This is a genomic window from Pseudomonas sp. 1D4, assembly GCF_001728925.1.
GTDB classification, from domain to species: Bacteria; Pseudomonadota; Gammaproteobacteria; order Pseudomonadales; family Pseudomonadaceae; genus Metapseudomonas; species Metapseudomonas otitidis.
The window spans coordinates 1-55651 of the sequence record NZ_LXJQ01000019.1 but is presented as its reverse complement, the minus strand read 5'-3'; the positions used below and the strand labels follow the sequence as shown (position 1 = coordinate 55651).

Sequence of the window (55651 nt, the reverse complement as noted above, 5' to 3'; positions counted from 1 at the left end):
TGATCCCGTCCATGTCGATGTCGAAGGCCAGGGCCACGGGGGCGCCTGCCAGCAGGGCCAGCGCAAGGCCAAGCCCACGAATGCCGATGCGCCGGGCAGTGGCGCCAGAGGATAGGTTCAACGTTGCAGTCCCTTGCCGATGGAAAGGTCGGCAATGTAATGCAATCGGCGTCTGCGTACCGGGTGTTTGTCTCAGGTGCGGAACTGTCTTGGTGCCCCTCCAACAGTGTTCACGTGGGGTCGTTTGATGTGTCCTCCAGCAGCACCGGCCCGCTGCCGAACTCGGCCAGCGCGTCGCCGGGGTTGCGCAGGGGGCAGGTCTCCATGCTCAGGCAGCCACAGCCGATGCAGCCGCTGAGCTGGTCGCGCAGGGCGGTGAGGCGCTGGATGCGCTGGTCCAGCTCGTGGCGCCAGCGTTCGGAGAGGGCATGCCAGTCGGCGGCGGTGGGGGTGCGGCCCTCGGGCAGGGCGGCCAGGGCTTCGGCCACTTCCGCCAGGGGCACGCCCAGGCGTTGCGCCACCTTGATGATCGCTACCCGGCGCAGCACGTCGCGGGCGTAGCGGCGCTGGTTGCCGGCGTTGCGGGTGCTGCGGATCAGCCCCTTGGCTTCGTAGAAATGCAGGGTGGAAACCGGTACGCCGCTGCGTTCGGCGACCTGGCCGACGGTGAGGGGCCTGTGGACGTTGGCGGGAGTGACGGCGGGCATCGTGTCGGACTCTTGACCTCAAGTTAAGTTGAGGTTTTACCCTCGGCGCCGTTCATGCACAAGATCGGTCCGCAGAGGAGTCGGGACATGCAGCACGCAGAGGAAATCCACACCGCCATCCGGTTCGCCTTCGATCCCGAGCGCCGCCAGGCCCTGCTGGAGGGGCTGGCACCGCGCCTGGCCGCCTGCCTGGCGTCGCACCAGGGGTTGCTGGAAAGCTCCCTGGAGGTCGGCGCCGACGGCGACTGGCTGGTCCAGCGCAGCCGCTGGCGCTCGCCGCAGGCCGCCCACCAGGCTTTGGGGGACGGCTCCTGCGGTGCACAGCTGCTGGGCGAGGCCATCTGGCGCTACGGGGCCCGCTCGGTGTGGTTCGAGTAGGGCGCGCCGGCCGTCAGAGCAGGAACATGCCCTTGGCGAGGAAGAGGATGGCGAGCATCTGCAGCAGCACGCTGTGGTGGATCAGGCGCGAGCGGGCGGGCGTCATGCGGCCGCTGCGCATCAGCAGGACCACCAGCAGGAAGTGCCCGAGGATGCTCAGCGCCAGGCTGATCTTCAGCACCAGCAGCGTGCCGAAGTGGCTGGCGAAAGGCGCCGCCAGCACCGCGCGGTAGTGCCAGGCGAGGCCCAGCCCGGCGCCGTAGAGTGCCAGCACCACCCAGTGCATCACCTGTCGGGCGCGCTTGCCGAGGGCCTGGGACAGGCGGCTGCGGGCGTCTTCGTCCAGCACCGGTGTGGCGCGGCTGAGGATCATCACCTCGAAGAACACCCCGCCGATGAAGAACGCCGCAGCGGTGATGTGCACGAACTTGAGCAGCAGGTAGGTCATGGCGGGTCCTCGGGCGGCAGGGTGGGCGGATCATGACGGCTCGCCAGGGCAGTGCCATGACCCGCGTCAACGCGCCTGCCGGGGGCCGCCGCCGTAGCGCGCCAGCGCCCCGGCCGCCAGGTCCAGGCTGGTGCACAGGACGAAGTAGAGCAGGGCGACGAAGAGGAAGATCTCCGTGGGGTGCACCATCAACCGGTTGCTCACCTGGGTGGCCACGAACGACAGCTCGCCGACGCCGATGACATAGGCCAGGGAAGTGTCCTTGATCAGCGAGACCCACTGGTTGAGGAACGACGGCAGCATGATCGGCAGGGCCTGGGGCAGGATCACCCAGCGCAGCACCTGCCAGGGGCGCATGCCCAGGGCGCGCGCCGCGTGCCATTGGCCCTCCGGCAGGCTGAGGATGCCGGCGCTGACCGAGTGGGCCAGGTAGGCCCCGCCGATCAGCGAAAGGGCGCAGACCACCGTGGCCAGGGCGGGCACGTCCACATGGAAGACGATGGGCAGCAGGAAGTAGGTCCAGAACACCAGCATCAGCACCGGGATCGCCCGGAAGAAGCCCAGCACGCCCACCAGCAGCAGGCGCCAGCGGCCCTTCGACAGGGCCAGTGCGATGCCCAGCACCAGGCCGATCAGCGCCGACGCCAGGGCCGAGCACAGGGCCAGCACCAGCGTCAGTGCGGCGCCGCCCAGCGGGCCCTCGGGCCAGGGGCCCAGCAGCAGATAGTCGAGGTTGTCGAGGATGACCGAAATGTCCATCAGGCGGCTCCCTGGCGGTAGCGCCGGCTGTGCTGCACCACCTGGCCGAGGGCTTCCATCAGCGCGATGGTGCCGATGTACAGCAGGGTGGCGAGGCCGAAGGCCTGGAAGGTCTTGAAGGTTTCCGTCTCGACCTGGCGCGAGGCGTAGGACAGCTCGGCCAGGCCGATGGCCATGGTCAGCGAGGAGTTCTTCAGCGCGCTCATGTACTGCCCCAGCAGCGGGGCGAAGGCCGTGCGCAGCGCCTGGGGCAGCAGCACCACGCGCCACACCTGGCCAGGCGTCATGCCCAGCGCCAGGCCGGCCTCGCGCTGCTGCGGGCGTACCGAGGCGATGCCGGCGCGGAACTCCTCGGCGACGAAGGCCGTGGTGTAGAGCGTCAGGCCCCAGGCCCCGGCGAGGAACTCGAACGACGGCCAGGTCAGCACCAGCGGCCCGATGGCCAGTTCGTGCGGGCTGTTGAGCCAGAACACCAGCGCTTCCGGCAACAGTGCCGGCACGCCGAAATACCAGAAGAACAACTGCACCAGCAGGGGCGTATTGCGAAAGGTGGTCAGGAAGGCCTGCGCCGGCCAGGACAACAGGCGCGAGGGCGCCAGGCGGGCGATGGCCAGGGGCGCGCCGAGCAGCGTGGCCAGCAGGCAGCACAGGGCGGAAAGGCCGAGGGTCAGCAGGAAGCCGTCCAGCAGCCAGCCCAGGTAGAGCGGGGCGAGAAGGTCGCCAAACATGAAGAAGGTTCCAGGCAGGGGGCATCAACGACTGCGCCCCACCGAAGCGGGGCGCAGGGAGAGAGGGCGATCAGCTCTTGTCGCCGATCCGGTAGAGGCGGGCCAGGGGCGTCGGCGTGCTCGGGCCGAACCAGGCGTCATAGATCTTCTGGGCGTCGCCGCTGCCCTCCAGCTCGCGCAGTGACTGGTCGACGAACTCGGTCAGGGCGGCCTCGCCCTTGGGAATGCCGACGCCAATCAGGTCGTTGGAGAGGGTGAGGGGCGGCACCTCGTACTTTTCCTTGTCCGGGACGTTGGCCAGCAGGCCGATCAGCTTGGGGCCGTCCTGGGTGATGGCCTGTACCTGGCCGTTGCGCAGGGCGGTGAAGGCGAAGGGGGTGTCGTCGTAGGCGATGACCTTGGCGCCGGGGAATTTCTCCCGCAGGACGCCTTCGTTGACCGTGCCCTTGTCCACGCCCACGCGCCATGTGTTCAGTTGCTCCGGCTCGGTCAGGGTGCCCTTGCGCACGATGAACTGCTGGCCGGAGGCGAAGTACGGAATGCTGAAGTTCACCTGCTGGGCCCGCTCGGGGGTGATGGTGAAGTTGGCCAGCACCAGGTCCACCTTGTTGGCGGTCAGCAGCGGAATGCGGTTGGCCGGGTTGGTGGGCAGCAGTTCCAGCTTCACGCCCAGCTTGCCGGCCAGGGCTTTGGCGTAGTCGACGTCGAGGCCGGCCAGTTGCTTGGTCTGCGGGTCGACGAAGCCGAAGGGCGGGTTGCTGTCGAAGGCGGCAACCCGGAGGACCCCGGCCTTGCGGATGTCTTCGAGGCGGTCGGCATGGGCCAGGCCGGACAGTACGGCCAGGGCGAGGGCGGTGATGGCAGTGAGTTTCTTCATGAAATGACAGCTCCTGGATGGGCCCTGTCGATTCGCAGGGCACCGTATGCGGGGATGGCGGGCGCCCTGGGTGAGGGCGCCCGCCGCTGCCGGAGGGTGGCTCCAGGCGCAGCGGAGTGTGTCAGGGGAGGGTGGGGACTGAAAAAGAATGAATCGGTCTATCTAATAGCCAAAAAGAATAAACGCTTAGTAATTGAGTCCGAATTGGAATTTATGCGAGCACTGTTCATTCGAGCGGATAGCGCCGGAATAGCGCGCTGTCGTCGAGCGCGTGTCCAGCCTGTGGAATCCGTCGCCGCCCTGGCAGGTGGCCTCACGCCTGCCGCTGGTCCATCCGGCTGGAAATAGCCCTGCGATGCGGGAATAATGCCGCCCCCTTTTTATTAGGAGAATCAAATGGTTATCCATTTCCTGAGCGGAGAGGGTCAGGGTGCCTGCGGCCGCAGCGATGCCAACCTGAACGCCTCCAACCAGCCGGCCGAGGTCACCTGCAAGACCTGCCGCCGGACCAACGCCTTCACCCAGGCCGAACAGGGCGCTGCGCCCCAGGCCACAGCCGCCCAGGCGCGCGTCACGCAGTCCCGCAGCGAGCCCGCTGCCCGCAAGAGCCCCCAGCAGGCCGCCACCCAGGGCAGCGCCTGGCAGAGTTGGCAGGCCCGTCTGAGCCAGACCCCCGGCAAGCAGCGCCTGCCGCGCTCCCGCCGCCGCGCTCAGGCATTCGTCTGAGGGCTTCCCCACCCTGGCCCAGGCGTTGCCTGCGGCTGGGGTGGCTATCGATCTAGATCTACAGCCCGACGCACTCAGGCCGGCTGTTCCCCTGCGCGCCTGAGCAGGGTGCGGCAGCGCTCGGAGAGGTGCTCCACGCGCAGGTGTTTGCCGGCCTTGGTGTAGCGCTCGCGCAGGGTCTTGAGGGCAGCGATGGCGGAGTAGTCGACGAAGCTGAGGTGCCGGCAGTCGAGGGTGACCCGTTCCGGGTCGCCGGCGGGGTCGAACTGGTTGAGGAAGGGCGTGGCGGAGGCGAAGAACAGCGTGCCGTGCACCCGGTAGAGCTTGCTGCCGTCGGCTTCGATGTGGCTGTCGGCGTACAGCTCGCGGGCGTGGTGCCAGGCGAAGTTCAGCGCGGCGATGACGATGCCGCAGAGCACGGCGGCGGCCAGGTCGGTGAAGACGGTGATCACGGTGACGGCGACGATCACCAGCACGTCGTGCAGCGGCACCTTGCCGGCAACCCGCAGGGAGCCCCAGGCGAAGGTCTGCTGGGCCACCACGAACATCACCCCGGCCAGCGCCGCCAGCGGGATACGCTCGATCAGCGGGGACAGGAACAGCACGAACAGCAGGATCATCACCCCGGCCACCACGCCGGACAGCCGCCCCCGGCCGCCGGAGCTGAGGTTGATGGCGGTCTGGCCGATCATCGCGCAGCCACCCATGCCGCCGAACGCACCGGAGACGATGTTGGCAGCGCCCAGGGCCATGCACTCGCGGTCGGGGAAGCCCCGGCTCTCGGTGATCTCGTCGGTGAGGTTGAGGGTGAGCAGGGTCTCCAGCAACCCGACCATGGCCATCAGCAGCGCATAGGGCGCGATGATCTGCAGCGTCTCCAGGTTCCAGGGCACCGATGGCAGGGCGAAGCTGGGCAGGCCGCCGGCGATCTGCGCCATGTCCGCCAGGGTGCGGGTGGGCAGGCCCAGCAGGTGCACCAGCAGCCCGACCCCGAGGATCGCCACCAGCGCCGGTGGCACGGCGCGGGTCAGTCGCGGCAGCAGCCAGACCACCGCCATGGTCAGCCCCACCAGGCCGAGCATGGTGTACAGCGGCATGCCGCTCAGCCAGGCGTCGCCCTGCTTGAAGTGCCCCAGTTGGGCCAGGGCGATGACGATCGCCAGGCCGTTGACGAAGCCCAGCATCACCGGGTGCGGCACCATGCGCACCAGCTTGCCCAGGCGCAACGCGCCGAACAGCAGCATCACCAGCCCCGCCAGTACCGTGGTGGCCAGCAGGTACTGCACCCCGTGCTCCACCACCAGGGCGACGATGACCACTGCCATGGAACCGGCAGCGCCGGAGATCATCCCCGGCCGGCCGCCGAACAGGGCGGTGAGGGTGCAGATGATGAAGGCGCCGTACAGCCCCATGAGCGGATTGAGGTGGGCGACCAGGGCGAAGGCGATGCACTCGGGCACCAGGGCGAAGGCGGTGGTGAGACCGGCCAGGACTTCATGACGCAGGCGGGGTTTCTTCATGGGCTTACCGGGCCGGGTGTGTTGCCGGCCCTGTCAGGTTTTTTGGGAGGGGCGCGCATGGTACGGAAATGCGCCCGGCCCCGCCAGCACGGCCCGCCTCAGCGGTTGACCCGCTGGATCAGCTCCAGGCAGCGCTGGACATGGGCACTGCCGTCCTGGGCGCGGCGGCTGAGGATGATGGGCGAGACCGCCTCCGGCTCCAGCACCTCGGCGTAGTCGATGTCGGCCCGGTGCTGCTGGCGCACCGAGGCCGGCACCAGGGCGACGCCCAGGCCGGCCGCAACCAGGCCGATGGCGGTCTGCAGCTCGTTGGCCCACTGCCCCACGCGCACCGCCAGGCCCCGGTTGGCGAACAGCGCCAGCACGTGGTCGGCGTAGCTCGGGCGCGGGTTGGCGGGGTAGAGCACGAAGGGCTCGTCGGCGAGCTGCTGCAGCGACACCGGGCGCCCGAGCAGCCGGTGGCCGGCGGGCAGCACCGCCACCAGCGGGTCTTCCCGCAGCACCTGCTGGTGGATGGTCGGATCGTCGAAGCGGATGCGCCCGAAGCCGATGTCGATGCGCCCGCTCTTCAGCGCCTCCACCTGCTGCAGGGTGGTCATTTCCTGCAGGCCCAGCTCCAGGTCCGGGTCCTGGCGCAACTCGCGGATCAGTTCCGGCAGCACCGCATAGAGCGTGGAGGGGGCGAAGCCGATGCCCAGCCACTGGCGCTGCCCCTGGCCGATGCGCCGGGTGGTGTCGCAGAGGGTCTGCACCTGCTGCAGCAGGGCTGCGCTCTGTTCATGGAAGTAGCGGCCGGCCTCGGTCAGCCGCAGCGGTCGGCCGCGCTCCAGCAGCGGCGTGCCCAGCTCCTCCTCCAGTTGCTGGATCTGCCGGCTCAGTGGGGGCTGGGCGATGTGCAGGCGCTCGGCCGCACGGGTGAAGTTGAGGGTGTCCGCCACGGCCTGGAAATAGCGCAGGTGCCTGAGTTCCACGATACCTACCGGGTATGAAAGAAGAGGGAGATGATATTGGACCTGTCGTTCCTGCTGGCGCAATGTTCGCCCACCCAAACCCAGACTTGCAGGGTATCGAGCGAGCCGAACCCTGCGCCACGGAAGCACACCCATGAGCACTCCCCTGATCGAACGGCTGGACACCTGCATCGTCGACCTGCCGACCATCCGCCCCCACAAGCTGGCCATGCACACCCTGCAACGGCAGACCCTGGTGATCCTGCGCCTGCGCTGCAGCGACGGCGTCGAGGGCATCGGCGAGTCCACCACCATCGGCGGGCTGTCCTACGGCTACGAGAGCCCGGAAGGGATGAAAGCCAACATCGACGCGCACCTGGCTCCAGCGCTGATCGGCCAGCCGGCGGACAACATCAACGCCGCCATGCAGCGCCTGGACCGGGTCGCCAAGGGCAACACCTTCGCCAAGTCCGGCATCGAGACGGCCCTGCTGGACGCCCAGGGCAAACGCCTCGGGCTGCCGGTCAGCGAACTGCTCGGCGGCCGCGTGCGCGAGGGTCTGGAAGTGGCCTGGACGCTGGCCAGCGGCGACACCGGCCGCGACATCGAAGAGGCCGAGCGCATGCTCGACCTGCGCCGCCACCGCCTGTTCAAGCTGAAGATCGGCGCCAACCCCCTGGAGCAGGACCTGGCCCACGCGGTGGCCATCAAGCGTGCCCTGGGCGACCGCGCCAGCGTGCGGGTGGACGTCAACCAGCACTGGGACGAGTCCCAGGCGATCCGCGGTTGCCGGGTGCTCGGTGAGCACGGCATCGACCTCATCGAGCAGCCGATCCCGCGGCACAACCGCAGCGGCCAGGTACGCCTGAACCGCTCCAGCCCGGCGCCGATCATGGCGGACGAATCCATCGAGAGCGTCGAGGATGCCTTCAGCCTCGCCGTCGAGGGCGCTGCCAGCGTGTTCGCCCTGAAGATCGCCAAGAACGGCGGCCCCCGTGCCGTGCTGCGCACCGCCCAGATCGCCGAGGCGGCCGGCGTGGCGCTCTACGGCGGCACCATGCTCGAAGGCGCCATCGGCACCCTGGCCTCCGCCCACGCCTTCCTCACCCTGCGCCAACTGACCTGGGGCACCGAGCTGTTCGGGCCGCTGCTGCTGACCGAAGAGATCGTCACCGAGCCCCCCGTCTACCGCGACTTCCAATTGCAGGTGCCGCGTACCCCCGGCATCGGCCTGACCCTGGACGAGGAGCGCCTGGCGCGCTTCCGCCGTTCCTGACCCCGGAGGACCCCGACCATGCTGTTCCACGTGAAGATGACCGTTCACCTGCCCGCCGACATGGACCCGGAGCGGGCCGCCCGGCTCAAGGCCGACGAGAAGGCCTTGGCCCAGCGCCTGCAGCGCGACGGCACCTGGCGCCACCTCTGGCGCATCGCCGGGCACTACGCCAACTACAGCGTGTTCGACGTACCCAGCGTCGAAGCGCTGCACGAAACCCTGATGCAACTCCCGCTGTTTCCCTACATGGACATCGAGATTGACGGACTCTGCCGCCACCCCTCGTCGATCCATGATGACGACCGCTGAGCCCCGAACACCCTGAACAAGAACAATGAGGTGACCCCCATGACCGTGAAGATCTCCCACACTGCCGAACTTCAGCGTTTCTTCGAGCAGGCGGCCGGTTTCGGCAACGATGCCGGCAACCCGCGCCTCAAACGCATCGTTCAGCGGGTGCTGCAGGACAGCGCCCGGCTGATCGAGGAGCTGGCCATCACCGACGACGAGTTCTGGAAGGCCGTCGACTACCTCAACCGCCTGGGCGCCCGAGGCGAGGCCGGCCTGCTGGTAGCGGGGCTGGGCCTGGAGCGCTTCCTCGACATGCTGCAGGACGCCCGCGACGCCGAGGCCGGGCGTACCGGCGGTACCCCGCGCACCATCGAAGGCCCGCTCTACGTGGCCGGTGCGCCGCTGAGCGAAGGCTTCGCGCGGCTGGATGACGGCAGCGAAGACGGCGTGGGCATCCCGCTGTTCCTCGAAGGCACGGTGCGCGATACCGACGGCCGCCCGCTGGTCGGTGCGGTGGTGGACCTGTGGCACGCCAACACCAAGGGCCTGTATTCCTACTTCGACTCCAGCCAGTCCGAGTACAACCTGCGTCGCCGCATCGTCACCGACGCCGAGGGTCGCTACCGCGCCCGCAGCATCATCCCCTCCGGCTACGGTTGCGACCCCCAGGGCCCGACCCAGGAATGCCTCGACGGCCTCGGCCGGCACGGTCAGCGCCCCGCGCACATCCACTTCTTCATCTCTGCCGGCGGCCACCGCCACCTGACCACCCAGATCAACCTCGCCGGGGACCGCTACCTGTGGGACGACTTCGCCTACGCCACCCGCGAAGGGCTGGTGGGTGAGGTGACCCACCTGGCCAACGGCAGCGCCCATGGCGTGGAAGGCCCCTGCGCCGAGTTGCAGTTCGATTTCGTGCTGCAGCCGGCCAGCCACAACCAGGACGAGCAGCGCAGCCAGCGCCCCCGCGCCCTGCAGGTGCCGGGCGCCTGAGCCCACGGGCACGCCCCGGTCGCGGTGGCCGGGGCAGCCCCAAGGCACATCCATGCAAGTCAGGCGGGCGGGCCCATGCTTGAATGGCCCGCTCAGCCACTGCCCGGATGCGCCCATGAACCGCAACGACCTCCGCCGCGTCGACATGAACCTGCTGGTGATCTTCGAAGCCCTGATGCTCGAACCCAACCTCACCCGGGTCGGCGAGAAGCTGTTCCTTTCCACCCGTTCATGTCCCGCGAACGCTGAGCCGGCTCAGCCCGCGCGGCGCAGGCCCAGGGCGAGCAGGGCGGTCAGCAGGCTGACTCCGGCGATGGCGACGAAGGCCGCGTGGTAGCCCGCCAGGGTCGCCGTCCCGGCATCCAGCCCGGTGGCCAGCGCCTGAGCGCTGGTGTGGTGGGCCAGGCTGACGAACACCGCAATCCCCAGTGCACCGCCCAATTGCCGCGAGGTGTTGAGCAGGCCGGAGGCCAGCGCCGTGTCCGCCGGGGCGATCCCGGCGATGGCCGCGTGCACCGCCGTGGCCAGCATCAGCCCGACACCGGTGCCCAGCAGCAGGGTCGGGCCCGCCACATGGCGCAGCAGGTCCACCTCCTTCGGCAGCCAGGCCAGCCCGAGAAAGCCCAGCGCCGCCAGCACCCCGCCGAGGCTGGGCAGGTGGCGCATCCCCCGTGCGGCGAGCCAGCGGGCACCCAGGGCGGCGCTGGCGATGGCCAGGCAGGTCGGCAGCATGGCGAGGCCGGTGTCGCGGGCGCCCAGGCCGGCCACCTCGTGCAGCGCCAGGGCCAGGAAATACAGCGATGCGGTGAGGGTGGCACCCAGGCTCAGCAGCAACAGATTGCCCAGCGCCACGTTGCGCTGGCGGAACAGACCCAGGCGCACCAGCGGCTCGCGCACCCGCGCCTCGATGATCAGGAAGGCCACGCCCAGCAGCGCCGCCAGACCCAGTGCCAGCAGCACCCTTGGCGCGCCCCAGCCCAGACCGACGCTGCTCACCAGGGCGTAGACCAGGGCGCTGGCGGCGCCGGTGACGGTCAGCGCACCGCCCACGTCCAGCGGCTTGGGGTTCGTCGGCAAGCCGGGCGCCAGGGTGGCTGAGGCGAGCACGAACAGGCCGATGCCCAGGGGCACGTTGACGAACATCACCCAGCGCCAGTTGGCGTAGGCCGTGAGCAGGCCGCCCAGCAGTACGCCGAAGGCCGCCGCCAGCGAGCCGGAGGCGGTCCACAGGGCGATGGCGCGGTCCCGGCCGGCGCCCGGCGCATGGGCGCCGACGATCACCGCCAGGGTCGAAGTGGCCAGCACCGCCGCTCCCGCCCCCTGGAAGGCCCGTGCCGCCACCAGCAGGGCCGGGCCCTGGGCCAGGCCGCCCACCAGGCTGGCCAGGCTGAACAGCGCCAGGCCGGCGCGCAGCACCCGGCGCCGGCCGAGGCGGTCGGCCAGCCGCGCGGCCAGCAGCATCAACCCGCCCAGGGCCACCAGGTAGGCGTCCACCACCCATTGCCGACTGCCCGCGTCCAGCCCCAGGTCCCGGGCCATGGCGGGGAGGGCGACGTTCACGATGGCGCCGTCCATCACCACCATGAAGGAGGCCAGGCAGGCGATCAGGGTAGCGAGCCAGAGGGGCGCGCCGGGGTTGAGCAGGGCCGTGGGCGCGGCTGTCCGCTGGCCGCTGGCGAGGGTGTTCATCGGTGTCTCCTGTTGGGCCGGGAATCCGGGGGGCGCCATCAGGATCGGGGCGAAGGCGCTTGTTCCGATAACCGTATCCGGACAAGCTATGTTGCAAACCTGCCATTCCGGAGACCGCCATCATCGCTGAAGTCGACCTGACGGACCTGCTCGGCGGTCCGCTGCTCATCGCCCTGCGCGGCGGCCACGAGCCCGACCACGTCTTCCGCCTGGGCAACAAGGAAACCGACTGGCACCGCCACCGGCGCGGGCAGCTCACCTGCGTCGAGACGGGCCTGGTGCACGTGCGCACCGCCCAGGGCTCCTGGGTGCTGCCGCCGTACCGCGCCGCCTGGATGCCGCCGGGGGTGCCACACTGGGCCAGCCTGAGCGGCGTGCTGTCCGGCTGGAGCGTGCTGATCGAGCCCTCGGCCTGCGCCCGGTTGCCGGCCCATCCCCAGGTGATGGGCGTGGGCGAGGTGATGCGCGCGCTGGTCAGCCGCGCGGCCAGTTGGCCCCCCCGCGAGGCGCTGACCCCCGAGCGCGAGCGGCTGGTGCAGGTGCTGCTGGACGAGATCATCGCCGCGCCCACCGAGCCGCTGCACCTGCCGATGCCCACCGACCGCCGGGTGCTGCCCATCGCCCGTGGGCTGCTGGCCAACCTGGCGGACACCCGCAGCCTGGAGGCCTGGGCCGAAAGCGCCGGGCTGTCGCCGCGCACCGCCCGGCGCCTGTTCATCGCCGAGACCGGCATGGCCTTCGCCGAGTGGCGGCAGCAGGCGCGGCTGGTGCACGCCCTGGAGCGCCTGGCCCAGGGCGACCCGGTGGCGGTGGTGGCCGATGCCCTGGGCTACGCCTCGCCGAGCAACTTCATCGCCATGTTCCGCAAGGCGTTCGGGCAAACCCCGGCGCGCTATTTCGTCGAGCGGCCGGGCGGCTGAAGGGCGATGGAATGTGGATGCGGCGACTTCTCGCTTGGCACGGATTGCGCCGAAACGTAATCTTATTACGTTTCAAAACAGAGCCCGCCCATGCCCCACACGCCCCAGACCCGCCTGCAATCCATCGACGCCCTGCGGGGCCTCGTCATCCTCTTCATGTTGCTGGACCACGTCCGCGAGACCTTCTACCTGCACCACCAGGTGGGGGACCCGATGGACGTGGCCGGCACCGACCCGGCGCTGTTCCTCTGCCGCACCCTGGCGCACCTCTGCGCCCCGGTGTTCATCCTGCTGACCGGGTTGTCCGCCTACCTCTACGGCGAAAAGCACGACGGGCGCGCGGCGGTGTCGGCCTTCCTGTTCAAGCGCGGGCTGTTCCTGGTGGTGCTGGAGCTCACCCTGGTCAACTTTGCCTGGACCTTCCAGTGGCCGCCCGGCGTGATGTACCTGCAGGTGATCTGGGCCATCGGCCTCAGCATGCTGGCGCTCTCCGCGCTGGTCTGGCTGCCGCGCCCGGCGCTGGTGGCCCTCGGGCTGCTGCTGGTGGCCGGGCACAACCTGCTGGATGGCGTGCATGCCGAGCCCGGCACCTGGGCGCACATCCCCTGGGCGGTGCTGCATGACCGGGGCTGGATCGAGCTGGGCGAGGGCCTGCGCCTGCGCACCTCCTACCCGGTGCTGCCGTGGGTCGGGGTGATCGCCCTGGGCTATGCCCTCGGGCCCTGGTTCGGCCGGGGCAGCCAGGCGGAGGCGCGCCAGCACCGGCTGTGGGTGACCGGCGCGGCGTGCCTGCTGCTCTTCGTGCTGCTGCGCCTGGTGAACGGCTACGGCGAACGGCCCTGGGCGCCGGGCGCCGACCTGACCCACACGCTGATGGCCTTCTTCAACATCACCAAGTACCCGCCGTCGCTGCTGTTCCTGGCCCTCACCCTGGGGCTCGGCCTGTGGCTGCTGCGGGCCTTCGAGCGCATCGGCCAGGCGCGCCTGGTGCCGCTGCTGGCCACCTTCGGCGCCGCGCCGATGTTCTTCTACCTGCTGCACCTCTACGTGCTGAAGCTGTTCTACCTGGCGTGCCTGGCCATCTTCGGCGCCAACCAGGGCACGCTGTTCGGCTTCGACGGCGTCTGGGCGCTGTGGCTGGCCAGCGCAGTGCTGGCGGTGGCGCTGTTCCCGCCGGTGTGCGCCTTCGCCCGGTTGAAGGCGTGGCGGCGCGACCTCGCCTGGCTGAAGTATTTCTAGGGGCGTCGCCGAGGCTCAGTCGACGCTCAGGGTGCCCCAGAAGGTGTCGGAGGATGAGTAGGGGTAGGTCTTGCCGTCGTACTGCAGGGTCTTCTTCACCGTGCGCAGCGGCTTGTCGTCATCGTCGCTCACCTGGGCGGAGAGGATCAGGTCGGCGAAGCCGTGGCTGCTCTTCGGGCCGATGGCCAGGGTCATCCGCGCGTGCTCGGAGCGGAAGCGGTCGTTGTTCACGCAACGGGTGCCCTGCACGGTGATCCACTCCCGCAGGTAGCCGGTGAACACCGGGCGCAGGGTGGCGGCCTCGCCGGGGACGAACAGCGTCAGCTCGTCGAACATCCCCGCGTCCGGACAACTGGGCCCACGGGCCTGGCTGCTGATCACCACGCCGAAGGCGCGCACGTCCTTGGCCAGGCGGTAGCGCGCGGTGTCCAGCCAGAGGCTGTCGGCGCTGATCTCCAGCAGGGCGTCTTCCTCCAGGTTGCCTTCGTGGCGCTCCAGGATGCGCCCGCTGGCGCTGTCCACCCGCGCCACCAACAGGTGCAGCAGGCGTTCACCGGGTGTGTTACCGCTGGCATCGCTGTCGTAGGCCAGGGCCACCACGCTCTGCCGGGCGTCGTCCGGCCAGCGCTTGCAGGCGGCGGCCACCAGCGGGCCTTCGCTGTCGTAGCTCGGCTGTTGCCAGCCTTTCTGGCCCAGTTGCTGGGCGATGCCGCTCAGCAACGCGGGCTCACAGGGCTGTGCATCGCGGGCCCAGGCGGGGTTGGCCAGGCTGGCGGCGGCCGCCAGCAGCCAGGGCAGGGCGCGGAACAGGGGGCGATGGAGGCGACGGTCCATGTGCGGGTGTCCTGAGCAGGTAAAGGGGCGGGCATTCTAGCGCCAGCAGGGCTTGGCGGCGTGCGCCGGTCAGCCGTCGAACACCTGGCAGCCGAAGTAGAACGTCCCGGGCGGCGACGCGCTGTCGGTGCCGACGAAGAAGGCGTCCGGGAAGGGGGTGTCGTCGGAGGCCTGGCCGACTTCCTTGCGGTACTGCCCGCGTCCCCAGCCGCTGGTGGCCAGGTCGTCCTTGGGCACGGGCTGCACGCCGGTCCTGCCGACGAAGGCCGTCAGGTCGCCGGTGGCCTGCGCGTAGAACACCGCGCCGCTGTCGCCCCGGTACCAGAGGGTGGAGATCGGCACGCCCAGCACCTCGACCGGTTGCGGCAGGCGGTACTCCAGGTCGATCAGGCCGTCTTCGTCGTGGTCCACGGCGACGATGCCGTTGGCCTTGAACAGCGCCTTCACCGCGTCGTCGCGGGCATCCAGCGGGGCCTGCTGGCAGGTCAGCGCCTTCTCCAGCGCGCCGACCACCTGGGCGTCCAGCGCGAAGGCAGGTGAGCTGGCCCAGAGCAGGGCGAGGAGGGCAATGGGATTCCTGGGCTTCACGGGACGGTCTCCTTGACGGTCGGCGGGCGGGCATTCTAGCGCGCCCATGGCCGCGTACCGTGATGCGCTGGGCGCTTCCGCAACCGCCCCCGTCAGGCACTCAGGGGCAGGGCGCTGACCGCCGACTCGGTCGCCACCTCGCCGATCACCAGGATCGCCGGGCTGCTCAGGCGGAAGGCGCTGGCGTCCTGCAACAGGGTGGCCAGGGTGCTGCGGCGCTCGCGCTGTTCGGGGAGCGAGGCGTTCTCGATCATCGCCAGCGGCATGCCCGGCGCCATGCCGCCGCCCAGCAACCCGGCCTGCAAGGCCGCCAGCCGGGCGACGCCCATGTACACCACCAGGGTGGTGCCGCTGGCGGCCAGGGCGGCCCACTCCGGCTCGCTGTCGTCCTGGGTGTGGGCGGTGACCAGGGTCACGCCACGGCTGACGCCCCGCAGCGTGAGCGGAATGCCGCAGGCGGTGGCGCCGGCCAGCCCGGCGGTGATGCCGTTGACCAGTTCGCAGTCCACACCGCGTTCCGCCAGCCAGGCGGCTTCCTCGCCGCCGCGCCCGAAGATGCACGGGTCGCCGCCCTTGAGCCGCACCACGCAGCGTCCCTGGCGGGCGTAGCGCAGCATCAGGCGGTGGATGAAGGCCTGGGGCGTGGAGCGGCAGCCGCCGCGCTTGCCCACCCGCACCACCCGTGCGCCGGGGCAGTGCACGAGCAGGGCCGGGTTCACCAGGTCGTCGATCATCACCACGTCGGCCGCGCCCAGTACGCGGGCGGCCTTCAGGGTCAGCAGTTCGGGGTCACCGGGGCCCGCGCCCACCAGCCAGACCTTGCCGTTCATGTGCAACCTCCTCAGGCGCTTGCCCGTTGTGGCGCCGCCAGCAGGCGGCTGATTTCCGGTACGCAGGAGCCGCAGCGGGTGCCGCAGCCGAGTTCGTCCTTCAGGCCCGCCAGGTCCAGCCCCCGGGCGATGCCGGCCAGCACCGCCGGCTGGCTGACGTTCATGCAGGTGCACAGGGTGCGCGTGGCGGCGGGGGTGCCGCTGGGCGGCGTGCTCAGCGGTGCCAGCAGCCAGCGGCGCAGGCTTTGGTCGGCGCGGCCTTCCTGCCAGAGGCCCTTGAGCCAGTCCCGCGCGGCCGTTTCGCCCGCGAGGCGCAGGGCGGTGATGCGGCCGCCCTCGATGCGCACCCGCTTGCCCACCGCGCGGCGCGGGTCGTCGTAGGCCAGCACCGGGCCCTCCAGCAGCCCCAGGGCCTGGTCGATGCGCTGCAGCAACGCCGGATCGGGGGCCTCGCCGTGGGCGGCGCGGATCACCAGGGCGCCGCGCTCGTGGCCGCTGGGCACCAGGCTGGCGTAGGCAAAGGCGTCGCAGAGCGGGCGCAGGGTGGTGAAGGCGGCCTGCAGATCGCCCTCCACCAGGGCGAAAAGCTGCCAGGGCAGCGCCACCGGCTCCACCTCCACACAGGCGTGCTTGAGTTCCGGCTGGCGCGACAGCGGGTCCCGCGCCGGGCTGGTCAGGCGGTTGCTGCCCAGCCCGGTGAGGAAGCGGTCGCCCCAGTGCATCGGCAGGAAGGCCTGGCCGGGGCGCAGCGCGTCGTCGGTGACGGCAGGCAGCAGCAGTTCGCCCCGGCGGCTGCGCACCCGCACCAGTTGGCCGTCGACGAGCCGACGCCGGCGCATGTCCTCTGGGTGCAGGCCGAGTTGCGGCCCGTCCACATGGCCGAACAGCCGGGGCAGGGTGCCGGTGCGGCTCATTCCGTGCCACTGGTCGCGCAGGCGCCCGGTGTTGAGCACCAGCGGGTAGCGCGCATCACGGCGCTCCACCGGCGGCCGGTAGGCCTCGGCGATGAAGCGGGCGCGGCCAGTGGCGGTGGCGAAGCGCCGGTCGCCGTACAGGCGCGGCGTGCCGGCCTGGGCTCCAGCGGGAAAGGGCCATTGCTGCGGGCCGAGGTGCTCCAGCAGGGCGTGGGAGAGGCCGCTGAGGTCGAGGTCGCGGCCGGCGGTCAGCCCCTTGTACTCGTCGAACAGCGCTGCCGGGCCGTCGAAGTCGAACAGGCTCGGCTGGCCAGGGCGCAGGCGGCGTTCCAGGCGGCGGGCGAAATCGCAGGCGATGGCCCAGTCGGGGCGCGCCTCGCCGGGCGCCGGGACGGCCTGGCGCACGCGGCTGATTCGCCGCTCGGAGTTGGTCACGGTGCCGTCCTTCTCACCCCAACTGGCGGCGGGCAGCAGCAGGTCGGCATGGCGGCAGGTCTCGGTGGTGGCGAAGGCTTCCTGCACCACCACGAAGGGGCAGGCGGCCAGGGCCTCGTGCACCCGGGCCTGGTCCGGCAGGGACTGGGCCGGGTTGGTACAGACGATCCACAGCGCGCGGATGCGCCCCTCGCGCACGGCTTCGAACAGCTCCAGGGCGGCCAGCCCCGGCGCCTCCGGCAGTGCCGGCACGCCCCAGTAGGCGGCCACCTCCTGCCGGTGCCCGGCATCGCCCGCTTCCCGGTGGCCGGGCAGCAGGTTGCTCAGGCTGCCGGTTTCGCGCCCGCCCATGGCGTTGGGCTGCCCGGTGAGGGAGAAAGGCCCGGTGCCCGGCCGGCCGATCTGCCCGGTGGCCAGGTGCAGGTTGATCAGCGCGCTGTTCTTGGCGCTGCCGGCGCTGGACTGGTTGAGCCCCATGCACCACAGCGAGAGCAGGCGCGGCGTGCGTCCGATCCATTCGGCGCAGCGCTGCAGGTCGGCCGGGTCGATGCCGCAGGTCTGCGCCACCTGCGCCGGCCCGTAGTCGCGCACCAGCGCCTTGAGGGCGTCGAAGCCCTCGGTGTGCGCGGCGATGAAGCCGTGGTCCACCCAGCCCTCCCACAGCAGGAGGTGCAGCAGCCCGTGGAACAGCGCCACGTCGGTGCCGGGGAGGATCGCCAGGTGCAGGTCGGCCAGCTCGCAGGTGTCGGTGCGCCGGGGGTCGATGACGATCACCTTCATCTCCGGGCGCTGCGCCTTGGCTGCCTCCAGGCGCCGGAACAGCACCGGGTGGGCGAAGGCCATGTTGCTGCCGACGATCAGCACGCAGTCGGCCTGTTCGATGTCCTCGTAGGAGCAGGGCGGGGCGTCGGCGCCCAGGCTGCGCTTGTAGCCGACTACTGCCGAGGACATGCACAGCCGCGAGTTGCTGTCGATGTTGTGGGTGCCCACCAGAGCCCGGGCCAGCTTGTTGAAGGCGTAGTAGTCCTCGGTCAGCAACTGGCCGGAGACGTAGAACGCCACGCTGTCCGGCCCGTGCTCGGCGAGGGTGGTGGCGAAGCGCTCGGCGGCGTGCTCCAGGGCGGTGTCCCAGTCGGTGGCGCTGCGTGCCAGGCCCTTGGCCAGGCGCAGCTCCGGCCGCAGGGCGCGGGCCGCCGGGTCACCGCTGAGGTGCAGGCTGGAGCCCTTGCTGCACAAGCGGCCGAAGTTGGCCGGGTGGGCCGGGTCGCCGGCGACCCCGAGGATGCGCGCGCCGTCGTGTTCGATCAGCACCCCGCAGCCGACGCCGCAGTAGCAGCAGGTGGTGGCGGTGATCCGGGTCATGGGGCGGTCCTCGTCGGGTCAGGCGCAGGCAGTGCTGCGCAGGGCCAGCAGCACACGGCCGCCTTCCACCCGCACCGGGTGCCGGTGGGCGCAGCCCTGGTCCGGGGCCACCGCCTCGCCGGAGGCGAGTTCGATGTGCCAGGCGTGCAGCGGGCAGGCCACGCGCTTGCCGTAGACCAGCCCCTGGGACAGCGGGCCGCCCTTGTGCGGGCAGCGGTCGTCGAGTGCGAAGACTTCGTCTTTGGCGGTGCGGAACACGGCGATGTCACCGTCGGGACCGGCGACGATGCGCGAGCCCAGCGGGTTGATCTCGTCCAGGGCACAGATGTCGAGCCAGTTCATGGGGGCGTTCTCCAGGTCGGGTCGGGTGGGCGGCACGACGCCTCAGGCGTCGGCCAGCACCTGCACGGGGATGCGTTGGAATTCCTTCTTCAGGGCCGGTTCGGCGATGCGCGCCTGCCACGGGTCCTGTTCGAAGGAGAGGGCGTATTGCAGGCGCTGGTTGAGCGCGCGGCGGTTGTCGGCGTTTTCCAGCACCGCCTGGCGGATGTGCGCCATGCCCACCCGTTGCAGGTAGTGCACGGTGCGTTCGAGGTAGAAGGCTTCCTCGCGGTAGAGCTGGAGGAAGGCGCCGCTGTATTCGCGCACCTCGTCGGCGGTCTTGAGCTTGACGAAGAACTCCGCCACTTCGGTGCGGATGCCGCCGTTGCCGCCGATGTACAGCTCCCAGCCGGAGTCCACGCCGATGATGCCGATGTCCTTGATGCCGGCCTCGGCGCAATTGCGCGGGCAGCCGGAGACGGCCAGCTTGACCTTGTGCGGCGACCACATGTTGAACAGGTCGTGCTCCAGGTCGATGCCCAACTGGGTGGAGTTCTGCGTGCCGAAGCGGCAGAACTCGCTGCCGACGCAGGTCTTCACCGTGCGGATGGACTTGCCGTAGGCGTGGCCGGAGGGCATGTCCAGGTCCTTCCAGACGCCGGGCAGGTCCTCCTTGCGGATGCCCAGCAGGTCGATGCGCTGGCCGCCGGTGACCTTGACCATGGGCACCTGGTACTTGTCCGCCACGTCGGCGATGCGGCGCAGCTCGGCGGCGCTGGTGACGCCGCCCCACATGCGCGGCACCACCGAGTAGGTGCCGTCCTTCTGGATGTTGGCGTGGGCGCGCTCGTTGATCAGGCGCGACTGCGGGTCGTCGTGGGCCTCGCCCGGCCAGGTGGAGATCAGGTAGTAGTTCAGCGCCGGGCGGCAGGTGGCGCAGCCGTCCGGGGTGGTCCAGCCCAGCGCGGCCATGGCCTGGGCGAGGTGGGTCAGGTGCTGCTCGCGGATGGCCGCGCGCACCTGGCCATGGTTCAGCTCGGTGCAGCCGCACACGGCCTTTTCGCTCCTGGGCTTCACATCCGCTGCGCCACCGACTGTGCTGATGAGGATCTGCTCCACCAGCGGTGCGCAGGAGCCGCAGGAGCTGGCGGCCTTGGTGTGCTTCTTCACCTCGTCGACGCTGAACAGGCCGTTGGCCTGGATGGCCTTGACTATGGTGCCCTTGCACACGCCGTTGCAGCCGCATACCTCGGCGCTGTCGGGCATGCTCGCAGCGCTGCTCTGGCCCTGGTGGCCGACGTCGCCCAGGGCGCTCTCGCCGAACATCAGGTGGTCGCGGATACCGCTGATGTCGGCGCCCTCGCGCACCTGGCGGAAGTACCAGCCGCCGTCGGCGGTGTCGCCATAGAGGCAGGCGCCCACCAGCACGTCGTCCTTGATGACGAGCTTCTTGTAGACCCCGCCGATGGGGTCGGAGAGGGTGATGGTCTCGGTGCCGTCGCCACCCATGAAGTCCCCGGCGGAGAACAGGTCGATGCCGGTGACCTTCAGCTTGGTGGAGGTGACCGAGCCCTGGTAGCGGGCGAAGCCGAGCATGGCCAGGTGGTTGGCGCAGACCCGCGCCTGCTCGAACAGCGGCGCCACCAGGCCGTAGGCGATGCCCCGGTGGTTGGCGCATTCGCCCACGGCGTACACGCGCGGGTCGTAGGTCTGCAGGGTGTCGTTGACCAGGATGCCGCGGTTGCACGGCAGGCCCGCGCGCTCGGCCAGTTCGGTGTTGGGGCGGATGCCGGCGGCCATCACCACCAGGTCGGCCGGGACCACCTCGCCACCCTTGAACTGCACGGCGCAGACGCGGCCCTCGCCGTTGTCCATCAGCTCGTCGGTGACGGTGCCGAGGCGGAAGTGGATGCCGCGCGCCTCCAGCGCGCTCTGCAGCAGCTTGCCGGCGGTGCGGTCGAGCTGGCGTTCCAGCAGCCAGTTGGCCAGGTGCACCACGGTGACGTCCATGCCGCGCTGCTTGAGGCCGTTGGCCGCCTCCAGGCCGAGCAGGCCGCCGCCGATCACTACGGCGTGGCTGTGACGCTGGGCGGCGTCGATCATGGCCTGGGTGTCGGCGATGTCGCGGTAGCCGATCACACCCGCCAGGCGGTTGCCCGGCACCGGCAGGATGAAGGGGTTGGAGCCGGTGGCGATCAGCAGGCGGTCGTATTCGGCCTGGGTGCCGTCGTCGGCGGTGACCACCCGGCGGCGCCGGTCGATGGCCACCACCTTGCGGTTGAGCAGCAGCTGGATGCGCTGCTCGGCGTACCAGTTGAGGTCGTTGAGGACGATGTCCTCGAAGGCCTGTTCGCCCGCCAGCACCGGCGACAGCAGGATGCGGTTGTAGTTGGGGTGCGGTTCGGCGCCGAACAGGGTGATGTCGTAGAGGTCGGGGGCGAGCTTGAGCAGCTCTTCGAGGGTGCGCACTCCGGCCATGCCGTTGCCGATCATCACCAGCTTGAGTTTCTTCATGCGGAAGGCTCCTGCATAAAAATCCGGGCAAACAAAAAAGGCGTCCCGCTGTTGCCAGCAGGACGCCTTTGTCCAGGTCCCGTTCGATCGGGAAGGGCACCCGCTCGCCGTTGAGCAGGGGCCTGTGAATGTGTCGAAACCTCTCTAGCAGGCAGCGTGCCAACCCGTCGGAGCCCGCCCGGCGCGGCGTTGCGGCACCCGGCACGGTAAAAGCGGGGTGGCGCGTGCGCCGTCCGGGGGCGTCATGCGCCGCTGTGGTGCGCCAGCAGGGCCAGCCCCAGCAGCAGGTTCCCGGCCAGGGCAAGCAGGGCGATGGCGCGCCAGGTGGCGGCCGGCGCCCGTTGCAGCAGCGGGCGCGGGCGGCCGTCGTCGCGGCGCTCGCCGTGCTCCAGTTCCAGCAGCCAGTGCTCGGCGGTTTCGTGGCGCTGGGCCGGGTCCAGGGCCAGGGCCTTGTCCAGCAGGGCATCGATCCACGGCGGGACGTCCGGCCGGTAGCGGCTGGCCGGCGTCGGCGGCCCCAGGCGTGGACGCTGGAAGGCCTCCACCTCGCCCTGGGGGAAGTGCTGGGTGAGCAGCCGGTACAGGGTGACGGCAGCGGCGTAGAGGTCCAGCCCCGGCGCAGGGGCTGCGCCGGCGTAGGCTTCCGGCGGCAGGTAGCCGGGGGTGCCTGGCAGGCCCGCGCCCGGCTCGGCAGACAGCCCCGGGCAGTAGGCGAGGCCGAAGTCCAGCAGGCGCAGTTGGCCGTCCTCGCCTTGCAGCAGGTTCTCCGGCTTCACGTCCCGGTGCAGCACGTTGCGCCGGTGCAGGGTGCCCAGGGCCCGCAGCAACTGGCTGGCCACCTGCAGCCAGGCGTCCAGGGGCAGCGGGCCGTCCTCGGCCAGGCGCCGGCCGAGGTCGCGCCCGGGGTATTCGCGCTGCACGTAATAGAGGTGCTGGCGCTGGGGCAGGGGGTGCACCTCGGCGAAATGGCGGCCGGCCACCCGGCGCAGGAACCATTCCTCCTGCAGCAGGGCGATGGCCGCTTCCGGTTCGTCGTGGCGCTTGTGGGGCAGGGTCTTCAGCAGCCAGTCCTGGCCACTGGCATCGCGCACGCGGTACAGCAATGACTGGCGCGAGGCGGCCACCTGGCCCTGCACCCACCAGCCTTCGAACCGTTGGCCGGGGCGCAGTTCGGGGGGCAGGGGGCGGTCGTCCATCTCGGCCATGGCATCGGCCAGGGCCCGTTCTGGTAACTGCTGGACCTGCACCAGCAGGGCGCTGGCATTGTCCTGGCCGCCGGCCAGGTGGGCGGCGCTGACCAGCGCGCGGGCGGCGGCCTCGGGGTCGGGTTCGTCCTGCAGCAGGTGGCGGATGCCGTCGTCGCCGAGGCTGGCCCAGACGCCGTCGCTGACCAGCAGGAAGGCGTCGCCCTCGTGCAGGTCACCGTCGCGGTAGTCCACCACCAGGTGCTGATCCAGCCCGAGAGCGCGCTTGAGCACATGCTGCATGCCGGGCTGGTCCCAGGCGTGGTCCTCGGTGAGGCGCTGCAGGCGGCCTTCGTGCCAGCGGTAGGCGCGGCAGTCGCCGACGTGGGCGAGGGTGAAGCGGCGCCCGCGCAGCACCAGGGCGGTGAGGGTGGTGAGCAGCGGCTGGCCACCGCCGTTGGCGCGCAGCCAGCGGTTGTGGGCCAGCAGCAGGCGGTCCAGGGCCTGGGCCACGGCCCAGGTTTCCGGCGTGGCGTAGTAGTCCAGGGCCAGCGCCTGCAGGGTGGCGCGGGCCGCCAGGCCACCGTCGGCGCACTGGCTGACGCCGTCGGCGAGGGCGAACAGGCTGCCCTTGCTGGCGGCCAGGGGCGCGCCGGGGGTGACCACCCGCAGCGCGTCCTGGTTGTCCTGCCGGGGGCCGGTGGCGCTGGCCTGGCCGACCCGCAGGCGCAGGCTCATACCCGCGCTGCGGTGAGGGCGGCGCTGCCCCAGGTGGTGCGCCAGCGCAGCTTGACGCCGTACAGCCCGACCCAGGCCAGCAGGCCGAGGCTGGCAAACAGCCACAGGCCCAGCTGGTAGTCACCGGTGTGCTGCTTGATGGCGCCGAGCCCGGCGGTGAGGCAGAAGCCGCCGATGCCGCCGGCCATGCCGATCAGCCCGGTCATGACGCCGATCTCCTTGTGGAAGCGTTGCGGCACCAACTGGAACACCGCGCCGTTGCCGGCGCCGAGGCTGAGCATGGCGATGACGAACAGCGCCAGGGCGGCGAAGACGCTGCCGAGGTGGAAGCCCACGGCGGCGATGCACAGCGAGGCGAGGGTGTAGACCACCAGCAGGGTGCGGATGCCGCCGATGCGGTCGGCGAAGGCACCGCCGATGGGGCGCATCAGGCTGCCGGCGAACACGCAGGCGGCGGTGTAGTAACCGGCGGTGACCGGCTCCAGGCCGTACTGGTCGTGGAAGTAGCCGGGCAGGGTGCTGGCCAGGCCGAGGAAGCCGCCGAAGGTGACGCTGTAGAAGAACATGAACCACCAGCTGTCACGGTCACCCAGGGCCTTGAGGTAGTCACCGAGGGCCTTGGGGGCCGGGCGGTTGGGGGCGTTGCGCGCGGCGATGGCGAAGATCGCCAGGGTCAGCACCAGCGGCACCAGCGCCAGGCCGAACACGTTGTTCCAGCCGTACAGGGCGGCCAGCCCCGGGGCGAACAGCGCCGCCAGCACGGTGCCGGAGTTGCCCGCCCCGGCGATGCCCAGGGCCTTGCCCTGGTGCTGCGGTGGGTACCACTGGGAGGCCAGCGGCAAGGCAACGGCGAACGAGGCCCCGGCGAAGCCGAGGAACAGCCCCAGCAGCAGTGCCTGCTCGTAGCTGTGGATGCCCAACTGCCAGGCGCCGAACAGTGCGCCGATGACGATGACCTGGCCCAGCAGGCCGGCACTGCGCGGCGAGGTGCGGTCGGCCAGCAGGCCCATCAGGAAGCGCAGCACGGCGCCGGCCAGGATCGGTGTGGCGACCATCAGGGCGCGCTGCTGGGTGGTCAGCCCCAGGTCGGTGGCGATCTGCACCCCCAGGGGGCCGAGCACGTACCAGACCATGAAACTCAGGTCGAAATAGAGAAAGGCGGCGAACAGGGTCGGGGTGTGGCCCGCTTTCCAGAAACTCGTCATCGAACGAACTCCTCATCTGCATCAGTGGGGAACCGGACGGACCACCCCCGGCAGTGCACGGCGGTTGCGTCCCTCCGGCACATGCGCGCCGGACCGGGTCGGGCGCGCCCGGCCGGTCATGGCCGGGGCTGGATCGGGTGATGTCACACGCGCGGTCGGACTGCGCCGCGCTGCCCCTGCGCCGGGGCTGGAACGCAAAAGGCGCCGCGATCCCGCAGCCGCTGGGCTGGGGAAACGCGACGCCTTTGTCGTTCGGTGGGCAACCGCCGTTGGCTACCTGGGGGAGGCTCAGCAAGAGCCGGGCCAAGTGCGGGGAAGGGCTGGCAGGGCAGGCGATACGCCGGTTGGCAGGCTGCCGGGGGATTCATGCCGCTGGGACGATGCCCCGAGCAGGGGCACGCGGCCTCCGGCCTGCCCGGCTTCAGTGCCCGAGCATCTCGTGCATGGCGATGATCTGCTCGGCCACCTGGATGAGCTTCTGCTGCCGGCTCATGGCCTGGCGGCGCATGAGGGTGTAGGCCTCCTCTTCGCCGCATTGCTTCATCTTCATCAGCAGGCCCTTGGCCAGCTCCACCCGCTTGCGCTCGGCCAGTTGCTGCTCGCGGGCGTTGAGCTGGGCGCGCAGGGCCTGGTCGCTCTCGAAGCGGGCGATGGCGACGTCGAGGATCGGCGCCAGGCGCTGGGCCTGGATGCCCTCCACCACGTAGGCGCTGACGCCGGCCTGGATGGCCTGGCGCATGATGGCCGGGTCGTGTTCGTCGGTGAACATGACGATGGGGCGCGGGCGGTCGCGGCTGACCAGCACCACCTGCTCCATCACGTCGCGGCCGGGGGATTCGGTGTCGATCAGCACCACGTCGGGGCGCACCGCCTCGACCCGGCGCGGCAGGTCGATGTCCAGCCCGGATTCGTCCACCACCTCGAAACCGGCCTCGCTCAGAGCGGCCTTGAGCCGGCCCATCTTCTTCGGGGTGTCGTTGATCAGCAGGATGCGCAGCATGACGGTCGTCCCTGGGTCAGAGCAGCGGGGCGGTCGCATCGGCGAGCGCATGCACGGGGAAACGGCGGGCGTAGCCGGCCGGGTCGTCGCCGGTCCAGGCCACGCCATCCATCAGCACCGCACTGCGCATCGGCGCCGGTACGGCGATGCCGAGAGCCTCGGCAGCGTCGCGGTACAGCGCCAGGCATTGCACCTGGCGGGCGATGGCCAGGTAGTCCGGGTCGTCCCGCAGCAGCCCCCAGCGGCGGAACTGGGTGAGGAACCACAGGCCGTCGGAGAGGTAGGGGCAGGTGGCGCGGCCCTCGTCGAAGAAGCGCAGAGGATGGGCGTCTTCCCAGTGGTGGCCGAGGCCGTCGTGGTAGTGGCCGAGAAAGCGCGGCTCGATCACCTCCAGCGGCGCGCCGACGTAGGCCTCGGCGCTGATCAACTGGGCGGTGCTACGGCGGTTCTCGGGGTTCTGCTCGATGAAGCGGCTGGCGTCCAGCACCGCCATCACCAGGGCGCGGGCGCAGTTGGGGTACTGCTCGACGAAGGCCCGGGTGGCGCCCAGCACCTTCTCGGGGTGGTCCGGCCAGATGGACTGGCTGGTGGCCAGGGTGAAGCCCTGGCCGCGCTCCACCGCCAGTGCGCCCCAGGGGCCGCCGGCGCAGAAGCCGTCGATGCGCCCGGCCTGCAGGTGCGCAACCATCTGCGACGGCGGCACCACCTGGGTGTCGACATCGCGCAGCGGGTGGATGCCATGGGCCGCGAGCCAGTAGGCCAGCCACATGGCGTGGGTGCCGGTGGGGAAGGTGTGGGCGAAGGTGAGCCGTGCGCCGTGCTGGTGCACATGGCGCACCAGTGCCTCGGCGTGGGTCACGCTCGCCTGGCGCAACGGCTCGGACAGGTTGATGCCCTGGCCGTTCTGGCTCAGGGCCATGAGCACCGCCATGGGCGTGGCCGGGCTGCCGATGCCCAGGTGGCTGCCGTAGACCTGCCCGTAAAGCGCCTGGGCGGCATCCAGGCGGCCGCTGGTGAGCCCATCGCGCAGCCCCGCCCAGGACGTTTGTCGGTGCAGGTTGAGGGTCAGTCCGTAGGGCTGGGCGAAGCCCTGGGTGGCGGCGACGATCAGCGAGGCCGAATCGGTGAGCGGCATGAAGCCGATGTCCAGCGCGCTCTTCTCGGGTGCGTCACTGCCAGCGACCCAGGCCAGGGCATCGCGGCGGGTGGTCGGGCGGGCGTGATCCATGGTGTCCCTGTCCTCGAAATGAAAAGGCGCCGCCCCGACCCCTCGCACAGTGCGATGGTCGTTGGCGGCGCCGTTGCCGTCGGGCCCCGACGGTGGGGCCTGGAGGGGGAATAGCAAGGGGTGTGCCAGGGGCGTTGGGGGGTTGAAGCCGAACAGCGCCCGTTGTCCCTCGGCTCGCCCTAGTGCCGCTGTGCCAGTTGACGCTCACTCGCACCCGTCGCTAGATTCCGGCCCTTCTTCGCCGCAGGGCCCGTCGCCCCGCAGCGCTCACCGTGGCAAGGAACGGCCCGTCATGCACAAGATCACGCCCTTACTGCTCACCAGCGCCCTGGCATTCATCTGCCTGCCCAGCCACGCCGAGTACATCGAGCCTTTCAGTTGCAGGAACGGCTACTTCCCCTCCGAGGGCAGGTTCACCCAGCTCTACACCGTCGTGGGCAAGCACCAGACGCACTTCTTCAAGGACACCGAGGGTTGCCCCGAATCGGAGGGGTGCATGCAGAAGGCCTACGTCATCGAGGGCGATGAGGTGCTGGTCAACAAGATCGCAGGCGACTGGGCCTGTGCCTGGTACCAGGGCAAGAAACGCGAAACCGTGGGCTGGATCGTGCTGGAGAACCTCGCACCGGCCACCGACCCCGTGCCCCAGCCCACCGACTGGCTGGGCACCTGGAAGACCCCGTCAAGCTCCATCACCATCGAGCAGCAAGAGCAGGGCAATGGCCTGCACGTGACCGGCGATGCCACCTGGGGCACCGGCGCCCGCACCCACATCGGACAGATCGACGGCACCCTCAAGCCAGAAGGCCGTTACGCGATGACCAAGGAAGGTGACGACAAGTACGACTGCGCTGTGGAGTTCAGCCGGGTCGGCCGCTTCCTGATCGTGGATGACAACAACAATTGCGGCGGCATGAATGTGAGTTTTGATGGGGTTTACGTCAGGGAGTAACAGGCCGGCGGTTCAGTCCGGCTCAGCGTCGGAGCGGTGTAGGGGCGACTTCAGTCGCCCAAGGGATGCGTAGCATCCCCTGTGATACTGGGTGGCAGACCTGCGGTCTGCTTGGCGACTGAAGTCGCCCCTACATGACATGCGCCTTACGGGGGCAGCGCGGGCTGGGCGGCGGCATTGTGCTCCCATCCCTGCCCATTGCGCTGCGCAGCCAGAATCATCTCCGCCGCCTTCTCCGCGATCATCCTTGCCGGGCGTTGGTGTTGCCGGTGATCAGGGGCGGCATGATCGAAGCATCCACCACGCGCAGGCTGTCGATGCCGTGCACGCACAGCCCGCTGGAGCCGGGGGAGATGATCATCTACCGCACCGACAAGCCGTACCTGTTCGGCTTCTCCGGACCCATGCGCCAGTTCATCTTCGACATCCCTCAGGAACTGTTTGGCGAACGCTGCCTGGGCCTCCTCGACGGCCCGCTCAAGGTGGGCGCGGAAACCCGCCTGCAACGCCTGCTCACCCGCACCCTCTGCGAGCGCACCCAGGGCTTCTTCGATCGCCCCGCCAAACGCGAGGCCGAGCACTTCGAAGGCGGCGTGCTGGAACTGCTCTCCAGCATCATCGCCGGGCAGACCGGCGAACACCGTGTCAGCGCCCTCAGCACCTCCTACCTGCTCACCGCCAAACGCCTCATCGCGGAACAACTGGGCGACCCGGCCCTAAGCTGCGAACACGTCAGCTACAGCATCGACATCTCCGTGCGCCACATCACCCGCCTGTTCGACTAGGAAGGCGGCTCACCAGGCCGATACATTGCCGAATGCCGCCTCGAACTCGCCCACCGCCTGTTCAGCAGCCCGCAGGCCAGTGGTTTGGATATCAGCGAGATGTCCTACCGGCATGGCTATTCGAGCCAGGTGCATTTCGCACGGAGCTTCAGGACGAGGTATGGAAGGACGCCGAGTGAGGTGAGGGGGAGGGCTGAGAGATATGAGTGTCTGCTTTCGGCCAAAAGCGGACGGCCAACAGCGCTCGGAATGTTTGCTTAACCACGTCATCACAACGGTGATACGCAATTAGCTGTCCGCAGTTCTAAGCGATTAGAGCTGCGCTTCGGCTTGATCAGCCAAGTGAGACTACATTGTAAAAGGGTTTATATTTACAATAGGATCGCCGGGTCGCATGAAGAATTTTTGGACTGATTTCTTACAGTGCTCCTCCGTTTTCGTAAACATATCCATGTTATCAGTAAAATAATCGGAGATACTTAAGTTCATGCGATTTGGGACTCTTATTTCGGTTTCGTCGGAAAGAAATATGTCTAGCAGCCGTAGATCTGAGATTTTACACAACCCGAGCGGATGATCCTTTAAGACATTCCTGTTGTGGAGGCTGCAGCTCTCAATTATGTCCTTATCAATCGCGCCCGCAAGCTCCCTAGCGCTGTTAAGCGAGCACTCAAACAGGTATTCATCCCCAAACTTGTAAAGCATAGGGAAGTCCTTATCTACGCTGCTCCAGAACTTTATTATCGCGGCCAGTGGGTTTGTTTTTAGAAGTTTCACCGCGTTTGTGCGAGTTGAGTAATTTGAAAGCTTGATCCATCCATGCATGAACAGTATGGTTTTAAAGAAAATTACTGCCCTAGAACTGCCTCTTCGCATGTCTTGGCATATTGTCTCACCCGCGTACTGATCGTTTATTGAGCCTTGTATGTAGTAACTGATTTTCGAGCATGCAATGTCGTTCAGATCCAAAGCGAATCGACATAGTGTTGCGACGAATGCTAGTAACTCCTTCAGGCTTAGCTCTTTAAAATGCAGCCTTGAAAGCGTCAGCAGTACCGTGTATTCCGATTGATTTTTATCAGATAGCACCCTTTCGAAATCTGTATGAATTTTAGTTATGTACTCTGTTTTTTCTGTGCAATCGCTGAGCGCTTCGGCAGAGACGATTTTGACTAATATCTCATTTGCAAGTGCATGTGCTTCAATTACAGACAAGAGGCTTAGGGGCACCTTTTGGATTATTTTGTTCTGTAGATTGTAATTTATGTATATTATTGGACCAAACCTCTCGTCAACTGTCACTGTGTGGGTCATTGATGTCGCCAATGAAAGTGGATGCTCGCCAATTTCAAGTAGCTCTTCATGGGACCTCAGTTCGGCCACATTAAGGTAGAATACGGATAGTGGCTGCTCCGTATCTTTTTTTTCAGCAGTAAATTTCATTAATCTAAGTTTTCTGTGCAGGAACTCCATTCCCCATGTTGTGGTTAAACAGTCGTTGAAATGGGTGACTTCGTGAGCGACCAGTGATCTGAAGTTTACCCTTACCGGCCAGTATTCATCCCACTTTGCAGATGGCAATTCGGCTAAAGACTCTTCAAGCATCCGTTTTGCAGGCTTGGTATAGTTTCTAATTTCTATAAGATTTGAATAAAAGTCAAAGGAGCCTAGCTCATTTGATGTGGCAAACAACTTGCTCATACGCCTCAAGTCCATAGGTGGATGGTTTTTATCTGCGGGCAGCAAATCTTGCTGGTATGCGCTCAATTGGGGGCAGACCACGACTGTTTTCGCTTCTTCTTGATCATTCAAGCCAAAACCGTGGCCTGCCCCCCTATTGCCCGCAGGCTTAAGCTCTAGTGAATTTAATACATTGGCTAAAGCCCTCAAGATTATCGCCTTTTGTATTCATGCCAAATGCCGCCAAAAACTCCCGCGCGAAGATATCCTTTGGACCTTCCCCAGCGCCTTCGGCATTTAGCGTTCGTGAAACACTGCTTACAAAAAGATCAGCCAACTGCATTAATGGAGATGTCTTGGAGTCTTCGGATGCGACTAGATCCACATGCAATCTATCATCAAATATAGATGCAGCGGCATATTGCAATTGCAGCTCTATGTCCTTCAAGACCAAATTATCTTTGGATACCTCTTCGGTATCTTTTCTAAACTGCATATTTCTTGGCAATACCGCCCGACCAGAAGAATCCTCCTCTTTCACTCCATCAATGATCATGTGATAAAACATCTTGGTCAGGGCATCATCAACACTAGATATACCGGTTCGCTCTACAGCAAGTGCCTTGAACGACAGGCTGGAGGAGTTCTGCACGACCGAACCCAAGACGCTCCTATAGGCATCGATACTCCCCCTATTGATATCTTTAAAGTGAAGCTCTCCCTCCATAGAAATCTCTCTCTTTTTTGCATTAATGGCGGAGGTTATTTTTAGAGTGTCATAGCTCTTCAAAACCCAAACACTACCAACAACTAGGTACTTGCTGGTTTTTCCGCTTTCATCACCATAAATGCAGTAAACAGGGTGAGTGGGGCGAACCTCCAGTGCCTTCTGCTTCTCCTCTTCTTCTAGCTTCCCCCTATATCTGCGAATTTCCGGAGAGGCTATGAACAAGCCAAGAACATTCTGCACCTTGGCTCGACTCCTGGAGATCGAATTAAATCTTTGCAGCTGAGGGTAATTCACTATTGGAATATCCCCACCATTATAAAGATCAGATTGAAATGTTCTCCAATAGATAGTCTGGCACTTAATATCTGAGTCTCGTGCTTCTGGATAGTGATTAAGTATCCACGCGACCCTATCCACCACTCTTTCTGGAGCGTTGCCGGCAACGGCGGCAAGAATTTGTAGCTTTTCCGCTTCAAGGTCCTTCATGCGGCTAGGAGGTGGAAGAGAAGCGATGAGATTCTCCTCGAATTCATCGCTGCTCAGGGCTGCTGAGTTAGTTTCCTCTATGCTCATCGCGTGCTCCTTTCGCTGTCGACCCATGACATCGTTAGGCCGCCACGAGACACTCGTCAAGTGCTACCTCAACTCTGATGGCCGACGATTGGGACGCGCATCGGTTGCTCGGCAGCGAGGCGACCTGCCAGTTGGTCATTAACTTCACGCGCATGACATAACTAAGTAGAAAAGGGGCAGATTGACTTTTCCACCTCGTGCAGTGAAGCCGTGCTTAGCACCACAAGGGTAAATTTCGATGCCCGCTTTTGGCCGAGAGCTGCCATTCTTAAAAACGCCGCACTCCCATGCGGCGTTTTTTCATTTCTGCACCTTAGAAAAACCGCTTCCAACTCGGCCCATCCCCCAGCCGCGGATCGTCATGCACCGCCATGAAACGCGGCAGGTCCTGCCGGGCGATCCAGGTTTCGCTTTGCCAATGCAGGGCGGCGATGCGTTGGTTGGCCCAGGTCATGAGGATGCGTCGCGGGCTGGCCTGCGGGTCGCGGTGGTAGTCGTGGAGGGTGGGGATCACTTCGTCGCTGAGCCATTGGCTGAGGGCGCAGTGTTCGGGGTGGCCGAAGCGGTAGAGGGCGCGATAGAGGCCGGCTTCGCTGACCAGTTCCACCTCTTCGCAGCGCCCTGTGCTGTAGCGCAGAAAGGCGAAGCGGAATTGGTGGGGATAGAGGCGTTTGGTCAGGCGGTAGGGCCGGGTGGCGGCGATCATCAGGGCGAAGTCGAGGGCGACGAACCAGGGGCGGTTGTCGATCATGACGGCGCGCAGTTGATGGCAGTGGCGTTGGAAGGTGATGGGGGTGAATGCGTCATGCATGGCGTGACTCCTACTAAGTCCATTTACTTGCCGCCATCCGCTGTCAGTCGAAGGGTGGCAAATCGCACGGGGTTGACAGACCGGTTAGTAGGACCGGCAGACCCGAGGGTCTCCCCGCGCGATCTGCCATAGAGCGGTGCAGTAAAAACTGCATGCGCACCGATGCCTGCAAGAAACATTCGCCGTTTCTCGCATGCGCCATCCGGCGCAATCGCGCCTACTAATTCGGGCTGTCAAACCCGGCCACGGGATTGACCGTGACCGGCGCAGGATAGGGATGGGCAGGTGCGAGGGCAAGGGGTTCGGGCGATGGTGTTCGCGGCGTAGCCCGGGCTTCAGCCCGGGAGTGGGTTTTCCTGGGCTGAAGCCCAGGCTACGGGGGGCCGGGGGGCTTGGGTGTTGTGGGGGCGGGGTGTTGGTGGTGTAGCCCGGGCTTCAGCCCGGGAGTGGGTTGTCCTGGGCTGAAGCCCAGGCTACGGGGGCCTGGGCGTTTGGAGGGGCGGTCAGTGCGGGGCGCGGCGGATGGTCTTGAGCAGGTCGTCGGGGCTGATGTGGCCGACCACCTGGGACGCGGCGCTGCCGGGCTGGGGCAGGTCGAGGATGTGGCCCTTCATCTTGCCGATGACGTGCATTTCGCAGGGCTTGCAGTCGAACTTCAGGGTCAGCACTTCATCGCCGTGCACCAGCTGCATCGGTGCGACCTTGGTGCGTACGCCGGTGACGCCCTTGGCCTGCTTGGGGCAGAGGTTGAAGGAGAAGCGCAGGCAGTGCTTGGTGATCATCACCGGTACTTCGCCTGCTTCCTCGTGGGCCTCGTAGGCGGCGTCGATCAGCTGCACGCCGTGGCGGTGGTAGAAGTCCCGCGCCTTCTGGTTGTAGACGTTGTAGAGGAACGACAGGTGTGCCTCGGGGTACACCGGCGGCGGGTTGGTTTCGGCCTTGCGACCGCCACGGGGGTGGGCGGCGACGCGGGCTTCGGTGAGCTTTTCGATGGCTTCGCGGCGCAGGGCCTTGAGCTGGGAGTTGGGGATGAAGAAGGCCTGGGGCGCGTCCAGCTCCACGGCGTCGGCGTGGTACATCGTGGTGCCCAGCTGGCCGAGCAGGTCGTGCAGTTGCTCCAGGGCCTGCTCGGGCTTGTTGGCAGCGCCGAAGGGGCCGTCCAGGGCGACGCTGGCGCTGACGCCTTCCTCGCTGGTGGCGGTCAGTTCCAGGCGCTCTTCACGCAGCTTGGCGACCCAGGAGAGGCCGACACGGCGCTCGGAGGAGGTCTTCTGCAGGGCCTGCTGCCAGTTGTGGTCGAGGTTGCGCGAGAGCGGGTGGTTGGGGCGCAGGCGGAACAGGCCCTCGGGCATTTCGTTGGGCTCGACGCGGTAGCGGTAGCGCTTCTCGCCGTCTTCCTCGAACTCGCCCTTGGGCTCGGCGATGTTGGCGCGGAAGCCCACCACCTCGCGCTTGACCAGCACGTTGAGGCCGTCGCCGTTGGACAGCGGCTCCTGGGTCACCACCAGCAGGTCGCGCTTGTTGACCTTCTCCACATGGCCCACCAGCAGGCCGGTGAAGGTGGGGGAGTCGAAGGCGCCGATGTCGATCTTGCGGTCGGTGACGAAGTAGTCGGTGCTGCCACGGTGGAAGGTCTTGTCCGGGTCGGGCACGAAGAAGTGATCGGTGCGGCCGCTGGAGGCGCGGGCCAGGTCCGGGCGGTTTTCGAGGATGCCGTCCAGGCGCTGGCGGTAGTAGGCGGTGATGTTCTTCACGTAGCCCATGTCCTTGTAGCGCCCTTCGATCTTGAAGGAGCGCACGCCGGCATCCACCAGCGCGCTGAGGTTGGCGCTCTGGTTGTTGTCCTTCATGGACAGCAGGTGCTTCTCGAAGGCGACGACGCGGCCCTGGTCATCCTTCAGGGTGTAGGGCAGGCGGCAGGCCTGGGAGCAGTCGCCCCGGTTGGCGCTGCGGCCGGTCTGGGCGTGGGAGATGTTGCACTGGCCGGAGAAGGCCACGCACAGCGCGCCGTGGATGAAGAACTCGATGGCAGCATCGGTCTCGTCGGCGATGGCGCGGATCTGCTGCAGGTTCAGCTCGCGGGCCAGCACCAGCTGGGAGAAGCCGGCCTGGTCGAGGAACTTGGCCCGCTCCAGGGTGCGGATGTCGGTCTGGGTGCTGGCGTGCAGCTCGATCGGCGGGATGTCCAGGCCCATCACGCCCATGTCCTGGACGATCAGCGCGTCGACGCCAGCGTCGTACAGCTGGTGGATCAGCGCGCGCGCCGGCTCCAGCTCGTCGTCGTGGAGGATGGTGTTGATGGTGACGAACACACGGGCGTGGAAGCGGTGGGCGAACTCCACCAGCTGGGCGATATCGGCCACCTCGTTGCAGGCGTTGTGCCGCGCGCCGAAGCTCGGCCCGCCGATGTAGACGGCGTCGGCGCCATGCAGGATGGCCTCGCGGGCGATGTGCACGTCACGGGCGGGGCTGAGCAGTTCGAGGTGGTGCTTGGGCAAGGACATGGTGTTTTTTCTTTATCAGGCGACACGGGCAAGGCGCGCATTGTAGCGGCAGCCCGTGGTGCCGGCACCCGTCCCGACGAGCGCGCCTGCCGCTGCCGGCTTCAGAAGCCCTGGAAGCGGGCGAAGGCCTCCACCGGGGCGCGCTCGGAGCGCAGCTGGTTGACCGGCGCCTGCGGGTCGGCGTGGCCCAGGGCCATGCCGCAGTAGAGCACCTGGTCATCGGCCAGGGCGAAGTGCCGGTGCAGGCCCTGGCGCACCATGCCCCAGGCCTCCTGCATGCAGGTGGAGAGGCCGCGCTCCTGAGCCACCAGGGCGAGGGACTGCATGAACATGCCCAGGTGCGCCCACTGGCCGTGGCCCATGCTGCGGTCGATGACGAAGAACAGCCCCACCGGCGCGCCGAAGAACTGGAAGTTGCGCGCCAGGGCCCGCAACCGGCCGGCCTTGTCCTCGCGGGGGACGCCCAGCAGGGCGTAGAGCGCTTCGCCCACCTGGTAGCGGCGGGTGCGGTAGGGCTCGCTGAGGGCGGCCGGGTAGATGGGGAATTCGTCGGCTTCGCCGGCCGGGTTGCGCAGCAGGGTCTCGGTGGCCAGGCGCTCGACGGCGGCCTTCTCGGCCCCGGCCACGGTGATCACCTGCCAGGGCTGCAGGTTGCCGCCGGAGGGCGACCAGCGCGCGGCATCGAGCAGGGCGTGGACGGTGGCGGCGTCCACCGGCTGGTCAGTGAAGGCGCGGATGGAGGTGCGTTGCTGGAGCAGTTCGACGACGGACATGGAAACCTCGGCAGCAGGGCGGACCGCGCCAGTGAAGCCGCCCTGGGCGTTCGCCGCAAGCAGCAGAACCGCCAGGGACGAGGGCGCGGCTGCCGGGGCTCAATCCCTGTTCAGGGCGTCGATCCCGGCCTGGGCCACCTGGGTGTCCTGGGCGGAGGTGACGCCCGAGACGGCGATGGCGCCGACCACGATGTCGCCGATGCGGATCGGCAGGCCGCCTTCCAGCAGGCCGGTCATCGGGGTGGCAAGGAAGGACAGCCGGCCCTGGCCGAGGATCAGTTCCTCGTAGAACTGCGTCGGCCGCCGGGTCAGCGCGGCGGTGCGGGCCTTGGCGGTGGCCATCTCCACGCTCATGGGGCTGGCGTCCTCCAGGCGTTGCAGGTGCAGCAGGTGGCCGCCGTCGTCGACGATGGCCACGGTCACCGCCCACTGTTGCTGGCGGGCGAAGGCGCGGGCGGCCTGGGCCATGGCCTGGATGTCCGGGTCGCTGAGGCATGGGCGCTGGTTCATCGCTTGGGCTCCGGGGTGAGGCTGGCGAGGCAGCGGCCGAGGGGGCTGGCCGGCTCGGTGAGGTCGAAGAGAATGTCGAAGTGGTCGCGCCCCGCGCAGGGCTGCACTGCGGTGACCGGCAGGTAGCGGGCCAGGTGGCGGGCCATGGCGCGGCTCTGCTGCTGGAAGGCATCGGTTTCCCGCTCGCCCCAGGCCAGGGCCACCGGGACTTCGCAGCTGGGCACCTGGCGCAGGGGGCTGAGGGCGGCGGCACGCGCCGCCGTGAGCTGCAACGGCTGGTCGATGTAGGTGCCGATCAGCGGTGCCAGTTCATAGATGCCGCTGACCAGCAGGGCCGCCTGGAACGGCGGCGGCCCCTCCCAGGGGTGGCTGAGCATCATCGCCACCAGGTGCGCCCCGGCGGAGCTGCCGGCAAGGACCAGGTGCGGTGCGCGCCCCCGTGCCAGCAGCACCGCCCGCAGGTGGAGCAGGGCGTTGGCGACCTGCTCGACGATCTGTTCCAGGCGCGCCCCGGGCGCCAGGCGATAGCCGACCGCCGCCAGGTCGTAGCCCTGAGCGTGCAGCCCGGGGGCGTGGAACAGCGAGTCCTCGGCGCTCAGCTCCTGCCAGTAGCCGCCGTGTACGTACGCCAGGGTGGCCCTGGCCGGTCGGGGGGCGCGCAGCAGCAGGACCTTCTCCCGGGGTGAGGGGCCGTAGGGCAGCACCTCGGCCGGGCCGCAGAGGGCCTCGGCGGCGCGGCTGTCACGGTGGTAGCGCTGCAGCGTCTCGGCGAAGCCGGGCGCCAGGCTGCTCGGCGAGTAGGCCCGCTCGCGCTGCTCTAGGGGCAGGTGCAGGCCGAAGGGGGCGTCATGCAGGGCCGTCATGCCGCGCCCTCCAGGGGGTGCAGGGGGGCGAGGCGGTCGAGCAACTGGCGCTCGGCCTTGGCCAGGTCGATCTGCTCGAAGCGCTCGCAACCCTGCACGGCTTCCCGCAGCAGGCGGGCCTGCACCTCGCCCCGGGCGAAGGCCGTGGCGTAGGGCAGGCAACTGAAGGTGACCATGCTGTAGCGCGGCACGAAGCGCCCCGGGTGGCGGGCCTCCAGCCACGCGGCCAGTTGGCGCTCCAACTGGTAGTCCGCTGCGCGCACCCGTTCGCGCATTTCCACGTAGTTCTCCAGGGCCATGGCCTGGATTGCGCCGGCATTGGGCCGGCGCTCCTCGGCGTAGGCCTGCAGGGCGGCGTCCAGGGGTTGCGGCCGGGCCAGGTGGCGGGCCAGGGCCAGCACGTCCTCCAGCCCGCAGTTCATGCCCTGGCCGTGGAACGGCACCATCGGGTGAGCCGCATCGCCCACCAGCACCGCGCAGCCCTGGGCATGCCAGCGCTCCAGCCAGAGGGTGCCGAGCTGGCCGATGGGGTTGTGCTCGAAGTCCGCCTCCAGGTCCGGCAGTTCGGCGGAGAGGTCGCTGTAGTGGGTGTCGAACCAGCGTCGCGCGGTGGGGCCGTCCGGCAGTTGGGCGAAGCAGTCGGCGCTGCCGTCGTCGTGGGGCAGGAACAGCGTGGTGGTGAAGCTGCCGTCGATGTTCGGCAGGGCGATGCTCATGTGCCCGCCTCGGGGCCAGATGTGCAGGGCATCGGCCAGCAGGCGCCCGGAGGCGGGGATGTTCAGCTCCTTGTAGCCGTGGGGCTGGCGTTCGCGGCGTTCGCCCAGGGGGGCGCCTTCGGCCATGGCCCGGCGCACGCCGGAGTCGGCACCGTCGGCGCCCACCAGCAGGTCGAAGGGCCAGCGCTGGCCACCGGCGATGACCTCGCGGCGCGCCCAGTCGATACCCGCCAGCGGGGTGTCGAAGTGCAGCTGGGCGCCGGCTGCCTGTGCCGCGTCCAGCAGCAGCCGGTTGAAGCGGTCGCGCTGGATCGACCAGATGGCATCCCCGGCTCGGCTGCTGTAGGCGTGGAATTGCTCCGGCACGCCCGGCACATGGACCCGCCGGCCGTGCATGGCCACGGCGCCGGCCAGCACGGCAGCGTCCAGGCCGGCCTGGCGCAGGGCCTGCAGGCCACGCTCGGCCAGGGCGAGGTTGATCGACTTGCCGGCCTGGGCGGTGTGCAGGCGCGGATCGGGGCGTTGTTCGAGCACGGTGACCTGCCAGCCCTGGCGCTGCAGCAGGCACGCCAGCAATGGGCCGGTGAGCCCACCGCCGACGATCAGGGCGGTGCGATGTTCTGCCATCGGGAAATCTCCTGGGTTCAGAGGACGGTGCGCAGGTTCCACAGTTCGGGGAACAGCAGCGTGTCGAGGGTCTTGCGCAGGTAGTCGGCGCCGCTGCTGCCGCCGGTGCCCTGGCGACGGCCGATGACCCGCTCGACCATGCCGATGTGGCGGAAGCGCCAGTGCCTGACGTTGTCCTCCAGCGCCACCAGTTGCTCGGCCAGCTCGTAGAGGTCGCGGTGGGCGTCGGGGGCGCGGTAGACGTTGAGCCAGGCGGCTTCCACCGAGGCGTCGTAGCCGGTGGGCTCGTCGACGGCGGCGTGCAGGCGCGCGGGGTCGATGGGCAGGCCGCGCGCGGCCAGCAGGCGCACCACCTCGTCGTAGAGGGAGGGCGCCAGCAACCGGGCCTGCAGGGCGCGCAGTGCTGCCGGGTCTTCGGCGTGGTCTTCCAGGTGGCGGGCGCACTTGTTGCCGAGGAGGAATTCGATCTCGCGGAACTGCACCGACTGGTGGCCGGAGGCGCTGCCCAGGGCCGGGCGCATGGCCAGGAAGTCATTGGGGGTGAGGGTGGCGAGCACGCTCCAGGCGTGGATCAGGTGCTCCATGATCCGCTGCACGCGGGTCAGCGCCTTGAAGGTGCGGGGCAGGTCCTGGCGGCCGACCTGGTGGGTGGCGAGGGTCAGCTCGTGAAGCATCAGCTTCATCCACAGTTCGGCGGTCTGGTGCTGGATGATGAACAGCAGTTCGTCCGGCACCTCCGAGCGTGGCACCTGGCTGTGCAGGATGTGCTGCAGGCTCAGGTAGTCGCCGTAGCGGCCGTCGCCGGTACGGGTCGCCAGGGCGTTCCTGGCGCCGGAAAAGGGGCATCCCATGGTTGCCGCTCCTATGCCGGGTTCCGGCAGTCCTGGCCACCGGCGACGGCGGGCAGGATGGTGATCTCGTCGCCGGGGGCGACACGGGCCTCCAGGCCGCCGTGGAAGCGCACGTCCTGGTCGTTGACGTACAGGTTCATGAAGCGCACCAGGGTGCCGCCCTTCAGCAGGCGCTGCTCCAGGCCCGGCCAGCGGCGCTCCAGGTCGTCGATGACTTCACCCAGGCTGTCGCCCCGGGCGCTGACCTGGGCTGCGCCGGCCGTCAGGTCGCGCAGGGTGGTGGGGATGTGGACGGTGATGGACATGGCGGTTCCTCGTGGTCGGGGGCATGGGGTTCAGTCGAAGGCCAGCGGTTGCTCCAGGACTCGGCCGTCCTCGATGCGGAAGCAGCGCATCGACAGGTCGAAGCGGGGATCGGTGCCGACGATGAGGTGGAACACCTCGGGAAAGGCGGCGGCGTACTCCACGTCGGTGTCGCTGGGGTAGGGCCGGGATGCGGTGTGGGAGTGGTAGAGCACCAGGGGCACTTCGCCCCGGCCGTTCATCTCGCGCCACACGCGCAGTTGCTGCAGGGGCTCGAAGCTGAAGAAGTCCTCGGCCTGGGCCGCGTTGTGCATCGGCACCAGGCGCAGGCTGCCGGGCTCGCCGGGCACGGCGGCGATCAACCCGCAGCATTCCAGCGGGTGCTCGGTGCGGGCCTGGTGGGCAATGGCATCGCGCAGGGCGGCGGGCAGGGTGAGCATCGGGGCCGTCCTCAGTAGCGGGGCTGGTCGGGGGCTACGTCACGCACCCAGGCGAGCACGCCGCCCTGCAGGTTGCGCACGTTGTGGTAGCCGGCGGCGAGCATGGCCTCGACCACCTCGCGGGAGCGGCTGCCGCCCTTGCAGCAGATCACGTAGGGCTGCTCGCGGTCGGCCAGCGGCCCCTGGCCGAGGCTGGCCAGGGCACGGGCCTTGGGCAACAGGTCGGCGCCTTCGATGCGGACGATGTCCCACTCGTTGGGCTCGCGCACGTCGATCAACCGGGGCGGCTGCCCGCTGCCGAGCAGGGCCTGCAGATCCTGCGGGCTGATCACCGGCACGGGGGCGGCCGGTGCCGTGGGCTGGCCCAGGCCGCACAGCTGCGGGTAGTCCTGCAACGCGGTGATGGGCTGGCGCTGCGGGTCGCGCTGCAGGGGCAGGTAGCGGTAACGCATGCGCAGGGCGTCGTAGACCATCAGCGTGCCCAGCAGGGATTCGCCGATCCCGGTCAGCAGCTTGATCGCCTCGGTGCCCATCACCGAGGCCACGGCGGCGCAGAGCACGCCGAGCACGCCGCCCTCCGAGCAGGACGGCGCCAGCTCCGGCGGGGGCGGCTCGGGGTAGAGGTCGCGGTAGTTCAGGCCGCCGCCGGGGGCGTTTTCCCAGAACACGCTGGCCTGGCCTTCGAAGCGGTAGATGGAGCCCCAGACGTAGGGCTTGCCGGCCAGGACGCAGGCGTCGTTGACCAGGTAGCGGGTGGCGAAGTTGTCGGCGCCGTCGATGATCAGGTCGTAGCCCTGGAACAGCGCCACGGCGTTGTCGTTGTCCAGGCGCAGGTCGTGCAGGTTCACCTGCACGTGCGGGTTGAGCGCGGCGATGGTGCGCTTGGCGCTCTCGGTCTTCAGCTCGCCGAGGGTGTCCATGCGGTGGATCACCTGGCGCTGCAGGTTGGAGGCGTCCACCCGGTCGAAGTCGACGATGCCCAGGGTGCCGACACCGGCCGCTGCCAGGTAGAGCAGGGTCGGTGAGCCCAGGCCGCCGGCACCGATCACCAGCACGCGGGCGTTCTTCAGGCGCTGCTGGCCGGCCAGGCCGAACTCCGGCAGCAGGATGTGGCGGCTGTAGCGGGCGCGCTCCTCGGCGCTGAGGGTGGCCTGGTCGCTGACCAGGGGGCCGAGGGTGCGGGGCAGGGGAGTCGGGGTAAAGGCAGTCATGTTCAGCTCCGGGGCAGGTCGAGGGCCTGGCTCAGGGCGTGCCGGAGCCGGGTCATTTCATCGGGGGTGCCGAGGGTCACGCGCAGCCGCTGTTCCAGGCCGGGCCAGGGGCGGCCGACGCGGATGCCGCCTGCGGCCAGGGTGGCGATCACCTCTGCGGCCGGGCGCTGGCAGTCGATCAGCACGCAGTTGCTCCGGGACGGGCTGTAGCGCAGGCCCTGGCGGTCCAGCCAGGCGCAGAAGGCCTCGCGCTGGGCGGTGTTGGCGGCCTTGCGCCGGACGCATTCGGCCTCGTCGTGCAGACAGGCCAGCGCGGCGGCAACGGCCGGCACCGGCACGTCGTGGGCCGGCTGGGTGTGCATGCGGTCCAGCACGGCGGGCTGGGCGATGGCATAGCCCAGGCGCAGCCCGGCGAGGCCGTGGATCTTGGAGAAGGTGCGGGTGACCACCAGGCCGGGGTGGGCGCTGACTGCCGGGATCATCGAAGGCTCGTCGCTGAACTCCAGGTAGGCCTCGTCGATCAGCACCATCGGCGGGTGGGGCAGGGCGCCGGCCTGTTGCACCAGAGCCAGCAGCGCTGCGTGGGGGGTGACGGTGCCGGTGGGGTTGTTGGGGTTGGCGATGTAGATCAGCCCGCCCTCGCTGGCGGCGAGCATGGCCTGCACGTCGTGCCCGCCGTCCGCCAGCAGGGGCACCCGGCACGCCGCCCGGCCATGCAGGCGTGCGGCCTGCTCGGGCACCGGGTAGCCCGGCGCGGCTACCACCAGCGGCGCATCGGCTCGGGTGAAGGCCAGGGTGGCGTAGTGCAGGGCACGGTTGGAGCCGGGGTACAGCGAGACCCACTCCAGCGGCACGCCATGGCGCTGGGCAAGGGCCTGGCGCAGCGCCTCCACCCGCTCGAACTGGTAGCGCGAGGACAGGCCGATGGCCTCGCTGGCCGCCTGTCGGGCAGCCGGCGGTACGCCGTAGGGGGACTCGTTGAGGTTGAGGCAGAGGGGCGTTTGCAAGGCGCAAGCGTCCCCTTCGCCCGCCGCGTGGCGGGCGCTGGATAGGTGGTTCATGTCAGGTTCCCGGGTTGGGCGTTCGTGGGTGGCTAGCGGCCGCTGCGTACCGACTTCGGGGTGTAGCCGAAGAACTTGAGGAAGGCGGCGCTGAAGTTGTTCGGGTGCTGGTAGCCCACCTGGTAGGCCGTCTCCGAGACCCGGTAGCCGGCGGCGAGCAGCTCCTGCGCACGCTGCATGCGCATCTCAAGCAGGTGGTGGGCGGGGCTGGTGCCGTAGGCGTGGCGGAAGCATTCCTTGAGCTTGTATTCGCTGATGCCCAGCGCGGCGCAGAGGCAGGCGTTGTTCAGCGGCTGGCCGAGGTTGGCGCGCATGTAGGCCTCGATCCGCTCCATCACGTCCAGGTCACGGCCGCTGATGCGCTCGGCCTGGGGTGTGGCGGGGGCCAGCAGGTTGAGCTGCTCGGCCAGCAGGCTCAGGGCATGGATGCGCTGGCGCAGGCCGTCGTGCTCGCCGACCCGGGGGTTCTTGAAGAAGCGCAGGTGTTCGCTGCTGCAACTGCCGTTGTAGGCGATCTGCCGGAAGCTCTCGTTGTGGCGCAGGGCCTTGCCCAGCAGGCGGCCGCAGCGCTCGGGGCCGATGTAGCGGGTCAGGGTCGACTCCGACACCACCAGGCGCAGTTGCTGGATGGGCTCGTTGGCGGCGTAGCGCCGCTCGCCGGTGCCGGCCTGGAACACCGAGACCGTGGTGTGGTTCGCCGCGAAGGGCAGGGCATTGCCGACCCGGTCGAGAAACTCGGACTGGCCGGAAAGCCCAAAGGTGATGACCAGGGTGCGGTCGTTGCCATCGTGCTCGCAGACCTCCCGCAGGATGCGCCCCGAGGAGACCCGCGAGCGCACCAGGGAGAACCCGGCCTCGCAGTCCAGCCGCTCGATCAGCGCCTGGCCCTGGGCCGATGCCGTCTGGTGGCGCGTCCATTCCTTGAGTTGCTGGGCGCTGGCCAGCTTGGGTTGTGCCAAACCGTTCATAGCAAATCACTCCTCATCACTCGCCCGGTGTGCCTGTGCGGGGCTCCATCCGGGCGCAGTGATCACCGTCCTTGACTGGGTTCGCCGACGCATCAGAGCACAGGCGAAGTGCGCAAAAAACTGCCTCGCCGGAACTGCATATGGAAATCGCCGGAGTGCATATGTAATGCGAATGATTAGCATTAATCAAGGAAGTATGATCCTCCCATCGACCTGCAACGGATTGCCGCAGGCCCTGGAGATAGAGGGGTTCGGCGCTCCGGGTGCAGGAAGCGCGAACAGGAACGAAGGAGTTGTTCATGTCGATACGGCCCCTGGAAGGCGTGACCCTGCGGCTGGCCGAAGCTCCGACCGGGCTGCAGGCCACCCGCGAGGCGCTGGCCCTGCGCATGGGCTTGCTGGGCGCGCGGGTGTGCGCGGCAGCGGGTGTGCAAGGCCTGGAAGGTCAACTGACGGCCTGGCTGGAGGATGCCGCCGGCGCGCGGGTCACCTTATATGTGCGCGGCTGGCCCTGTGGGGTGCAGCCGGTGAGCGAGGCGCTGGCCCAGGCGGCCTGCGGGTTGGTGGGCTGGCATGGGCGCAGCGCCGGTGGGCTGTTCACCCTGGGGGTGGACTACCTTGCGGTGCTGACGGCCTCCCTGGCGTCCACCGCAGCCGTGGCCGCCCTGCTCGGGCAGCGCCGGGGCAGCAGCAGCCACGAGGTGCACCTCAGCCTGGGCGGCGCCGGCCTGCTGGCGATGGCCCAGTACCTGGCGATGGACGATGCCGGGCAGGTGCTGCCGGTGCCGGGTGGCGCCGATTGGCAGCACCCGCCCTTCACCAGTGGCGAGGGCCTGCGCTTCGAGCTGGAAGCCCTCGACCCGGAGGCCTGGCGCCGCTTCTGGGAGGGCCTGGGGGTGTCCCTGGCGGACATCGCCGCCGGCTGGCCGTCGTTCATGCAGCGCTACACCACCGCCACGGCGTGGTTGCCGCCCTCGCTGTTCCGCGCCTGTGCGCGCCACCGCCTGGCCGACCTGAACTGCCTGGCACGGGATGCCGGGGTCAACCTCTGCGCCCTGCGCCTCACGCCCCAGGCCGCGTGCGCCCAAGGCCCCTGGGCCTTTGAGCCGCCCGTATCGGCCGCTGCCCTGGCGCGCGCGCCCTCCAGTGCGGCCCAGCCCCTGGCCGGCCTGGCGGGGCTGGAGGCCTGCCGGCTGATCCAGGGGCCGCTGGCGGGGCACCTGCTGCGGGAGCTGGGCATGCAGGTCACGCGCATCGAGCCACCGGGCGGTGATCCGATGCGCGGCATGGCGCCGCTGGTGGGCGGCCTGTCCGTGCATTTCCAGGCCATCAACCGGGGCAAGCCCTGGGTCGAGCTGGACGTGCGCAGCGAAGCCGGGCAGGCCCGCCTGGGGCAGTTGCTGGAGGGCTGCGATGCCTTCCTGCACAACTGGGCGCCCGGACGCGCCGAGCGCCTGGGGCTGACCGCCGAGGCGCTGCGCCGCCATGCCCCGGGACTGGTGTACGGCTCGGCCTCCGGCTGCGGGCGTCACCCTGGGCCGGACGACCCTCTGGGCACCGACTTCATGATCCAGGCCCACAGCGGCCTGGCCGCCTGCATCCAGCAGCACGACCGGCCGGCCGGGGCGCTGCTCACCCTGGTGGACGTGCTGGGCGGCGCTGCCCTGGCCGAGGGTCTGGTTGCCGCGCTCTACCAGCGCCACGTCCACGGCCTGGCCGGCGGCCTCGATTCCAGCATGAGCGGCGCCGCCGGCCTGCTGCTGGAGGCCGCCATTGCCGACGCGGGGCAGGTACTGGCCTGTGCCGACGGCCACCTGATGCTCGACGGTGCCGACCCCTCCGAGGTGGCGAGCCTTGGGCACCTGGCCAGTGGCGAAGCCCTGGCCCACCTGGCTGCGCGGGGCATTCCCGCCAGCCGCATCTCCCGCTGCGCCGCCGATGTCGGCGCCCACCCCTGGTTGGGCTGTGCCCTGGGCCGTGACGAATACGGCCTGCGTACCGCCAGCCCCTGGATCATCAACGCTTGAGGTCGATACCCCATGGCTAACGAACACCTGTCCGCCGTGCAGCCCCCTGTTTCCGGTGGCCGCTACACAGCCCCGGACTGCGTCCCCGCGCACCTTCGCGCACACTGGCGGGCCGAGGGCATCTATCCCCACAAGAGCCTGTTCGAGTCCTTCCTCGACATTGCCCGCTCACGGCCCCTGGCGGTCGCTGTCACCGAAGGGGCTGCGAGCCTGAGCTTCGCCCAGTTGCGAGCGCGCAGCCTCAGCCTGGCCCAGGTGCTGCACCAGCTTGGCGTCGGGCCTGGCGTGGTGGTGGCGGTGAACCTGCCCAATGGCTGGCGCGCCTGCGCCGTGGACCTGGCCGTGGCGGCCCTGGGCGGCATCGTGCTGCCGTACCCCCTGGGGCGGCGCAAGCGCGACACCCTCGCCATGCTCGGCAAGTCCGCCGCGCGGGTGCTGATCTGCAAGCGCCAGGTGGGCGAGGCCGACTACGCCGCTCTGGTGGACGGCCTGCGCCCCGCGTTGCCGGCGCTGGCCCATGTGCTGGTACACGGCGAGTGCTACCAGGACTGGCCGGATCTGGACCAGTGCTGGGAGGGGCCGGCCTGGAACACCGAAGGCCACCGGGTGGACCCGGATGCCGGCGCCCGGCTGATCGCCTCCTCGGGCTCCGAGTCCGAGCCCAAGCTGGTGCTGTATTCCCACAACGCCCTGGTCGGTGGGCAGAGTGCCTACCTCAACGGCCTGGCGCGCCAGCCCGAGGCCATGCGGGCGCTGTTCGCCGTACCCCTGGCGTCACCCTTCGGCTCCCTGGGCACGCCTTGCACCCTGGCTTCCCTGGGTGGCGCGCTGATCTGCCTGGACCGCTTCGAGGCCGACGCGGTGCTGCGGCTGGTCGCCCAGCAGCGCGTCACCCACCTGTTCGCCGGGCCCAACATGGTGGACATGCTGCTGGCCAGCCCCCTGCTGCAATCGGCGCAAGGGCAGGCGCTGGATTTCAGCGCGCTTGAGGCCATCGTCAGCGGCGGCTCGGCCCTCAGCGCGCAGACCCTGGCCGGCGTGCGTCGGCACTTCGGCTGTGCCCTGGTGCAGTCCTACGGCTCGGCGGACGGCGTGGCCTGCCACACCGCCCTGGATGACGCCCCCGAGGTGACCGTGCAGACCGTCGGCCGGCCCGACCCGGCAGTGGTCAGCCTGAGCATCCGCGACGAGCAGGGGCGCGAGTGCGCGCCAGGCGAGGTGGGGGAGATCTGGGCACGGGGGCCGATGACCCCGCTGTGCTACTACCGCGCCCCCGAGCTGGACCGCCAGTACCGCCACCCGGACGGCTGGGTGCGCCTGGGCGACCGTGGCCAACTGGACGCCCATGGCCGGCTGCGCATCGTCGGGCGCCGCGCCGACACCGTGATGCGCGGCGGGCACAAGGTGAACCTGGTGGAGGTGGCGCACCTGCTGCGCGAGCACCCGGCCATCGCCCAGTGCGTGGTCCTCAATGCCCCGCTGGAGGACGGCGCCACGCGCACGCACGCCTTCGTGGTGATGAAGGCGGGGCAGCCGCCGCTGACCCTCGCCCAGGTGCGCGGCTTCCTCAATGACGAAGTGGGCGCCCAGCCCAGCCAGTTGCCCGACGCCCTGGCCTGCGTGCCGGAGCTGCCCCTGGCGCCGTCCGGCAAGGTCGACCAGGCGGCCCTGCTGCAGAGCCTGCAGACGCCACGCCCGGCCGTCTCCGCGCAACCGGTGATCGACCTGCTGATGGGCGTCGAACGGGCCGGCGTGCTGCGGGCCGCCATCGAACTGCAGGTGTTCGACCACCTGGGCGAGGGCGCCAGCGCCCGCACCGTGGCCGAGCGCACCGGCGCCAGCGAGCGTGGCACCCGTATCCTGCTGGACGCCCTGGCCGGCCTGGGCCTGCTCCGCCAGGAGCCGGGGCAGGCCTACTACCGCCTGGGTGAGCTGGCCGAGCGTTTTCTGCAGCGCAGTTCGCCGCACTACGTGGGCGGGCTGGCGCAGGTCTACACCGCCGACCTGATGTGGGACGCCTTCCGCCATTTCAAGGACGCCGTGGTGGCTGGTGGCAGCGTCCTGCCCCAGGGCCTGGAGGCCGCCAACCATCCGTACTGGGGCGAATTCTCCCGGGGCATCGCCAACACCGCGCGAGTCACCGCCCAGCGCCTGGCGCAGCAGGTGCTGCCGTGGCTGGCCCAGCGGCAGCAGCCGAGCGTGCTGGACCTGGCCTGCGGCAATGGCACCTACGGCTTCACCCTGGCGGCCGAGTGCCCGGCGGTGAGCCTCTGCGGGGTGGACTGGCCGGCCAGTGCCGAGCTGTTCTGGAGCACCGCCGAGACCTTCGGGGTGCGTGAACGCACACGCTTCATCGGTGCCGACATCTTCACCGTGGAGCCGGACCAACAGGTGGATCTGATCATCCTCAGCCAGGTCCTGCACCACTTCGACGAGGCCGAATGCCGGCGCCTGCTGGGCCGCCTGCAGGCCTGGCTGAAACCGGGCGGGCGGCTGCTCATCGCCGGCTTCATGCGCTCGGACGCGCCGGCGGAGCAGGAGCCCATTCCGCGCCTGTTCGCCGCGCAGATGCTCAGCTTGACCGAGGCCGGCGACTGCCATGCCCTGGGCGCGGTGCAGCGCCTGCTGGAGGAGCAGGGCTGGCAGCAGATCGAGTCCGCGCCGCTGCGCGGCCTGCCCATCCAGCGCATCTGGGCGGTGCGCGGCGATGCCGGGGAGGTCGCATGAGCCGTGTGCTGTGGAACCTCTCGCGGCCGTTGCGCCCGGCCATCGCCCTGGCCGCTTGCGGCCAGCTCGCGGTCAGCGCCTGCAACGCCGGCCTGGCCCTTTGCCTGGCCTGGGCACTGGCCGGCCTGTTCGAGGGCCAGCCGCTGGCAGCGTTGTGGACGCCGCTGGGCGCCTTCCTCGGCCTGACACTGCTGCGCATCGCCCTCAACGGCGGGGCCGAGGTGCTGGCCATGCGCGTCGCCGGGCTGACCCGGCAGCACCTGCGCCAGCGCCTGTTGCCCCAGGTATTGCGGGTGGCCGGGCAGGCACCCGGCGAGCATGACAGCGCCGGGCTGAGCACCACCCTGATCCACAACGTCGAGGCCCTGCAGGCCTACTACAGCCGCTACATTCCGGCGGTGATCGGCGCGGCCCTGGGGGGCAGCGGGCTGCTTGTGCTGATGGCGCTGTTCGACCCGCGCTCGGCCCTGGTGGCCGCCGTGGGCGCCTTGTCGCTGCCCTTCGTCGATCGCCTCTGGCTGCGCTGGCGGCGCCCCTCGGCCGGGGGGCTGTTCACCAGCATCGGGCGCTTCTCGGCGCACCTGCTGGACAGCCTGCGCGGGGTCACCACGCTCAAGGCCTTCAACGCCCAGGACCGGCGCCGCGATGCCCTGCGCGACCAGGCCCGCGACCTGCGCCGGCAGGCGATGGAGGTGCTGCACGGCATCCTGATGCGCAATGGCGTCACCGGGTTGCTCAGCCTCGGCGGCCTGGCGCTGGTCACGCTGCTCAGCGTCCAGCGTGCCGGTGCCGGCAAGTTGTCGGCCTTCGCCCTGTTCGCTGCCGTGCTGCTGGCCCGCGAAGCGTTCCGCACCCTGGAGAAGCTGGACAAGACCTTCCACGTCGCCTGGTCGGGCAACGGCGCCGCAGCCCCCGTGGCCGAGCTGCTGGCAGCGCAGCCGCCGGTGCCCGAACCGGCCCGGCCCGAGCCGTTGCCGGCCGGCCACGAGGTGGCCTTCGAGGGCGTCACCTTCCGCTGGCCCGGCAGTGAGGCCCCGGCCTTGCAGAACCTCAGCTTCACCCTGGAACCCGGCCAGTGCGTGGCCGTGGTGGGGCCCTCCGGGGCGGGCAAGTCCACCCTGGCGGCGCTGCTGATGCGCTTCATCGCCCCCCAGGAAGGGCGCGTCACCCTCGGTGGCGTGGATATCCGCCAGTTGTGCTCCGCCGACCTCTACCAGCGCGTCAGCGGGGTGTTCCAGCAGAGCGTGCTGCTGCACGGCAGCCTGGAAGACAACCTGCGCATGGGGGCGGCGGACGCCAGCCCCGAGGCCCTGGCCGAAGCGTGCCGGCTGGCCTCGCTGGAGCCCTGGGTCGCCAGCCTCCCGCAGGGCCTGACGACGCCGGTGGGCGAGGGCGGCAACCGGCTCTCCGGCGGCCAGCGCCAGCGTGTGGCCATTGCCCGCGCCTGGCTCAAGGGCGCGCCGATCCTGCTGCTCGACGAGGCCACTGCCAACGTTGACGTGGCCAGCGAGGCGCATATCGGTGCGGCCATCGAGCGCCTGCGCGGGCAGCGCTCGATGCTGGTGATCGCCCACCGCCTGGCCACCGTGCGCCATGCCGACCGCATCCTGGTGCTGGACAAGGGGCGCCTGGTGGAGAGCGGCGACCACCGCAGCCTGCTGGCCCACCAGGGCCTGTATGCGCGCCTCTGGGCCCTGCAGCACGCCCACGAAACCCAACCTCTGAGCGAAGGAGCCCTGGCATGAAAGGCAATCCCCATGCGATCCGCGCCGGCGAAGGCAGCCGCTGGAGTGACCTGCTGCGGCTGTCGGCCGGGCAGCCGGCGCTGTTGGCGCAAACCCTGGTCGCCACCCTGGTGGCCCAGGCCGGCATGGTGGGCAGCCTGGCCCTCGGCGGCTGGTTGATCGGCCTGGTGCTGACCGATGCCCCGGCCAGCCTGTGGCAGCCGGTGGCGGCGGCGATGCTCGCCTGTGCCCTGGCCGGTGCCGGTGGGCGCTGGTGGCAGGCCCATGTCTCCCATGTGTTCGCCTTCCACCTGATCGAGACCCTGCAGGTCGGCAGCTACGAGGGGTTGGAGCGGGCCGCACCGGACGTGCAGGCTGGGGTGCGGCGAGGGGAGCAGGCCAACGTGGCGCTCAATGACGCCCAGGCCCTGGAGCACTTCTTCGCCCACACCCTCACCGATGCCATCGGCGCCGTGTTGGTGCCGCTGGTGGCGCTGCTGGCCCTGGCCGCCATCCAGCCCTGGCTGACCCTGGCGCTGCTGCCGTTCCTGGCGGCCCTGGCCAGCGTGCCGTTCTGGCTTGGCGGGCGCGCCCTGCGCCAGGGGCGGGCGATGAACGAGGCGCTGGCCGGGCTCAACGCCGAAGTGCTGGAAGGCATCGAGGCGCGCCGGGAGATCCTCCTGTTCAACCAGGAGGCGGCCTGGCAAGCGCGCCTGGGTCGTCTGCTGGCCCGGTTGCGGCTGGAGCAGCGCCGCTATGCCCTGCGCAGCGGCGCCGAGCAGGGGGTGATCGAGCTGATCCAGGCCCTGGCCCTGGTGAGTGCGCTGGCCTGCGGCGCCTGGCTGCTGCAGATCGGCCTGCTGGACCTGGCGCAACTGCCCCTGGCGGTGATGCTGGTCGGTGCGGCCCTGCTGCCCATGGCCGACGTGGCTCGCGAGGCCGGCCAGCTCGGCGCCGTGCGCGCCAGCGCCGGCCGGGTACTGGGGCTGTTGCGCCAGCCGCCACGGGTGCGTGACCAAGGCCGCCAGCAGCCCCAGGGCGCACGCCTGGAGTTCGACCAGGTGCGCTTCAGCCATGGCGGTCGCCCGGTCCTGCAAGGCGTCGACTTCCAGGTCCGTCCTGGCGAAATGGTGGCGCTGGTGGGGGCCTCGGGAGCCGGCAAGACCACCTGCGCCAATCTGCTGATGCGCTTCTACGACGTCGAAGGCGGGGCCATCCGCGTTGGCGGCGTGGACGTGCGTGACATCCCCCTGGCCGGGTTGCGCCAAGGCATCGCCTGGGTCGGCCAGGACGCCTACCTGTTCGACGACAGCATCGAGGGCAACCTGCGCCTGGCCCGCCCCGATGCCACCACCGAGGAGATCGAGGCCGCCGCGCGCCAGGCCCAGGCGCACGACTTCATCCAGGCGCTGCCGGAGGGCTACCAGACCCGCTGCGGCGAGGGCGGCGCGCGCCTGTCCGGCGGCCAGCGCCAGCGCGTCGCCATCGCCCGTGCGCTGCTGTCGCAGGCGCCGGTGCTGGTGATGGACGAAGCCTCCTCCAGCCTCGACGCCCACAGCGAGTACGCCCTGCAGCAGGCCCTGCTGGGCCTGCGCGGGCAGCGCACGCTGCTGCTCATCGCCCACCGCCCCAGCACCATCGCCCAGGCCGACCGGGTGGTGCTGCTCGAAGACGGGCAGGTGCGCGACCAGGGCACCCATTCGACCCTGCTGGCCCGCTGCGACGCCTACGCGCGGCTGCTGGCCCAACCCACTCAGTAACGGCGCCAGGCGCCGACAAGGAAGATTCGCGATGGTCAGAAGTCGTCGTACCCGCACCCACGTCTGGGTCAGCACCGCGCTGGCGTTGTCCTGCCCGGCCCTCCAGGCCGCGGAGGCATTGAGCCTGCCCGAGGTCAGCGTCAATGCGGAAAAGGTCCCGCGCAGCCTCGACGCGGTGCCGGCCAGCGTCAAGGTGATCGATGGGCAGACCCTGGAAGACGAGCACATCACCGGCTTCGAGCAACTGGAAGGGCGGGTGCCGGGGCTGTCGTTCCAGCCCTTCGGCCAGTCGGGCATCAACTCCCCGGTGATGCGGGGCCTCACTGCCAACTTCAACGCGCTGTCCACTTCGACGCTGATGCTGGTGGACGACGTGCCGACCCTCACCGCCCAGGGCTTCGAGAACCGCTTCATCGACATCGACCGCATCGAGGTGCTGCGCGGGCCGCAGTCGACCCTTTACGGGCGCAATGCCGAGGCCGGGGTGATCGCGGTGTACAGCAAGCCGATGGACGAGCTGGCGCGGGCCAGCGTGTCCGCTGAAGCGGGCAGCCGCGACAAGCGCGCCACGCGCTTCGCCCTGAGCAGCCCGCTGGTGGACGAGCGGTTGTTCGGCAGCGTCTCGGGCGAATGGCAACGTCAGGACGGTTTCATCCGCAACGACGCCCTCGGCAAGCAGGCCGACGACCGCGAACGCTACAACCTCAACGCCGGCCTGCGCCTGGTGCCCCAGGCGGGCACCGACATGGTGCTGCGCTATGCGCGCCAGGCCTATGACGACGACGCCTCGCTGTGGGGCGCGCCCACGGCGCGGCGCAATCACGTGGCCTCGGGCACCGACAGTTGGAACCGCTCCTGGGGCCAGACCCTGTCGCTGAACATCGGCCACAGCCTGGGGGATGACCTGAACCTGCGCTCGATCACCGCCTACAACGACTTCCACGACCGTATCCAGCAGGACACCGACTTCCTGCCGGCCAACTTCTCGATGATTGCCCGTGACCTGCGCCTGCGCACCCTGTCTCAGGAGCTGCGCCTGGAAGGGCAGTGGGGCCTTGCCGACTGGCTGGCCGGGGTCTACGCCGACAGCAGCGAGAACGACCTGCGCAACGTCAGCCAGCGCGGCCCCTTCGTTCAGGAGCTGCGCCTGGACCAGAGCAGCCGCACGCTCGCTGCATTCAGCCACTGGAACCTGCACCTGACCCCGGACTGGACCCTCTCCCTCGGCGGGCGGGTGGAGCGCTACCGGGCGAGCATCGACCCCCGTGGCGATGCCAGCCAGTCCCGGAGCTGGTCGTCGTTCTCGCCGAAGGTGGCGCTGCAGTACGCCTTCGCCGAGCAGAACCAGGTCTACCTCAGTGCCAGCAAGGGCGTGCGCAACGGCGGTTTCAACGTGCTCTCGGCCGCCACCCACTACGCCGCGTTCGAGCCGGAGAAGGTCTGGTCCTACGAGCTCGGCATCAAGGGCCGGACCCTGGAGGAGCGCCTGCGCTACTCGCTGGCGGCGTATTACATGGACGTCACCGACATGCAGGTGATGCAGATGCCCAGCCCGGGCGTGCAGTACATCACCAGCGCTGCCAGCGCCACGTCCAAGGGGCTGGACCTGGATGCCGAGTACCTGCTCAGCGCCCGCTGGAGCGTGCAGACCGGGCTGGCCTGGAACCGCACGCGCTTCGACAGCTTCCAGGACGGCAGCGCCCGCTACGACGGGCACCACAACCCCTTCGCCCCCGACCTCAGCGGCTACCTGGGCCTGCGCTACGACGACCCGGAAGGCTGGTACGTGCAGGGCAACCTGGTGGGCAGCGACAAGGTCTACCTGGACGCGGCCAACCAGTACACCCGCAACGGCTACGCCCTGGTCAACCTCAGCGCCGGCGTGCGTTACGAGCAGTGGGAGCTGAGCGGCTACGTGAACAACCTGGCTGACCGCGAGTACGACGCGGTGGGTTACCAGAACGGTTTCATCACCGTCTACAGCCCGCCCCGCGAACTCGGCGTGCGCGTGACCTGGAAGCTCTGACATGGACCGTCCGAACCCTTCCCACTGGCCCCTGCAATTGCTGCTGGGCTGGGTCAACTTCGCCATGACCGCGCCCCTGATCTACCTCTACCTCGGCTTGCCGCTGGTGATGCGCCAGCACGGCTGGAGCGGCACCGAGATCGGCCTGTTCCAGTTGGCCGGGCTGCCGGCGGTGCTCAAGTTCGTGCTTGGCGCTCCGGTGGACCGCTGGGCCCGGGGCGCGCCCGGCTACCGCCGCTGGAGCCTGGTGCTGATGGCCGGCTATGCCGCCAGCCTCGTCGGCCTAGCCTGCCTGGGCATCGAGCAGGCCGGCTTCGTGCCGCTGTTCGCCCTGGCCATGCTGGCCAGCCTGCTCGGCACCTGGGCCGATGCGCCGGTCAACGCCCTGGCGATCCGCTGTTTGCCGGCAGAGGAGCGCCAGCGCGCCGGTATCATCCGCTCCGCCGCCAGCTCCCTGGGGGCGGTGGTGGGCGGCGGGGTGATGCTGATGCTGCACGCACGCGCCGGTTGGGCCTGGCCGTTCTGGGCGCTGAGCGGCGGGCTGCTGCTGGCTGCCCTGGGCCTGTGGCTGATGCCGCGTGCCACCCTGGCGCAGGCGGATGGCGTGCAGGCCCGGCAGGTGGGCGTCGGCCAATGGCTGGCCTATTTCAGCAGCGCCGAACGGCGCCGCTGGGTGGTGATGCTGATGCTCTACTTCCCCTTCATCGGCGCCGCCTGGGTCTATCTCAAGCCCTTGCTGCTGGACCAGGGCCTGCCGCCCGAGCAGGTGGCGCTGGTGGCCGGCGTACTCGGCGGTGTGGTGGGGGCCGTGGGCAGTGCACTCGGCGGCCACCTGGCCCGGCGCAGTGGATTGCAGCGGGCCCTGCCGACCTGCGCGCTGGCCGGTGTGGTGGCCCTTGGTGCCCTGGCCGGCACGGTGGCCAGCGGTGCCGGCGTGCCCTGGCTGGTGGCCTGCACCCTGCTGCTGGCACTGGTGATGGGCGCCTCGGCCGGCCTGCTGTTCGGGATGATGATGAACCACACCCGCGCCGGCCTGACCGCCGTCGACTACGGCCTGCAATCGAGCCTGTTCGTACTGACCCGCACCCTGGTGCCGATGCTTGCCGGCATCCTGCTCGACCGTTTGGGCTACCTGGGCATGCTGGCGGGGCTGATCCTCTGCATGGCCGCGGTCTGGGCCTGGAGCCGGCGCTTCGTCCGCCACGGGCAGGACCTTGCCGAGCGGTTACCGGCGCAGGCGGCGCCCTGACGGGTTGTCGCTCCAGCCCCAGGGCACGGCGTTGCAGGACGAGGGGTTCGTCGAGGCCGGGGGCGTGGGTCAGCGGCTGGAAGCCGTTCTCGGTGATCAGCAGGGTGTCGGAATGGCGTTAGCTGCCCACGCCTTGCAGGTAGATGCCCGGCTCCATGGAGACGACCATGCCGGCGGCCAGCACGTCGTCCGAGCCCTGGGCCAGCCAGGGGCCTTCATGGTTCCCCAGGCCGGAGCCGTGGCCGCAGCGGTGCAGGCGCTGCGCCGGGCTGCCGACGCCTTCGTGGGCGAGGAGGGCGTTGATCTGCGCGTCGATCTCGGCGCAGGCCACAGCCCGAGGCCGATGCGCCGGGCCTGGGCCATCAGCGCGAACAGCTGGCGTTCCTGGCGCGTGGGCGGGGCGGTGAAGTAGGTGCGCTCGCTCTCGGCGGCGTAGCCGTTCACTCGCGTCAGCACCAGGGTCACATGGGGGCCTGCCAGCAGGCGGTCGCCAGGCGACGGCACGGCGTGGGGCATGGCGCTCAGCGGGGCGGGGAAGCTGGCCATCAGCACGCGGGTGGCGAGGGCGTCCCAACTCGGCGTCTCGCGGATGATGGCCTGGGTCACCTGGCTGATGCGGGCGAAGCCTTCGGCCACGGTGGCGCCGTAGTAGGAATGGACGAACAGCTCGGCCACGCCCCGGTCGGCGTAGTGGGCGGCGCGGCGGATCAGGGCGATCTCGGCGGGGGACTTGACCAGCCGCAGTTGCTCCACCGGCTCGCCCGGCCGGCCCCCTTGGTCGCACAGCCAGTCGGCGACCCGTGCGGGGCATCGCCGAGACCAGCGGCATCAGCCACCGCATGCTGATCTACCACTTCTGCAGCCAGGACGGCGTCTGGGCGGCCATCATCGAGCAAGCCCGCAGCACCGAGCAGGCAGCCTTCGCCGAAGGCAGCGAGGCGGTGCACTGCCCCGTGATCTTGCGAGCCTTCCTCGACGGGTTATGGCAGCGCTACAGCTCGGCGGAGGCTCTGCGCTACCAGCTGCACATCGAGGTGCCTTGCGCCACCGCGAAGCCGCCGGGGCCTTCCTCGACGGCGTGGTGACGGGCTGGCTGCAACTGCTGCCGATCAGCCGCCTCACCGGC

50 protein-coding genes and 3 pseudogenes (1 of these 53 cut by a window edge) are annotated in these 55651 nt (G+C 69.1%); 17 read left to right on the top strand and 36 right to left on the bottom strand.

All coding sequences use genetic code 11. The annotated features are described in order from the left end of the window. Together A7D27_RS12080 and soxR are read right to left on the bottom strand one after the other, a co-directional pair. Positions 1-121: the 5' end (the start) of an ankyrin repeat domain-containing protein gene (locus tag A7D27_RS12080; protein WP_069565036.1), read on the bottom strand. It extends 1817 nt beyond the left edge of the window; the window shows 121 of its 1938 coding nt (coding positions 1-121); it begins with the start codon at positions 119-121; its stop codon lies beyond the left edge, outside the window. A gap of 109 nt (positions 122-230) precedes the next feature. After that, on the bottom strand, positions 231-707 hold the full coding sequence (gene soxR, locus A7D27_RS12075; RefSeq protein ID WP_069565035.1) for a redox-sensitive transcriptional activator SoxR: 477 nt from the start codon (positions 705-707) through the stop codon (positions 231-233). An 87-nt stretch (positions 708-794) separates the two neighbouring features. On the opposite strand from soxR, the gene A7D27_RS12070 reads away from it, so the two are divergent. After that, the gene (locus tag A7D27_RS12070) at positions 795-1085 is read left to right on the top strand and encodes a hypothetical protein (protein WP_069565034.1); all 291 of its coding nucleotides are present in this window, start codon (positions 795-797) and stop codon (positions 1083-1085) included. Between the two features lie 13 nt (positions 1086-1098). Here A7D27_RS12070 and A7D27_RS12065 read toward each other — a convergent pair whose 3' ends face one another. The 4 genes from A7D27_RS12065 to A7D27_RS12050 all read right to left on the bottom strand — a co-directional run bounded on the left by A7D27_RS12065 (position 1099) and on the right by A7D27_RS12050 (position 3897). Next, complete coding sequence (locus A7D27_RS12065) at positions 1099-1533, bottom strand: CopD family copper resistance protein (protein ID WP_069561395.1); 435 nt, start codon at positions 1531-1533, stop codon at positions 1099-1101. A gap of 66 nt (positions 1534-1599) precedes the next feature. Next, the gene (locus A7D27_RS12060; RefSeq protein WP_069565033.1) at positions 1600-2292 is read right to left on the bottom strand and encodes an amino acid ABC transporter permease; all 693 of its coding nucleotides are present in this window, start codon (positions 2290-2292) and stop codon (positions 1600-1602) included. Continuing rightward, positions 2292-3020: an amino acid ABC transporter permease gene (locus A7D27_RS12055; protein WP_069561393.1), complete on the bottom strand. Its 729-nt coding sequence runs from the start codon at positions 3018-3020 to the stop codon at positions 2292-2294. Before A7D27_RS12055 ends, A7D27_RS12060 begins: the two co-directional genes overlap by 1 nt. Before the next feature lie 70 nt (positions 3021-3090). After that, positions 3091-3897, bottom strand: a complete 807-nt coding sequence (locus A7D27_RS12050; protein WP_069561392.1) for an ABC transporter substrate-binding protein — start codon at positions 3895-3897, stop codon at positions 3091-3093. Between the two features lie 396 nt (positions 3898-4293). Between A7D27_RS12050 and A7D27_RS12045 the strand changes: the two genes are divergently transcribed. Then, positions 4294-4623 (top strand): hypothetical protein, encoded by a 330-nt coding sequence (locus A7D27_RS12045; RefSeq protein ID WP_069561391.1) that lies wholly within the window; start codon positions 4294-4296, stop codon positions 4621-4623. 74 nt (positions 4624-4697) lie between these two features. On the opposite strand, the gene A7D27_RS12040 is transcribed toward A7D27_RS12045, so the two are convergent. Together A7D27_RS12040 and A7D27_RS12035 are read right to left on the bottom strand one after the other, a co-directional pair. Beyond that, positions 4698-6143, bottom strand: coding sequence for a SulP family inorganic anion transporter (locus A7D27_RS12040; RefSeq protein ID WP_069565032.1), 1446 nt, complete (start codon positions 6141-6143; stop codon positions 4698-4700). A gap of 98 nt (positions 6144-6241) precedes the next feature. Next, positions 6242-7114, bottom strand: coding sequence for a LysR family transcriptional regulator (locus A7D27_RS12035; protein WP_069565031.1), 873 nt, complete (start codon positions 7112-7114; stop codon positions 6242-6244). Positions 7115-7247: 133 nt separating this feature from the next. Between A7D27_RS12035 and A7D27_RS12030 the strand changes: the two genes are divergently transcribed. The 4 genes and pseudogenes from A7D27_RS12030 to A7D27_RS27825 all read left to right on the top strand — a co-directional run. Further along, positions 7248-8369, top strand: a complete 1122-nt coding sequence (locus A7D27_RS12030; RefSeq protein WP_069565030.1) for a muconate cycloisomerase family protein — start codon at positions 7248-7250, stop codon at positions 8367-8369. Positions 8370-8387: 18 nt separating this feature from the next. Continuing rightward, a complete protein-coding gene (gene catC, locus A7D27_RS12025) occupies positions 8388-8678 on the top strand; it encodes a muconolactone Delta-isomerase (RefSeq protein WP_069565029.1) in 291 nt (96 codons plus the stop codon). A 39-nt stretch (positions 8679-8717) separates the two neighbouring features. After that, positions 8718-9653: a catechol 1,2-dioxygenase gene (gene catA / locus A7D27_RS12020; RefSeq protein ID WP_069561386.1), complete on the top strand. Its 936-nt coding sequence runs from the start codon at positions 8718-8720 to the stop codon at positions 9651-9653. Positions 9654-9768: 115 nt separating this feature from the next. Further along, positions 9769-9870 (top strand): annotated as a pseudogene (locus A7D27_RS27825) (LysR family transcriptional regulator); the annotation flags it as partial. A 38-nt stretch (positions 9871-9908) separates the two neighbouring features. Here A7D27_RS27825 and A7D27_RS12015 read toward each other — a convergent pair. Beyond that, positions 9909-11342 carry an MFS transporter gene (locus A7D27_RS12015; RefSeq protein WP_069561385.1) on the bottom strand — a complete coding sequence of 478 codons (1434 nt, stop codon included), beginning with the start codon at positions 11340-11342 and terminating at the stop codon, positions 9909-9911. A gap of 86 nt (positions 11343-11428) precedes the next feature. Then, entirely contained in the window at positions 11429-11626 is a 198-nt protein-coding gene (locus A7D27_RS28695; RefSeq protein ID WP_240919585.1) for a hypothetical protein, read from the bottom strand. On the opposite strand from A7D27_RS28695, the gene A7D27_RS12010 reads away from it, so the two are divergent. Further along, on the top strand, positions 11621-12262 hold the full coding sequence (locus tag A7D27_RS12010; protein WP_240921203.1) for an AraC family transcriptional regulator: 642 nt from the start codon (positions 11621-11623) through the stop codon (positions 12260-12262). The genes A7D27_RS28695 and A7D27_RS12010 overlap by 6 nt on opposite strands. 90 nt (positions 12263-12352) lie before the next feature. After that, entirely contained in the window at positions 12353-13501 is a 1149-nt protein-coding gene (locus A7D27_RS12005; RefSeq protein WP_069561383.1) for a DUF1624 domain-containing protein, read from the top strand. Positions 13502-13516: 15 nt separating this feature from the next. Here A7D27_RS12005 and A7D27_RS12000 read toward each other — a convergent pair whose 3' ends face one another. The 10 genes from A7D27_RS12000 to A7D27_RS11955 form a co-directional block, all read right to left on the bottom strand. After that, the gene (locus A7D27_RS12000; RefSeq protein ID WP_069565027.1) at positions 13517-14335 is read right to left on the bottom strand and encodes a hypothetical protein; all 819 of its coding nucleotides are present in this window, start codon (positions 14333-14335) and stop codon (positions 13517-13519) included. A gap of 69 nt (positions 14336-14404) precedes the next feature. After that, complete coding sequence (locus A7D27_RS11995) at positions 14405-14923, bottom strand: hypothetical protein (protein WP_069565026.1); 519 nt, start codon at positions 14921-14923, stop codon at positions 14405-14407. 92 nt (positions 14924-15015) lie between these two features. Next, positions 15016-15753: a uroporphyrinogen-III C-methyltransferase gene (gene cobA, locus A7D27_RS11990; RefSeq protein WP_069565025.1), complete on the bottom strand. Its 738-nt coding sequence runs from the start codon at positions 15751-15753 to the stop codon at positions 15016-15018. 11 nt (positions 15754-15764) lie between these two features. Then, positions 15765-18464, bottom strand: coding sequence for a nitrate reductase (locus A7D27_RS11985; RefSeq protein ID WP_069565024.1), 2700 nt, complete (start codon positions 18462-18464; stop codon positions 15765-15767). Between the two features lie 18 nt (positions 18465-18482). Next, the gene (gene nirD / locus A7D27_RS11980; protein ID WP_069561378.1) at positions 18483-18806 is read right to left on the bottom strand and encodes a nitrite reductase small subunit NirD; all 324 of its coding nucleotides are present in this window, start codon (positions 18804-18806) and stop codon (positions 18483-18485) included. Between the two features lie 42 nt (positions 18807-18848). Continuing rightward, on the bottom strand, positions 18849-21299 hold the full coding sequence (gene nirB, locus A7D27_RS11975) for a nitrite reductase large subunit NirB (RefSeq protein WP_069565023.1): 2451 nt from the start codon (positions 21297-21299) through the stop codon (positions 18849-18851). Positions 21300-21541: 242 nt separating this feature from the next. Beyond that, on the bottom strand, positions 21542-23221 hold the full coding sequence (locus A7D27_RS11970; protein ID WP_069565022.1) for a bifunctional protein-serine/threonine kinase/phosphatase: 1680 nt from the start codon (positions 23219-23221) through the stop codon (positions 21542-21544). Beyond that, positions 23218-24426 (bottom strand): nitrate/nitrite transporter, encoded by a 1209-nt coding sequence (locus A7D27_RS11965; RefSeq protein ID WP_069561375.1) that lies wholly within the window; start codon positions 24424-24426, stop codon positions 23218-23220. The genes A7D27_RS11970 and A7D27_RS11965 overlap by 4 nt, the downstream gene beginning before the upstream one ends. A gap of 421 nt (positions 24427-24847) precedes the next feature. Then, the gene (locus A7D27_RS11960; protein ID WP_069561374.1) at positions 24848-25426 is read right to left on the bottom strand and encodes an ANTAR domain-containing response regulator; all 579 of its coding nucleotides are present in this window, start codon (positions 25424-25426) and stop codon (positions 24848-24850) included. Positions 25427-25442: 16 nt separating this feature from the next. Beyond that, positions 25443-26654 (bottom strand): CmpA/NrtA family ABC transporter substrate-binding protein, encoded by a 1212-nt coding sequence (locus tag A7D27_RS11955; protein WP_069565021.1) that lies wholly within the window; start codon positions 26652-26654, stop codon positions 25443-25445. Between the two features lie 292 nt (positions 26655-26946). On the opposite strand from A7D27_RS11955, the gene A7D27_RS11950 reads away from it, so the two are divergent. Continuing rightward, positions 26947-27606: a hypothetical protein gene (locus A7D27_RS11950; RefSeq protein WP_083265611.1), complete on the top strand. Its 660-nt coding sequence runs from the start codon at positions 26947-26949 to the stop codon at positions 27604-27606. Positions 27607-27752: 146 nt separating this feature from the next. Here A7D27_RS11950 and A7D27_RS29095 read toward each other — a convergent pair. Further along, positions 27753-27940, bottom strand: a pseudogene (locus tag A7D27_RS29095) (GMC oxidoreductase); the annotation flags it as partial. A gap of 4 nt (positions 27941-27944) precedes the next feature. Here A7D27_RS29095 and A7D27_RS29090 point away from each other — a divergent pair. After that, positions 27945-28652 (top strand): annotated as a pseudogene (locus A7D27_RS29090) (helix-turn-helix domain-containing protein); the annotation flags it as partial. Positions 28653-28739: 87 nt separating this feature from the next. Here A7D27_RS29090 and A7D27_RS27820 read toward each other — a convergent pair. The 14 genes from A7D27_RS27820 to A7D27_RS11875 form a co-directional block, all read right to left on the bottom strand. Then, positions 28740-30281 (bottom strand): hypothetical protein, encoded by a 1542-nt coding sequence (locus tag A7D27_RS27820; protein ID WP_139134085.1) that lies wholly within the window; start codon positions 30279-30281, stop codon positions 28740-28742. After that, positions 30241-31374, bottom strand: coding sequence for a DUF3800 domain-containing protein (locus A7D27_RS27160; protein WP_083265610.1), 1134 nt, complete (start codon positions 31372-31374; stop codon positions 30241-30243). The genes A7D27_RS27820 and A7D27_RS27160 overlap by 41 nt, the downstream gene beginning before the upstream one ends. Before the next feature lie 313 nt (positions 31375-31687). Next, on the bottom strand, positions 31688-32185 hold the full coding sequence (locus A7D27_RS11930) for a BRO family protein (protein WP_069565018.1): 498 nt from the start codon (positions 32183-32185) through the stop codon (positions 31688-31690). Positions 32186-32688: 503 nt separating this feature from the next. Continuing rightward, entirely contained in the window at positions 32689-34689 is a 2001-nt protein-coding gene (locus tag A7D27_RS11925) for a U32 family peptidase (protein WP_069565017.1), read from the bottom strand. Positions 34690-34790: 101 nt separating this feature from the next. Then, entirely contained in the window at positions 34791-35462 is a 672-nt protein-coding gene (locus A7D27_RS11920; RefSeq protein WP_069565016.1) for a nitroreductase, read from the bottom strand. Positions 35463-35561: 99 nt separating this feature from the next. Then, a complete protein-coding gene (locus A7D27_RS11915) occupies positions 35562-35972 on the bottom strand; it encodes a heme-binding protein (protein ID WP_069565015.1) in 411 nt (136 codons plus the stop codon). Further along, a complete protein-coding gene (locus A7D27_RS11910) occupies positions 35969-36835 on the bottom strand; it encodes an alpha/beta hydrolase (protein WP_069565014.1) in 867 nt (288 codons plus the stop codon). Before A7D27_RS11910 ends, A7D27_RS11915 begins: the two co-directional genes overlap by 4 nt. Beyond that, positions 36832-38178 carry an NAD(P)/FAD-dependent oxidoreductase gene (locus A7D27_RS11905; protein ID WP_069565013.1) on the bottom strand — a complete coding sequence of 449 codons (1347 nt, stop codon included), beginning with the start codon at positions 38176-38178 and terminating at the stop codon, positions 36832-36834. Before A7D27_RS11905 ends, A7D27_RS11910 begins: the two co-directional genes overlap by 4 nt. Before the next feature lie 17 nt (positions 38179-38195). After that, complete coding sequence (locus tag A7D27_RS11900; RefSeq protein WP_069565012.1) at positions 38196-39029, bottom strand: tryptophan 2,3-dioxygenase; 834 nt, start codon at positions 39027-39029, stop codon at positions 38196-38198. A gap of 11 nt (positions 39030-39040) precedes the next feature. After that, positions 39041-39334, bottom strand: a complete 294-nt coding sequence (locus A7D27_RS11895; RefSeq protein ID WP_069565011.1) for a MoaD/ThiS family protein — start codon at positions 39332-39334, stop codon at positions 39041-39043. A 30-nt stretch (positions 39335-39364) separates the two neighbouring features. Then, on the bottom strand, positions 39365-39772 hold the full coding sequence (locus tag A7D27_RS11890; RefSeq protein WP_069565010.1) for a Mov34/MPN/PAD-1 family protein: 408 nt from the start codon (positions 39770-39772) through the stop codon (positions 39365-39367). An 11-nt stretch (positions 39773-39783) separates the two neighbouring features. After that, positions 39784-40983 (bottom strand): molybdopterin-synthase adenylyltransferase MoeB, encoded by a 1200-nt coding sequence (moeB, locus tag A7D27_RS11885; protein WP_069565009.1) that lies wholly within the window; start codon positions 40981-40983, stop codon positions 39784-39786. A 2-nt stretch (positions 40984-40985) separates the two neighbouring features. Further along, a complete protein-coding gene (locus A7D27_RS11880; protein ID WP_069565008.1) occupies positions 40986-42044 on the bottom strand; it encodes an aminotransferase class I/II-fold pyridoxal phosphate-dependent enzyme in 1059 nt (352 codons plus the stop codon). Positions 42045-42076: 32 nt separating this feature from the next. Further along, a complete protein-coding gene (locus A7D27_RS11875) occupies positions 42077-43012 on the bottom strand; it encodes an AraC family transcriptional regulator (RefSeq protein ID WP_044407622.1) in 936 nt (311 codons plus the stop codon). A 299-nt stretch (positions 43013-43311) separates the two neighbouring features. Between A7D27_RS11875 and A7D27_RS11870 the strand changes: the two genes are divergently transcribed. The 6 genes from A7D27_RS11870 to A7D27_RS11845 are packed head-to-tail and all read left to right on the top strand — an operon-like array spanning position 43312 to position 54525. After that, entirely contained in the window at positions 43312-45039 is a 1728-nt protein-coding gene (locus A7D27_RS11870; RefSeq protein ID WP_069565007.1) for a CoA transferase, read from the top strand. A gap of 12 nt (positions 45040-45051) precedes the next feature. Further along, positions 45052-47766 carry an AMP-binding protein gene (locus A7D27_RS11865; protein WP_069565006.1) on the top strand — a complete coding sequence of 905 codons (2715 nt, stop codon included), beginning with the start codon at positions 45052-45054 and terminating at the stop codon, positions 47764-47766. Continuing rightward, positions 47763-49511 carry an ABC transporter ATP-binding protein gene (locus A7D27_RS11860; protein ID WP_069565005.1) on the top strand — a complete coding sequence of 583 codons (1749 nt, stop codon included), beginning with the start codon at positions 47763-47765 and terminating at the stop codon, positions 49509-49511. Before A7D27_RS11865 ends, A7D27_RS11860 begins: the two co-directional genes overlap by 4 nt. Then, positions 49508-51250, top strand: a complete 1743-nt coding sequence (locus A7D27_RS11855; protein ID WP_069565004.1) for an ABC transporter ATP-binding protein — start codon at positions 49508-49510, stop codon at positions 51248-51250. Before A7D27_RS11860 ends, A7D27_RS11855 begins: the two co-directional genes overlap by 4 nt. Positions 51251-51281: 31 nt before the next feature. Continuing rightward, complete coding sequence (locus A7D27_RS11850) at positions 51282-53276, top strand: TonB-dependent receptor (protein WP_069565003.1); 1995 nt, start codon at positions 51282-51284, stop codon at positions 53274-53276. A 1-nt stretch (position 53277) separates the two neighbouring features. Continuing rightward, positions 53278-54525: an MFS transporter gene (locus tag A7D27_RS11845; protein WP_069565002.1), complete on the top strand. Its 1248-nt coding sequence runs from the start codon at positions 53278-53280 to the stop codon at positions 54523-54525. A gap of 118 nt (positions 54526-54643) precedes the next feature. Here the strand turns inward: A7D27_RS11845 and A7D27_RS28675 are convergent, their stop codons facing one another. Then, positions 54644-55336: a M24 family metallopeptidase gene (locus A7D27_RS28675; RefSeq protein ID WP_371914816.1), complete on the bottom strand. Its 693-nt coding sequence runs from the start codon at positions 55334-55336 to the stop codon at positions 54644-54646. On the opposite strand from A7D27_RS28675, the gene A7D27_RS11835 reads away from it, so the two are divergent. Further along, on the top strand, positions 55326-55610 hold the full coding sequence (locus A7D27_RS11835) for a hypothetical protein (RefSeq protein ID WP_069565000.1): 285 nt from the start codon (positions 55326-55328) through the stop codon (positions 55608-55610). The genes A7D27_RS28675 and A7D27_RS11835 overlap by 11 nt on opposite strands. Positions 55611-55651: the final 41 nt, after the last annotated feature.

What these genes read in the sequence shown, in the direction of transcription:
- A7D27_RS12065 (WP_069561395.1), bottom strand. Translation starts at nt 1,533, where the DNA reads ATGACCTACCTGCTGCTCAAGTTCGTGCACATCACCGCTGCGGCGTTC.
- A7D27_RS11920 (WP_069565016.1), bottom strand. Translation starts at nt 35,462, where the DNA reads ATGTCCGTCGTCGAACTGCTCCAGCAACGCACCTCCATCCGCGCCTTC.
- A7D27_RS11880 (WP_069565008.1), bottom strand. Translation starts at nt 42,044, where the DNA reads ATGAACCACCTATCCAGCGCCCGCCACGCGGCGGGCGAAGGGGACGCT.
- A7D27_RS11870 (WP_069565007.1), top strand. Translation starts at nt 43,312, where the DNA reads ATGTCGATACGGCCCCTGGAAGGCGTGACCCTGCGGCTGGCCGAAGCT.
- A7D27_RS28675 (WP_371914816.1), bottom strand. Translation starts at nt 55,336, where the DNA reads ATGCCCCGCACGGGTCGCCGACTGGCTGTGCGACCAAGGGGGCCGGCC.
- A7D27_RS11860 (WP_069565005.1), top strand. Translation starts at nt 47,763, where the DNA reads ATGAGCCGTGTGCTGTGGAACCTCTCGCGGCCGTTGCGCCCGGCCATC.
- A7D27_RS12045 (WP_069561391.1), top strand. Translation starts at nt 4,294, where the DNA reads ATGGTTATCCATTTCCTGAGCGGAGAGGGTCAGGGTGCCTGCGGCCGC.
- A7D27_RS11925 (WP_069565017.1), bottom strand. Translation starts at nt 34,689, where the DNA reads ATGTCCTTGCCCAAGCACCACCTCGAACTGCTCAGCCCCGCCCGTGAC.
- A7D27_RS11955 (WP_069565021.1), bottom strand. Translation starts at nt 26,654, where the DNA reads ATGGATCACGCCCGCCCGACCACCCGCCGCGATGCCCTGGCCTGGGTC.
- A7D27_RS11915 (WP_069565015.1), bottom strand. Translation starts at nt 35,972, where the DNA reads ATGAACCAGCGCCCATGCCTCAGCGACCCGGACATCCAGGCCATGGCC.
- A7D27_RS11950 (WP_083265611.1), top strand. Translation starts at nt 26,947, where the DNA reads ATGCACAAGATCACGCCCTTACTGCTCACCAGCGCCCTGGCATTCATC.
- A7D27_RS11930 (WP_069565018.1), bottom strand. Translation starts at nt 32,185, where the DNA reads ATGCATGACGCATTCACCCCCATCACCTTCCAACGCCACTGCCATCAA.
- A7D27_RS12015 (WP_069561385.1), bottom strand. Translation starts at nt 11,342, where the DNA reads ATGAACACCCTCGCCAGCGGCCAGCGGACAGCCGCGCCCACGGCCCTG.
- A7D27_RS11875 (WP_044407622.1), bottom strand. Translation starts at nt 43,012, where the DNA reads ATGAACGGTTTGGCACAACCCAAGCTGGCCAGCGCCCAGCAACTCAAG.
- moeB (WP_069565009.1), bottom strand. Translation starts at nt 40,983, where the DNA reads ATGACTGCCTTTACCCCGACTCCCCTGCCCCGCACCCTCGGCCCCCTG.
- A7D27_RS12055 (WP_069561393.1), bottom strand. Translation starts at nt 3,020, where the DNA reads ATGTTTGGCGACCTTCTCGCCCCGCTCTACCTGGGCTGGCTGCTGGAC.
- A7D27_RS12060 (WP_069565033.1), bottom strand. Translation starts at nt 2,292, where the DNA reads ATGGACATTTCGGTCATCCTCGACAACCTCGACTATCTGCTGCTGGGC.
- A7D27_RS12070 (WP_069565034.1), top strand. Translation starts at nt 795, where the DNA reads ATGCAGCACGCAGAGGAAATCCACACCGCCATCCGGTTCGCCTTCGAT.
- catC (WP_069565029.1), top strand. Translation starts at nt 8,388, where the DNA reads ATGCTGTTCCACGTGAAGATGACCGTTCACCTGCCCGCCGACATGGAC.
- A7D27_RS11965 (WP_069561375.1), bottom strand. Translation starts at nt 24,426, where the DNA reads ATGACGAGTTTCTGGAAAGCGGGCCACACCCCGACCCTGTTCGCCGCC.
- A7D27_RS12050 (WP_069561392.1), bottom strand. Translation starts at nt 3,897, where the DNA reads ATGAAGAAACTCACTGCCATCACCGCCCTCGCCCTGGCCGTACTGTCC.
- A7D27_RS11855 (WP_069565004.1), top strand. Translation starts at nt 49,508, where the DNA reads ATGAAAGGCAATCCCCATGCGATCCGCGCCGGCGAAGGCAGCCGCTGG.
- A7D27_RS12040 (WP_069565032.1), bottom strand. Translation starts at nt 6,143, where the DNA reads ATGAAGAAACCCCGCCTGCGTCATGAAGTCCTGGCCGGTCTCACCACC.
- A7D27_RS11850 (WP_069565003.1), top strand. Translation starts at nt 51,282, where the DNA reads ATGGTCAGAAGTCGTCGTACCCGCACCCACGTCTGGGTCAGCACCGCG.
- A7D27_RS11865 (WP_069565006.1), top strand. Translation starts at nt 45,052, where the DNA reads ATGGCTAACGAACACCTGTCCGCCGTGCAGCCCCCTGTTTCCGGTGGC.
- A7D27_RS11890 (WP_069565010.1), bottom strand. Translation starts at nt 39,772, where the DNA reads ATGCTCACCCTGCCCGCCGCCCTGCGCGATGCCATTGCCCACCAGGCC.
- A7D27_RS27160 (WP_083265610.1), bottom strand. Translation starts at nt 31,374, where the DNA reads ATGAGCATAGAGGAAACTAACTCAGCAGCCCTGAGCAGCGATGAATTC.
- catA (WP_069561386.1), top strand. Translation starts at nt 8,718, where the DNA reads ATGACCGTGAAGATCTCCCACACTGCCGAACTTCAGCGTTTCTTCGAG.
- A7D27_RS11985 (WP_069565024.1), bottom strand. Translation starts at nt 18,464, where the DNA reads ATGACCCGGATCACCGCCACCACCTGCTGCTACTGCGGCGTCGGCTGC.
- nirD (WP_069561378.1), bottom strand. Translation starts at nt 18,806, where the DNA reads ATGAACTGGCTCGACATCTGTGCCCTGGACGAGATCAACCCGCTGGGC.
- A7D27_RS12005 (WP_069561383.1), top strand. Translation starts at nt 12,353, where the DNA reads ATGCCCCACACGCCCCAGACCCGCCTGCAATCCATCGACGCCCTGCGG.
- A7D27_RS12000 (WP_069565027.1), bottom strand. Translation starts at nt 14,335, where the DNA reads ATGGACCGTCGCCTCCATCGCCCCCTGTTCCGCGCCCTGCCCTGGCTG.
- A7D27_RS11895 (WP_069565011.1), bottom strand. Translation starts at nt 39,334, where the DNA reads ATGTCCATCACCGTCCACATCCCCACCACCCTGCGCGACCTGACGGCC.
- A7D27_RS11970 (WP_069565022.1), bottom strand. Translation starts at nt 23,221, where the DNA reads ATGAGCCTGCGCCTGCGGGTCGGCCAGGCCAGCGCCACCGGCCCCCGG.
- A7D27_RS11960 (WP_069561374.1), bottom strand. Translation starts at nt 25,426, where the DNA reads ATGCTGCGCATCCTGCTGATCAACGACACCCCGAAGAAGATGGGCCGG.
- nirB (WP_069565023.1), bottom strand. Translation starts at nt 21,299, where the DNA reads ATGAAGAAACTCAAGCTGGTGATGATCGGCAACGGCATGGCCGGAGTG.
- A7D27_RS12030 (WP_069565030.1), top strand. Translation starts at nt 7,248, where the DNA reads ATGAGCACTCCCCTGATCGAACGGCTGGACACCTGCATCGTCGACCTG.
- A7D27_RS11905 (WP_069565013.1), bottom strand. Translation starts at nt 38,178, where the DNA reads ATGGCAGAACATCGCACCGCCCTGATCGTCGGCGGTGGGCTCACCGGC.
- A7D27_RS11900 (WP_069565012.1), bottom strand. Translation starts at nt 39,029, where the DNA reads ATGGGATGCCCCTTTTCCGGCGCCAGGAACGCCCTGGCGACCCGTACC.
- soxR (WP_069565035.1), bottom strand. Translation starts at nt 707, where the DNA reads ATGCCCGCCGTCACTCCCGCCAACGTCCACAGGCCCCTCACCGTCGGC.
- A7D27_RS11845 (WP_069565002.1), top strand. Translation starts at nt 53,278, where the DNA reads ATGGACCGTCCGAACCCTTCCCACTGGCCCCTGCAATTGCTGCTGGGC.
- A7D27_RS11910 (WP_069565014.1), bottom strand. Translation starts at nt 36,835, where the DNA reads ATGACGGCCCTGCATGACGCCCCCTTCGGCCTGCACCTGCCCCTAGAG.
- cobA (WP_069565025.1), bottom strand. Translation starts at nt 15,753, where the DNA reads ATGAACGGCAAGGTCTGGCTGGTGGGCGCGGGCCCCGGTGACCCCGAA.